This window comes from Arenibacter latericius DSM 15913 (assembly GCF_000424985.1).
Classification (GTDB): Bacteria; Bacteroidota; Bacteroidia; order Flavobacteriales; family Flavobacteriaceae; genus Arenibacter; species Arenibacter latericius.
In genome coordinates, this window is record NZ_AUKX01000010.1 from 1 (window position 1) to 57,671 (window position 57,671).

Consider the following 57,671-nt stretch of genomic DNA (forward strand, 5'->3'; position numbering starts at 1 on the left):
GATATTGTGCAGTGATGCATCGGTAATCTACAAAGGTTTTGCAATGGATCGAAAACTGGAACACCATGCCCTGAAGGGAATTATAAAACAACGGGTAAAGCAAGGCGTTTACCATATACAACATGTGAATTCCACGCACAATAGACTAAAGAAATGGATAGACGGCACTTTTTGGGGCGTTTCGACCAAATATCTTCAGCAGTATCTGAATTGGTTTAGGGTAAAGGAGCACCTCAAGGGTAGTAAGGACATGCTCCAGGCCTTTGTTCCCAAGACCGTTGAAGACATTGGAACCTATGCCAGATACAGAAATATAGACACTAGGTATGAAAAACTAATATCAACGCAAACTTAAACTAGAGCCCTAAAAAGATATAAATTATTGATTACTAGCAGCTTATTTTATATATTTAATTCATAAATTTTTCACTATGAAACCTGTAAAACACCTCCTTTCGGCAGCTATTTTCCTAACGCTATTTTTTTCTAACTCTCTTTACGCTCAAATTAGCTCCAATGTATATCATTTTAAAGAAAAAAAGAATGATGAAACTCTAACACATGAATTGAAGATAGATAACAACTATTTTGTTCATAGCACCTATAAAGAATCGCCACCCACCTATATAAGAACCTATGGCGGATTTTATACCACTGACAATAACCAAATAAAAGTAGCACTGGAATTTGATTCGGACTACGAAAATCAGCATCTCAAAACTATCGCTATCCCTTTCCGAGTAGAAAATGGTAAGCTTATTTTGGAAAACAGTTCCTCAATGACTTTTATACCGGCAAACAAAAATCCACAGTCATTAGATGGGAAATGGTTGTTTTCAGGAAGGGTGACCGATAAAGGTGAAAGCAGAGTAGATACTTCTAGACCTAGGAAAACTATGAAGTTTTTGATGGATGGACATTTCCAATGGATAGCTTTCAATACAGAAACCATGGAGTTTTTTGGCACTGGCGGCGGCACCTACTTAGCCAAGGATGGTAAATACACGGAGAATATAGGTTATTTCTCTAGGGACAATTCTAGAGTTGGTGCTACCCTTACTTTTGATTTTGAATTAAAGGGGGAAGACTGGCATCATAGTGGAAAAAGCAGTAAGGGAGACCCTTTGCATGAAATTTGGATAAGAAGGGAGTAATAATATTATAAAAAAAATGCCCGTCCATGTTTTTAAGCATGGGCGGGCAATTATTAAAATAGTTATCCCCTACTCTAATTAGGCCACTTTCTTTCCAACGATAGCAGTTTTAGCAACCTCATTAATCAAGGCTTTCCATTTCTCAGCTCTCTTAAGCTCATAATCCTCTCCATAGATTTGCTCTACAGTATAAAAATTAAGAACAAGAAGCTCATCAAGATGGGCAAAATAGGTGATTTCTACATCCAACCTTTGCAAAACATTTTCTTTTCTGGAATTGGTTTTTACCATTTTGGTTTCCATTTGGATGCTTGCTTTTTCTACTTGCCCCAAAGCCACCTCATTTATAACTACCTCCCCATTCTTCATACTGGCAAAAACTAAGATCCTCTTACTTTTGTCTATCCCAATAAATCTATTGCCCCAACTTTCCTTCGTATCAAAGCTTAGATGGGCGTCTTTTGCAAATTCTTTTATTTTATTAGAGATTGTTTTAGCCTCCCCTTTACCAGAGGAATTTAAAATTAGGAAAGGTATAACTACTGCTAGCACTAGAAGTGCAGATAATATAATCATTGAATTGTTCATTGTTCTATTCATTTAGCTTGGACACCTTTATATCCTAGAGTTCTATTTTACAGAACGTAGATACCATACTCAGAGCTACATTTAGTTTAGCCCGATGGTAATGATAAATAGGTGGATGTTAAAAGAGTCCAGATTTATAATTGTTTTGTACTATAGTACCTTCCGCATAGTAGAAGCGGTTAGGCGCATCAATAGGAATTCTATTGAAATTATTCAATTATAAAGCTAGCATTTAGAAAAATGTATGGAAGGGGTAAATAAGTGTCAGGCTATCTAAGCCTACTGTGATATCTGCTTTCTTGTAAAAGGGCAGTTGCGGTTTACTACAAACTAAAGAAAGATAGTTTTTAGCGTGCCGGGTAAGAAAGTTAACATTGGAAGGAAAAGATATTTCCGAACTACTCTCATACAACAAACTATTTGTGGAAGTAGGAAGATCCCCATACTGACGGTGATCATCTTTTTGCACCCCAAAATCGGACACAACAGTATCCTGGGGAATATCTGCTGGGGTGGCCATTACGGCCCTGCCCAGTCCCAAAAAGAAAACTAAAAATAATAACTTTAAATACGCAGTTACTTTCACACTATAAAGATAATACTATATTGTATTAACAACATGTTAAAAATCAGGTGACTACTCCATTTTTGACTCCTCCGCACCAATATCTGACTTCCCGCCTGTTTTTAGAATCAATTTTATATGGTGAATCTCCACTCCCTTATCAATTGGCTTTAGCATATCGTACATATTTAAGGCTACAATACTAGCCCCGTGCATCGCTTCTACTTCTACCCCAGTTTTGTAAATGGTTTTCACGGTCACCAACACCTGAATCTGAAGGCCATTAATAGAATAGGCAATATCGGTATATTCTATGGGTAAGGGGTGACAGTCCGGCAACAGGTCTGCTGTCTTTTTAACCCCCAACAATCCTGCAGCTTTGCTCATAGCAAACACATCGCCTTTAGGGACGGTGTTATTCTTTATAGCGGCTATAGTATCCTCTGAACTTACCTGTACCACAGCCTGGGCTATTGCGGTACGCAAGGTGTCTTTTTTATGGGTTATATCTACCATACTTATTTATTTACTTTCCATTGATAGGAGTCGTCCTTAAACACCTCTTTCCCAAAAACGGGAACCTTAATTTTTATTTCTTCCACAATATGGTGCAATGCTTCAAAGACTTCTTTTCTATGTGCAGACGATACAAATACAAACAAGCATATTTCTCCAGCTTTCACAGTTCCTAAGCTGTGATAAATATGCATACAGCTTAGATCAAATTTATCAAAAGTAGCTTCCCTTATTTCATGAAATATATTATTTGCCATTTCCTCATAAGCGGTGTACTCTATTGCAGCTACCTCTTTATCATCAATAATATCTGCCCTCACCTGCCCCAAGAAGATATCATGGGCACCAATTGTAGTTTTAGATTGATGTTTGGCAATAGAATTCGCAATAAATTCAGGACTTATAGCGCCTTGAACAAATACATTTTTCTTCTTTTTCTCCATGCAAATAAAATTAAGGTGTGTTACGTTCTACTTATACCTAACCTAAGGGTTATTAACTTTTGGACAAGTTATAAATTTATCGAAGATTTACGCTCTATATCCTTAAAAAGGGTGAAAGGCAGAATGTTTTTCACTTATTCCTTCTCCTAACGGATAGCTAGGACCATTGATTCTCCTTAAAAAGAAAAAGACCGATTATCCTAAAAAGCATAATACGCTTTTCGATAATCGACCTTCTTATTTGTAATACTGTCTAGAAGCTAAATAGCAGTATTAGTTTTTAAATACGGTAACTCCATCTTTTGTAAGCTCTAGGTTATCCCCTTTTCCTCTTAACTCGTACTGGTCATTTTTATACCAGATACCGGATGCTGCTTTTTCACCTTTCAACTCAATTTGCTCACCACCATTTAGGTACACCTTAACCGTGTTTGCAGTGTTGTTGAAAGTCATATCGAGCGTTTCCCCTTTATCATTTTTCAGCGATGTGTTTACAATATCGTCGCTATGGGTAAAAACTACCTCCCCGTCTTTTAATAGCTCTATATCATTTCCTTTCCCTCTTAGTTCGTAATTGTCATTTTTATACCAAATTCCAGACGCTGCTTTTTCTGCTTCTAATTCTATAGTTTCTCCATTAAAATCTAGCGTTGCAGTTCCCTTAGAATTATTAAAAGTCATTTGCAACATTTTCCCATCATTGTCCGTAGCTGTAGTGGTAACAATATCTTCAATGTTTTTCTCAATTGTTTCTGTAGTTTCCGTTTCCACATCTCCCTTCTTTGGCGCTTCTTTACAAGAACCTAAAAACAATGCTGATAATAGTGCAAGGGTTAAAATACCTTTTGTCATTTTACTTTTTTAATTTATATGTTGTTAAAATCCTATATTTCCCTCCATTCGGGAAATCCTTCTAACATTATCCAAAAACCTTGCCAAACCATTTAATTACTAATCCATATTTCCATGTGATCCGAACTAATTTTTCATGGCGAGTATTGGGTTTAAGAGTTATGATGGAACAAGAGCTAAAGCAGGACTAACACAGCCAATTATTAATCTCCTAAAAATAAGCTTATCTTCGCGAAATGTGGATGTATTTAGGGCTTTTAGCCGCACTTTTTCTAGGGTTACACAATTTATGTAAAAAACATGCTGTACAGGGAAATGAGGTATTTCCGGTGCTCTTGGGAACTATTGGCTCGGGTTTCATTTTTATTTTGCCTGTGTTTTTCAGTTCTGTTTTTCTCCCCGAGTATAGCAAGTCAAGCGGATTCTATATTCCCTCTATTCCTTGGGAGGTCCATGGCTTTATATTTATAAAATCGGCTATTATGGCGGCGTCTTGGATTTTAGCTTATCAGGCGTTAAAACATTTACCCATAACAATTGTTACCCCTATACGGTCTGCTGGTCCCTTTTTTACTTTTATAGGTGCCATTTTTATTTATAATGAACGGCCTAACCTACTGCAGTGGCTTGGGTTTTTTGTTATTATTTTTTCTATGATTTTGTATTCTAGAGTAGGAAAGAAAGAGGGTATAAATTTTAAAAAGAACAAATGGATATTTGCTATTATAGGCGCTACTTTTTTAGGCGCATCTAGCGGTTTGTATGATAAGTTCCTTGTTCAGTATGTGGAATTAAATCCGCAAACCTTAATTTTTTGGTTCAGTTTTTATGTGATTCTAATCTTGCTTGTCATTTTATCGATCAGCTGGTTCCCTAATGCTGAAAAGCGAAAGGCCTTTAAATGGCGATGGAGTATCCCTGCAGTGGGTATTTTTCTATTTTCTGCCGATTATTTTTATTTTAAAGCCCTGCAAGATCCGGATGCCTTAATAATGCTGCTTTCTGCCATTAAACGGAGTCAGCTTTTAATTGCGGTAGTCATAGGCGGACTTATTTTTAAGGAACAGAATAAGCGAAAGAAATTGGTGCCTTTAGCTGGCGTTCTGTTGGGGGTGTTTTTGATTTTGTATTCCTAGAATGATAGCACAAACGATGCTTCTGGCATTACACAAGAGTTAATTAGAAAGCTCCACATTTATTGCGATATTTTTATTGCTACCTGTAAATGCCTTTAGTTCATCTGGCGCAATCCATTTTCCGCTGTAACCGAGCCAAGTATTCTTTTGACTATCCTCTTTCTCCATACCTATTGCGGGTTGCAAAATACTAACCGCCACTTTATTACTGTTCTTATTCTCTTTAAGATTAAGACGATCAACCACTACATAGAATCCATCTTTAGGGAACATCAATTTTTCTTCTGTAAAGTCAACAATAACTTCATTTACTCCTTTTTCAGTCTCTAATATGTAATAATCACTCAAAATTTGGTTTGAAGGTTTCCCATCTTTATCAGCTTTTATTAAATGTACTTTAAACTTAACTTTATTCTTAAGCGTACTACTAACTACTATTGATAGTTTTTTAATAAAGGGGGTATTGTCATATTCTTCCTGGTACGCGTAAAATCGAGCTAAAGAATAATGACCATTATAGTAATATTCAGTAATTTTTTTGAATTTCTTATACGAAGTGATCGCCTTAAAATGCTCATTTAGCATAGGTATAATCAAGACCTCATCTAACGCTATTGAACTTGGTATTAATTGGACTACATTTTCATTTTCTGCAATAAATTGCATCTCTTGATATCCTAAATATGAGATTAATAAAGTGTCACCAACATTGGCATGTTCAAAATAAAAATTTCCATTTGCGTCTGTTGTTGTGCCTCGTAAGGTATTTTTAATCCATATATTGGCAAAATCAATTGGAAGTTTACTTTTACTATCAGAAATATTTCCTGAGATTTGACCGTAACTATGGACTGAAATGAAAATAAATAATAAGTAGCTGATTTTTTTCATATTCGTATTAATATATTTAAGTAGAACAGACAAAACAGAAGTTTCCCAACGAAACCCTACTTAAAATTTATCTTGATGTTTTATTAATAAATTTAACACATAAATATCTCCAACCCGCAAATTACTCTATTCCTTTCTATATAATGCGGAAAGAATTTTATTTGCACTATCCGACGATATGGATCGATTAGGTTTTTTCACAAATATTTGTTGGGTAAGGGTAACGTTTTCATAATTACTATCTTCCAAAGAAGCGCTAAACTTTAATGTTTTTGGAACATTAGAAATCCTTTCCTTACCTACTACTGAAATAAGTGGTTCATGCGAAGAAACAAAGACTTTTGTTGCAGGTATATCCCAATAATCACTTGCCTTGAACTTAGAAATTCCCTTATTTAAAACTTCGTCATTATTCCACTCAAGCCGAGGAAAGTTTATTCCGAATCTGGTAAAATAGCCATCAGAATTTATTAAACAATAGGCAGCAAACAAACCTCCTAATGATTCTCCTGAAATACCTCTATCAGAATTTGTTTTATGGTGTTTATCTACAAATGGAATTATTTCTGACTTTAAACTTTCCAAAAATTTGTCCGCTCCTCCAGCTTTTAAGGTCCCTTTAGGAAATTTATAAAAACTTTCCATTCTTCTCATATCTACGGTGTCAACAGATGGCGTGAAATCGTGATATCTTTTAACAAACGAATCGTATGAAGTATTATTCTCGAAACCAATTCCTACAATAATAACGTCTTCCACTTCCCCCTCAGAACCCAATTTTTTCTATGCTTCTTTAAAGTCGAATAACCCCAAAGAATTGATAACATATAATACGGGGTAAGATACTGTATCGTTTAATGAATAACTTTCTGGAAATGATAATTCCAGAAGATAATCGTGACCCGTTATTTTAGAAGAAATAGTGTGGGTGTTTGCTGTTACGCCTTTACTCACTTGTAACGCCTGACAATACGAGGACTGACTGAAAGTTAATACTACTAGTACAGTTAAAATATAATTTAAATATTTTAGAGTATTCATTTAGATGCACCTTAAAAGTTAGTATACATTATATTTTCGTGGGTTATCCACATTATAGTCAAGTTATCCCTAGACTAAACTCCACTTAAGAATTATTAGTTGCAGCTTTCTTCTTAATAATACTATCTAAGGAAAACTTGTCCCATTCTCGCGGCAGTAAAAGCAGAGCTACTAACAGGATGGTTCTAAACAATACATGTGATAAATTCCAAATAGGCTCCGCTAATCCATGACCAAAAGTTACAATAACCAAAACGGAGGCAAGCGCATACAGGGCATAGTTTGTTTTAAGTCCTAACACCAGCAGCAACCCAGCAATTAATTCCACATAGGAAGTATAATAGGCGGTTATCCAAATAATAGACTCGGGCAACATCCCTTCAAAAGTCCCCTGAAAGAAGTCGGCCTGATAAACCTTTTCCATTCCCCAAGTAACGACTTTCCCAAAGCCTTGCATTAAGAAAATGAATCCTAATATTAATCTAACGGTAAGAACAGCAACTGTTTTATTTAAGTCGATCATAGTTATAAAATAATTCTCCTGAGGGATGATTGTCTAGCCTCCCATTTCGGGTAAAAGTAAAGGATTTAATTAAGGTCTCGACCCCTGCCTACACATTTACCAAAGGTTCCAAACACATACAGCTGCCTTCTAAATACACCAAAACCCGACCTTTACTATAGTCTTGGTAAGTATCAGCCTACCTTAAAATGGCTTATTTGGGCCGATTTATATTGATTTAACCAGAGTTATGGCTAATCTATATATATTGAATTTTGCGGTTATCACTCCTAAAGTCAGGACTCCACTCAACTTATTTTACCCTTAGGACGATTTCCATGCGGAATAACAATCGCTATATTTCTTATTCTCTTCAACAGTTATGGGCAACTCATCTGTTCCGGCATAAAACACAATAATTTCGGCAGGAGAATCCCCGTTATTTTCCCCAAAATGGCAAGAGTTTACCAGCTCTACCAAGGCATCGCCAGCTTTTAGAACCAGAGTCTCATTATCCTCATCAACCACCGTTAATTCCCCCTTTGTTAGCACACCGGCATTGATTACCGGGTGCCTATGAATATTTAACCTAGACTGTGGCGGAATGGTTATTTTTAAAATGGTAATCTTTGGTTTTCCCTCCGGATATTTAGGTAAATCTTTACCATTCCAACTTTTGGTTGATTCTATTAATGTGACTGATTCAATTTCATCCATATCCCTTTCCGTTTGAATTAATATTATTCAATATACGCTTAAAAATTGGTATACTTAGACGGATCTTCTAAAACAAACTTCTCGCTATTCCCAATAAATATATCCAAATAAGCAGTATGCGTTGCCCCTGCTAAAATAAATACTCTGTCATTTTTGGATAGCTTCAAATCATTTAGATTGGAGTACATCCGCAGGTTTCTTTCATAAAACCGTGCAATAACCGCCGCTCCTTCGTAGTTTCCTTCGGTATGCTGAGTAGCTAAAAAGTTATAAAAATCGAAGGTTCTCATTTTATATTCGGTAGTATTAATCTCTCTGAATTGCTCCTTTAACTTAAGGGTATTCACTTCCTTATAAGACGCCATCATATCCACCACAAATAAACTATCTGCCTCCTTTCTATTTGCCAATGACACTAAGCTTGGATAATCAAAACCAATCTGACTATCTATACCATAAATCCTTTCAGCTCCACTTAATCTTGCCACCTCTAAGCCTATTAGATTAACTTCTTCAGAATAATTAAGCCTTTCGTTTTGATCGATTTTATATTTGGAAAAAGTTTCTTGAATATAGTCGTTGTTCTTCGGTTCTAATTCCAGCAGAATAACTGTAGGTTTAAATTCCGCTATTTTACGAACCATTTTATCTAAGTCGGCTTTCTCCTTTGAATCTTCTAGATTTATCATAGAAGAATAAGCGTCTGATGTAAAGCTTAAATGGGCAGAACCGAAATTAAGCACTCTAATTTTATCACCCTTATGTTCTTCCACTTTAAAGGAGGAATCTATTGGTATTATCTTTTCAGTTGATTTTTGATGACAGGCAAAAGACAGACTAATAATTATTCCAAGAACTATCTTCTTCATTGGAGAAATTTGTTTTTCGTATTAACGACAAAGCATTTTGTTGAGCAAGGAAAGAAGCTATTTGCTTGATGATACCTATGCTCTATTCTTTTTGGTGGTTAAGTAGATTAGCGGACCAACAAGTGGGACAAATATAGAAATAATAGTATACACCAACTTCTCCGTAGGGGCTACTGCCGATTGAATAATTCTTCTAAGCGCTATCCATAAAAATAAAATATGCAAGAGAATTAAAAAAGGTATGAGAAAAGGAATTAGAAAAAATATATGCCCAAAACTATTAGCTCCATGAGCATAGCTCACCTCAATATTTTGATTTTCCGACTGTATTTTATTTAGTAGAACATCAAAACTATTTGACCCTTCATCTTTAACGCTATACGTTTTGTTATCACTTGTAGCTACTAGGAATAACTCATTATTTTCTATTGAAACACTATTTATTTCAGCCTTTGGAAGCACGTTCTCCAAAAATTCCGATTGTGATATATCCACGTAATCCTTGTTGCAAGAGAATAATAGTAAAGAGATTAAAATTGATAAAATTAAATACGAGGTTATTTGCATATCACTTGTTTTATGGTTGGTTAAAGAGGATATAGACAGGAGTCTTATACCCAAATTATAAATCTAAGTAAAATTATATTTTTAAGAAAGCCCTATCAAACTAAACTTAGGGCTTTTAAATATGGAACAACAATCTCATCTAAACCTCATCCATTAAGAAGGAGTCATAATTTTCAATAGCCTCAATAATCAATTCCACCGCACTTACATAAAATGCTGTATTAATATTATCGTAGGTATCGGTAGGCCGGTGATAATCTTTATGATCTTCTACCCCAAAATAAATGAATGGAATCTGTTTTTTATGAAATATACGATGATCAGAAGAGAACGTCCAATCTGCCTTTGCCACATCATTAGGATCATCATGACCGTATAGCAACTCTATTTGGGCGGACTTAATATTATCTAAAGGCTGTCTTAAATGTGGGTTATGGTATAGGCCAGCGGCATAAAGTTGAAACGCATCATTACGTCCTATCATATCCATATTAATATTGAGCGCAATATTTTCTATGGCTATGGGGAAATTATTTAGTAAATAATCGGCTCCTAAAGACCCTATCTCTTCGGCATCCACTGCCGCGAAAATAAGGGTATGGTTTGGAAATTTGTTTTTAAAATGATCTGCTATGGCCAGTAATGCTGCTGTTCCAGAGGCGTCGTCATCGGCACCATTAAAGATTTCACCATTCTTTATCCCTAAGTGGTCTAAATGGGCGGTTATTACAATAGCCTTATCGCTTTTCCCTTTAATCATGGTAACCACATTCCCGCCTGTTACCGTGGTATCTGGCACATTACTATAGTCTTCAGCCGGATTGGCAATAGGATATATGCACTGTCTAAATTTCCCTTTAAACGTATGGGGGAATTGCTGTATACTCCCCGATGCAAATGCGGGTGCTATTCCAAGCGCCTTAAACTGATCTGCAACATATTGTTGCGTTTTATAATTCCCTTCGGTTCCAAAAAACCTCCCTTGCATAGAGTCATGAGAAATCACCTTTAGATTATAGAGCAACTTTTCTTTATCTATACTTACAGTTTCGGGTGTTATTTGGGTTTTACAGGCTAGTACAAGCGCAATACAGGAAAATAAAAAAAAGTATTTTTTCATCGTGGAGATTCTCTTTGGCAATGGTTAACTCACTTTATATAATTGGCTAATGTAGCAAATCCTATTGAAACCTACCTCCTATAAAATATAGCGTTACCGCAAGGCGGGGTTAAGAAGTAGGAAGCCATTGTTCCTCCATTTAAACATGGGTATAATAAAAGAAACGATCAGGGCCGAGAACAGAAGGTACTGAGTACCTTTGGTTGGAGGAGCCAGCTGGAGCGATGACCAACTAGCTAATTATCCCCTTACAGGAAAATAGTCTTACGAACTTAACACGGCCGCAGTGTCCAGGTCGCCTACCTCCGATAGGTAAACCTTCCTAACGGCAGGTAAACTTTCCAACGACTAAGGTGTACATGCGTTGCCGGACACCTGCCTACCGGCAGGCAGGCCTTCCATCACCCAATGTGAAAACTTCTTGATTTGCTACAGGGCCGAAAAGTGAAGGTACGGTGTACCTTTGACTTTGAGGAGCCAGCTGCAGCGATGACCAAGAATTCTAATTCAATAATTTATTTCAGTATAAGGCCGGAATACCATTAAGAATGATTTTACATAAAAGTGAAGGAGTAATATTTCAAGTTAAGATGTTACAGGTTGGTACCAAACAAATCTAACTACTTAATACTTTGTACTAGTAAAAAAACTGACGACTGTTCACTTTTACTGATTACTGAGTTCATCTCACTGCTTAATACTAGAAAAACTAGCTGCTGAAAACTGAACCGTATTGTTAATTGTTTATTGTTTACTGTTAATTGATTAAAGGTTTGTAACGAACCAATCTAACTACTCACTACTTAATACTATGTACTTTGTACTAGAAAAAAACTATATGCACTTCTCATTGCAGCATAGCGCTATTCCTATTATCGTGTATGACTTAATTAACCAAAATTTGGTCTAGCACCCATTGCGTACTATCACTATTTTCATTAATCCATATCACCAGAGCAAATCCAAGAAAGGCCAATCCTAAAGAGAAAGGATAGTTAATGGAATAATTAGCTCCAACAGTTAGGGAGGACTGAGATGGTTTATTGGGGTTATAATACACTTTCACCTGGGTACCTTCCTTTAATTTTTCCAAGAGTTTATTTCGGTCCACTCCGTTGCTTCCCGAGGTACCCATGTATGGAAAAAGATTATCCCCTACTAGGGTTTGCTCCTCTCCTGGCACCTGGTAATTATATTCTAGATCTACAGTTTCTTTTATCTTCTGATTTCCATCTGAATCTTTAGATATTTTTTCCACAAGTTGAGCCTTGCTAATGGTTCCAACGGTATGATGCCATCTTTTAGCCCTATGATCTAGCACTTTTACAACTATTCCAAATAAACTGAGGGCCAATCCGATTAGTAAAGTAATTATCATCCTACAACAGTTATTTTATCTAATACGTAATTATCTGGATATCTCTTATATACAAAAATCCAATACCCAAATAAGAGGGGAAATATTAACATAACAATTCCTTCACCCATCTTTCTTAGGTCAACATCATATTTAACAAGGGCAGATTGTGCAGGATTATTGGGATTGTAGTACACTATTACCTTATTTTTATCTTCCAGTTTTACGTACAAATCGTTGTGAAAGCTGCTATCATAGTCCTTATTGCTATTGAGTCCTATAGAAGCGTTGGTATAGGTTTCCCCATTATGACTATAAGCATATTTAACGATGCATCTCTTGATTGGAAAGACCATGGCCATCTCTTCGGGCAGATCTGGATCAGGACGCTTATTCAGGACCACTTCCACGATATCTCCCTCAACTTGCTCCCATTGATAACGATCGTTATAAGTAAGGGTATTATAGGTTTTATACAAATTATACCCACCCTTCCCAACGAGGAATAACATAGTGCCAACGAATACGGTAACAAATAGGTAGACTATTAAAGACGTTATTAGGTTCATGATAATTGGTATAACCTGTTTATTAGCAACGGGAAAAGCGGTGAAAAGTTGTGCTATTAGCACTACAAGATAAAAATCTATTCCTCACCTAATGGAAAAACTAGATGTTTTTCCATAGAAAAGCATTGGTGAAAAAGTAGAAGGAGCGGGTTAAGTTTAAATGTTGAAACTATACGTAGGTTAAGGCACGAGAGGGACTCCTGTCTGCCGACAAAGGCAGGCAGGCTCGTGCCAGCGGGAAATAAAAATTTTTAGTACAAATTATATTAGTTATAGAATAACAATGTTAAAAAAACTCCGATGGTTTTAGACTACGCTCTTGCATAGCTTTACCTTCTATAATTTGCGTTTCTAAGGTTATTTCAAAATTTGAGGAATAAGTATATTGTTCGTCAGAGGTCACTTGGAACGTAAGTATATCACCATCTTTGTCCGAAATCACAAATTGCTCATCGTTATCAAAACCACCAGTAACTATACCTTTTGTTTTACGGTTGGGATTCCAGTCCCGTCCGTAATAATATTTTGTATAACATAGTGAATTTGGAATTTTTGTCATTTCATACTCGGATTTAGCCTGGACATATTCATTCCTAATCATTTTATCTCCAGTTTTCTCGATTAACATTACTATTACATCCGTTGAACCATTATTGATAATCTTTAAACTGTGCCTCGTTTCTGCGTAAACACTTTGACCATAAAGTACGTCGTATGGTGATGCACCGTTTTCTAATTTATTACCTAAATATTCTGATACTGGTTTTTCAACAACAATAGTCTCTACTTTGTCTATTATGTCTTTATCATAATCAACATCTTTTTCTATTGGATTCCGCTTTAAATAAGAGCTATATGCAAAAATTCCGGTTACGGCGATTAGTCCGAGCCAAAATATGGTTTTGGTTTGTTGTTTCATTTAGGCATTGTTTTGTTTTGAGTGTTCTCCAATGTTAGTTAAGTAACGTCTCGGCTAAAAAGCGTTACTGTCCCGCAGGGCAGCTATGATTTTTAGCTTTTGTTGGGCTCCGTATTCTTTTTAAATTCCTTTACCTTTTCGTTGTTTGCTATAAATTCATCAAATGATTTAGTAGCTCTCATCTCTTCTAATATCGGGAAGTCAAACAGATACTTTACGGGAAGTTCTTCTGAATTAATAGCTCTTGGTAATAATTGGAAAAAGGTTTCTTCATTTTCTCTTAATGCCTCTAATGCTAATTGGATTACTATAGACTTATCTGAATAGTCTTGTTTGTCAAGCTCAGATTTAACTTTATCAAGTCCTTTTTCTCTTTTCTCACAAAGCCAACAATTTAACTGCGCATAGGTTTTGGGTATAACAGGTTGTTTAGCGTCTCTTGATAGAAAAGTATTGGGCAATTTTGCTACTATCCATTTTCCTTGTTTAAGGTAACCATAGTTTAACTCCATTAAGAAATCCGCTCGCTGTTCGTCATTGGGTAATTCATTTTTCCAGAGCTCACAAGCAATAAGACTAAAAAGCACATGAATCTTATCAATAGCATTGTCAAGATATTCTTCTTCAACAGTAAGTTTATCACCTATTGACTTATCACTCTCAGGAACTTTTGATAAATAAATTGAATTAACAACACCTCCATTATGCACAAATAAATTACGTCTTTGATAGATTTCAACAAGTTCATTATTAAAATCTGACATGTAACCAAGTCCCAAACCAAGCTCGGTTTTTAGAGTATCAATCCAATCCGAAAAGCTTGAACGGAGAAGTCCTTCAATTTTGGAGTCTATTAAATACTTTTCAGCATCCTCTATTGTTCCAAAGGACTTTAACTCTTCAAGAGTCAAGGTCTTTTTCTTAATTCCTGCTACATGTGGATTTTTGTCATAAAAGAAATGGAGAAGCTGTGAATAGAACCATTCTGCTGAACTTAAAAGGCTAATCAGGGAATTTACATATAAGAGATTTTTTTGTTCGCTAGATTTCATACGAAATTCAAATGCAGCGTCAATTTTTGAAGTATCACCTTTTACTCTGAATGCAAATTTTTTATTCGTTTTAGATTCTGATTTTTGGTCTTGTTCGTCTCCATCTGAATCTTCGTCTTTAGTCACAACTTCAATTTCCCCTTCAAATATTTCTTTTAACTTTTCTTGAAGTTGATTTTTCTTCTTTTCGTCTTCCTCTTGTTGGATTTGTTCAGCAATTGCTAGTGGTTCAAAAGCTTTGTCATGTTTTTGAAACTCTGTTTTGTGATATTCGGTTAACATTGGTTGAATTAGGTCTACAAAGTCCCGTAATCCTTCAATACTACTTTTAAACCTTTCCAATAATTCTATGTACATACTATTTCTTTTTTATGTGTGCCAACGTACAGATATAGCAACAAGCAACTATCCATCCATTTTAACATTACTAATCTAGCGAAAAACTAAAAATAAAACACTGTCTACCAGTTTATTGGATTCATTCTAGATAATGAGGCGTAATTTTTAGAGAAATAAAATAACGCATTAAACAATTTAATCCCCTTCTGTTTCGGGGGTGGTTTCTACCAGTTCAACTACTTATAGCCCCAGTTTTTTATTCTTAAAGCGTATGGCTTTTATTAAATAATACGCCGTGGGAATAAATATAAGGCCTAAAATTAAGGGTAAAAACCAGGTACCAAGTCCGTCTGCATTCCCTTTTACGTTTTCAATGATTTTAAAAACAATGAGTCCAAAAACGATTACGATAATCAATTTTAAGAATCGTATCATTCGGGTTGCATTGGAATAATGTGGAAGTGCGTTTTCTTTCGTTATGGTACTCGGATAATTAAAAACGTGTGGATACTTATTCAGTACTGTCATCCCAATAAATAATATGGTAGACACTATTGGCAAAGAAAGAATATTCTCTTTGTTTCCAAATCCGTCTGCTTTACCAGCACCGTTAAAATGGATCGGTATTGTTTCTGGCAAGGAAGAATAATTGACCAAGGTTAGAACCCAAATTCCAATTAAGGCTAGCCATCCGACTAACTCAATCGCTTTGTCAGTAGTCGTTAATATCGGTTTTATTTTTGGTCGGGTATTCATCTATTTTTAAACAGTTCAAGTGCTTTTAAATATTTCTTTCCGCCAGACTTTGTTTGATCATGTAGAAATCCATTTAATTCAGGGTGATTTTCGTCAATCCAGCTAACAAGTATCACTCTGTTTTTAAGAAATCTCATAACGTCAAAGACTTCATATTCCACTCTTTCAATGCTGTTTATCTTATTATTTTTAAAACGAATAACTTCGTTCCAGATCATTGGTTCTTCGTGAAGAAAAAAGATTCTTTTATCTATTTTGGATATTCTTGCTTTGACGATTTCACCTTCCTGCTCAATTTCAAGAATTTTGTAGGTAGGTCCGAATACGGAATCCCATTCCAACCATTTTATATATCCTTTTTGAGAAAAACGCTCTACGTAATCGTCTTCATTTTCTCTTATTACAATACTATCACCCAATAAAGTAATCATTCCAGCGCTATCAGAAGTATCAAGAAACTTATAGTATTTTTTAGCTATTTCCAGTTTATCAACTTCCTTTTCAGCTGTTTTACAGGATATAAATCCAAAGATCAAAAACAATGATAGCACTATAATTCTACTCATACCTATTTCATTTTGGGTAATGCACTACAACCAACAGCTTTGGCAATAAATTACTAAACATTCATATAAGAATTAATAATCTAGGGATAATTTTAAATTTAAAGTATTGGTCGCCTGATATTATGAAGCTAGATTAGAAGTAAAGAAGTAATACAAGGCCATAGAATTGGGCAGCATAAGAACTGAAAATTGTAGTGGCAGGTGTTGCAGATTGGTAAACTTGAAGAATCTACATTTTGTAATTTAGTCGAATAAAAATACCCAATATCAATATACCTGATAAAATTAAAATCAATCTAATTGCAACAAGTTCTATGATGAGCGGAATGATAAACTTTTCTACAATAGACTGCACTTAGAAGACTTTACCCCGATAAATGAAATTCTATGGACGGGAATTTGTATCTTTATTTTGTAAAAACAATAGATAAATGGGAACCTTAGATTTAAAACAGAGCGTACAGAATTATATTGACAAGGCAGACCACAGGCTTCTTAAAATGATAAAGGCATTGGTAGAAAGCTACCATGAAGATGATACCGCTGTAGCATATACCGTTGATGGAAAACCGTTGACAAGAGCACAGTACAATAAGGAACTTTTGAATGCGGAAGATGAAATTAAAAAGGGCGAACTTACATCAGCAGAAGATTTAGAAAAAGAATCCCAAAACTGGTAATGTCAAAACTCAAAGCCGTTTGGACCCATAAGGCTAAGGCCCAATTGAAGCAGATACATGATTACCTGAAATACCAAAGGAAGACGCCTCAAGGCGCAGCGAATGTAATGGCTGACCTAATTTAAGCAAGTAAGGAAGTTACCTACCCAGAACAGTACCAAAAAGACGATATAAATCCCAATTACAGGAGAATCGTAGTCAGACACTACAAACTAATCTACAAAGAAGATAAGGGGAAGATTATTATTTTACGTGTCTTTGACACATTAAAGAACCCAGAACAACTACTGCAAGGAAACGAATAACTCCAATTCAAAATAGTTCTCGAAACACCTAACAACCAACGACCTCGAAAAAGGATTTTCAACTAATCGAGAAACAAAAAAATCCGATTATTTTAGATTAAACAATCGGATTTTTACTTTAAACTAAGTCCTAATAAGAATAACAAATTGATTAAAAGCGAGTTATTTAACTAATCTCCAAACTAAAATGGAGACATCAATGGAAGAATAATCCCCTTTAAAAATCAATGAATCCATTGCTAAATTAAGTTTTAATTACAGCTTATTAGGATCAATTACAACATGCTTGATAGATTCTCTCATATAGGTATAAGTTATATGTACAAGACCATCCGAAGATTGTATTATAGCAGGATAAGAGTAACCAGATTTAACGGGTTTTGATTCTAGTGTCAAAACTGGTTCCCAATTTTTCCCATCATTTGAAATTGCCAAATTCAACATATTTCTATTTTTAGGCTCTACACCTTCCTTAGTAGTATGATTGTAAACTAGTAATTGTCTTCCATCTTTTAAGGTTACAGCATCTGTCCCAGAGTTTGGATTTGGCAAACTAGTAGCCGTCATTTTGCTCCAAGTTTGACCGTTATCCTCTGACCAACTTTCGGATACCACATTTTGTATTGTCCTACATAAAACCTGTAATCTACCATCCGGATACGTTAATATACTTGGCTGAATAGCGTCGAACTCAACCCCATCGTTGATTGGTCCGACAACTTCCCAAGTTTTCCCATTATCTTTAGATATTTCAAAATGAACCATCCATTTAAGATCTCCATTTTCATCCTTTATCTCGGTACTAGAAGGGTTAATAATTGTACCGTCTTCCAATTGTATCGGTTTATTCTTAATTGGTCCAAGTAGATCCCCTATTTTCTCATCGTACCCCAATTTCACACCTTCTGACCATGTGTTTCCATGATCATTTGATGTCATTACCATGCCCCACCAAGAAGTTGGGTCTGGTCCTACTTTGTAAAATAATAATAATGGTCCTTCTTTAGGTTGAAAAAGTACAGGATTCCAGGTTGGGTAGCGTAAAGTATCATTTACGACACCGTCGGCAACTTCCACCGATGTGGTCCATTTTCCATCAACCAATCTACTTGTTCTTATACCCACATCTGGATGTTTTTCATGTGTCCCCGCAAAGAAAGTTACAAGCAATCCAGAAGGTGTTTCTATAATACTAGAGGAGTGACATTCTTCAGTGGGCTTATTGTCCAGCTCATATATTAATTCTCCACTTAAATATGCACCTTGACCAGGCTGGGCCAATGGCGGTAATTTATAATGACCTGTTACTTCTATAATTTCATTAGTCTCAGAAATCTGAGTTTTATCCTTACTATCTTTATTTTTACATGAAAATATGGACAAGGATAATAACGCGACTATGTAAATATTATGTTTCATACTGTTTTTTTATATAGTTAATAAAAGGCAAAGCAAATTTGCCGAAAAATTTTAAAATCTTATTAATTTATAATTTAACCAATAGGTTATTTATAATCTGCGGGATCAAAAATTGTTGAAGCAATGAATCTAAAGGGCTTTTTATCAGCATCTAAAGCATGGTTCCAATAGTAAACCATAACAATTTTCCCATCTTTTCGTTGCGCAATTCTTGGATATCCAACATCACGACTAGCACCATCGCCACTGCGCAGAGTTATTTCGTCCTTCCATGTTTCGCCATTATCTTCACTGAATCTTACATGAACCCGAGACCCAAAATTACTTCTGTATATATAACCTAGTGCCAACCTACCATCTTTTAACTTAATTAAAGCCGGTGGAGAGCCTGCACTTCCCGTGTAGGGAGCTGGATCCTTGAGCCTCTTCCAATTTTCACCATTATCTACAGACCTATAACTAGAAATTAAATCCATACCGTCCTTGGTACGAGTTCTGATTGTAGTTAACAATTCATTATCTGAGATTCTAACAGATGAAGGCATAATATCAAAACCACCCTGTTCCTCTGTGATATATGAAATAATATCCCAAGACAATCCACCATCATGTGTTCTAAAAAGGGCAACACGTCCCTCCTTTTTATTAGACTTTGCAGTAGTAACAAAAACACTTAACGTCTGTTTGGCGTCAATTAAATAATCTGTACGATTAGCAATTCCAGCTGTTTCGAGATTTGGGAAAGTAAATGCTCCCTCCCAAGATTTGCCCCTATCCTGGGAATAATAAAAATGTGTAGGACCATTATGATTATTGTGCCTTAAAAAAGTTAATATAAAATCCTCATCTGTAAAATCCTCAACGGCTTTAATCAAAGGTTTAGGCTTTTCGGCTCTATCTGGGGATATATTATTATCATAGCCCCATGCCTTCTGACCTGCCTCGAACGCATCGGTAATCTGCCAAGTTATCCCACCATCTAAACTACGAGCATACTTATTAGCAGTAGTTGATTTATCGTACGGATGTAGCCCGGCATTCTTTTCACTGTAAGATGCTTCCACAAATCCAACTAATATCTCATTATCCCAAGTCCAAATTCCATGATTTGCTGGCCATGCACCATATTTACCATCCTCAGAAAAAACGATTTCATGTCTAACCTCTACCCCGTCTGATTGGGAAAAACAATACATTCCTTGAAATATGGCAAATAACATTAGTACAGATTTCAACATCGTGAATGCAAACTGATTATTAAAATTTAGTTTCATGGCTTATTTATTTATTATTTATCAATATCACACCTATCAAAGCATTAACCTCCAGTTATTTAACTGTGTCACACCTTCAATTCTCAGTTAACAAAAATATCCCACAACAACGCTATTATTCTAAATATGAATACGAAAAAAGAACAACGATTTTACTTTACTATTAATCCGCCATACTTTTCTTGCATTCATATTTTGTTGTTAAACATTATAACTATTATTAATAACCTGGATTCTGTTCCAAAACTGCTCCAAAATTAGCGTCAATCGCTTCTTGCGGAATTGGCCATAAATTGTGATAATCTTGGATAGTGTTTCTCCAACTTTCAACAAGCCCATATTTACGAACCCTTTCTACTAGAACACCCATACGTATTAACGTCTTCCTGCGGCGCCCCTCATACATCAACTCCCTTGCTCTTTCATCAAGAATAAAGTCTAAGGACACCTGATCTGCATCAATTTCACCAGCATTGGATCTATTTCTTATAGCATTTAGATCGTCAGCAGCTTTATCCAATTCACCGTTTTTAAAGTAAGCCTCAGCTCTCAGCAGATAAGTTTCTGCTAAACGGTAAACATAAACATCTTCCTCAGTTTGCCCGCTAGTGAACTGACCTTCCCAAGGAGTACCTTCTACTTTTCTAGGATATGGATATAAATTACGTAGAGAATCCTCAGCTACAGTAATGGGCAGAACAGGTTGACCAAAATATTCGGATTCTGGATTGTTATAGAAAAATTCTCTTCTAAAGTTATGCTCTGAGTTACGTATATCCGTAGGACTTTCTTTCCAAATATCATATAACGAATATTGAGTTCCTCTTAAACGACCAACACCCCTATTTAATTCATAGGTTGGAATGTTTCTAACTCCATTTGGATCACTAAATTTATTTAAAAAGGGCCCAAGGTTACGAATACCCCTGTTTCCGCCAGATGATGCTCCACCACCTTCTGTGAAGGACTGAAACTGCCAGGTATAAATAGTTTCTAGATTACCGGAGCTTCTGTTAAAATTACCTGTAGCGAATAAATCGGAATATACATCACCAGGTTGGTCCTTGGAAACTCCAAAACGCTCCGTCATTAATTGATATAATCCAGAATCTATAACATCAGATGCGCTATCAATTGCATTTTGATATTGTCCAAGACCCAAATACACCTCTGTTAACAAGTGATCTGCTGCGGCTTTTACAATTCTTCCTTCCTTAGACTTACTTACGGTCTCTGGAAGCCACTTTGAAGCAAATTCCAAATCTTCCTTTGCAAAATTATATACTTCCTCTCTACTAGCTCTAACATAATCAAATTTTGGGGCGGCTTCAACCGACTCAACTATGGGAACACCACCATACAGATTTGCTAAAAAATTATAGGTATACCCACGAAAGAAACGAGCTTCTGCGATGATAGCATTTTTTTCAGCTTCATTGTCCCAAATATGATCTAACTCTGGTTTATTGGCATACGTTATAATTGTATTTGCCTGAGCTATCATCATTCTATAGGCCCAATTCCAATTGTTTCGCACCTCTGGGGTTACCGGAGTTAAATAGGACACCCAATTCCTATATGTAAAATACTCGCCACCTGCATCCGATCCTACATCCGTTCCTGAAAAATTGGTAGCGAAATAAGTGTTATCATCTTGCCCATATTCTTCTCTGGCACTTCTTATTAACCCTATAATGTAGGATTCAAAGCCCTCTTTAGAGCTAAGCACACCTTCATTATCTAATGATGACAAAGGTTGCTCCCTTAGAAGTTCTTCCTCATCACAAGAAGAAAGACAGAAAAGAAACCCAACTGCTAGTACATATTTAAGCAAACTTAAATTTGGTGTCATTTTGAATGTTTTCATATTCTAAATTTTATAATTATTATATTTTAAAATCCTATGTTTAATCCTAGAGAGAATGTTCTAGGCATTGGATATAAATCACTCGTACCCTGTTCGGTATATGAACCTCTATTACTTTCGGGGTCAGACCCTAACCAATTGGTATATGTATACAAGTTCTTAGCACTCAGCGAAATTCGCAGACTAGAGACATGCAACTTATCTAAAATAGATTGATCAAATTGATACCCCAAAGAAAGGTCACGTATTCTAACAAAATCTCGACTTAGGTACCAGTTTGTTTTCAATGGGTTACTATATTTTAAACCTGGTCTATTATTTGACTGATTCTCAGGAGTCCACCAACCTGCATCAATTTGATTAAAACTTCTATCAGGAACCAATGGATTTATCAAATTGAAAGGAGCATCCCATCCTAACATGGAATTCACAAAAACAGATAGGGAAAAGTTACCGTAAGTGAAGGTGTTCCTTAAACCTAAAACAAATTCTGGGTTAGTACCCGATCCCACAACCGTCCTATCTGCAGGAGTAATAGCTCCATCGCCGTCTAAATCCTTAACTCTAACAAATCCAGGCGCCGAGCCTTCTGGTATATTTGTATCACCTACTTGATAGATACCATCAAATTGATAATCGTAGAAGGAGTTTATAGGCTGCCCAATAAACCAGCTGTTAGCAACACTATCATCCTCTTTACCATCCCCGTCTAAATCTGTTCCAAATAAACTCGTAATCTTATTCTTGTTATAAGAAAAGTTTAGACTGGAATTCCATTCAAACTTATCGGTCTTGATGTTTGAGGAATTTAATAATAATTCAATACCACGATTGTTTGTTTCTCCTATGTTAGTTAGAATACTGGTATATCCTCCCATTACTGGAATACTTCTTCTAACCAATAAATCTTTGGTTCTACTGTCATAAAACTCCAATGATCCCCCAAGTCTGCCCTCAAACACGTTGAAGTCCAGGGCTATGTTTGATGTATAGGTAGTTTCCCATTTTAATGAATTATTTCCTAATGATGAGGTCACAACACCTAAACTGCTTCCTCCTCCTTCACCGAACACATACCTCTCGGTTTTGGATAAACTAAGTGATTGATAGGGGGAAATGGCTTGATTCCCAACTGCTCCATAGGACAACCGTAACTTTAATAAATCAATTTTTGAGTTATCTTTTAAGAAAGGTTCGTCAGAAATAATCCACGCAAAGGCTCCTGATGGAAAGGTCGCATATTTATGATTGGCGGAAAACACCGAACTACCATCTCTTCTAGCTGTTAGAGTAACCAAGTATCTATTTTTAAATTGATAGTTTAAACGTCCCATATACGAGACACCTTCCGTATTTTGGGCATAAGAAGAATTCTTTAAAATGGCCCCTAAGCCAAGATTATTAAATCCAAGACCATCTATACTAAGTTGATCAGCTTCTGCCGTTGTAGACTCATATTCCGTATGATTACGGCTGTAAAGCAAGGTTAAATCTAGACCATGATCATCTCCAAATTGACGTTTGTAGGTTACTATATTTTCTTGTAACCAGTCAAAATCATTTCTATTAAATTTTCTAGCACTAGTATTGTTATACTCTACTCTTTTATCCTGTCTTACATAATTGTAATCATTATTCCATCTAATATTGGGAGAGAAATTGAGTCTATAACTAATTGAACCTCCGAATAATTTCGCATTTATTTCAGCGTAAAAATTGCTAAACAAGTTATTCGAAATGTTTTCGTTGGTCGTTAAGTTTGCCAACCAAATAGGATTGGTAGCAGCCCGCTCTGAAGGTACTGGAAATTGAGTTGGTGTACCATCTTCATTATAATATGTACCGAAAGGACTTGTTCTATATGCATCGTTCAAAGAACCTTCTCTCCCGGACAAATCGCGCCTCGAATAGGTAGCATTTACACCTGTTTTAATCCAATCTGCAAGCTTAACATCAACGTTGCTACGAAAAGTCATACGCTTTTCTTCATCATTATAAATTAACCCCTTGTTCTCACTAAAGGAGGAAGAAAGGTAATAATTAACGCTTTCTGACCTTCCCGAAATATTCAGATCTATAGAATTTATAGAACCTTGCTGAGAAACTACATCCCATGGGTCTGTACTTCTTCCAGCAAGATAATTTTCCGCCTCCAGAGTGGATAAATAATCGGCAATATTTTCAGCGATTGCTTCTTGTCCTGAGGCTCTTCTCCAATCTAGTCTTCGCTCCAAATACCTCTCTGGGCTTAACAACTCTATCCGATTGGCAGATTCCGACAATCCACTAAAAACATTCACATTTACTGATGGTTTGGTAGTTGTTCCTTTTTTAGAGGTAACCAATATAACCCCATTAGATGCACGAGATCCATAAATTGCTGCTGAACTGGCGTCTTTTAGAATATCTATAGTTTCAATGTCCTGAGGGTTTATATCATTAAGGCTACCATTAAAAATAATCCCATCTAAAACTACAAGGGGAATATTGTCTCCACTTAGTGAATTCTGACCTCTAATTAATATGTTCCCTGCTTGACCGGGTCTACCATCCCCAATAAATTGAACTCCTGCAACGCCACTTAATGATTGGGTGACATTTACGTTGGGCAAATTCTTATTTGCATCGTCCATATCAATAGATGAAATAGCTCCAGTAATATTTCTTTTACTCTGAGTACCGTACCCAACTACTACAATCTCATCAAGTAAACTAACATTCTCTTTCAGCACCACATCTATCTGTGTTCTTGATCCTACAAGGATTTCTTGAGTAGCAAATCCCATATAGCTAAAAACTAGGGTTGCATCATTGGAATCGACCTGAATACTGTAATTACCATTAAAGTCTGTTATTACTCCTGTGTCCGAATTTTTGATCAATACACTGACACCTGGTAAAACTTCATTAGTGGTTTCATCACTAACCGTTCCTATTACCGTAGTTTGAGCATAAGTAAACGATATCGTAACTAAACTAATTATTATAAAGCTTAATAAGCTTTTATACGACCTTGCTCCTTCTTGATTTTTAATTAAGTAATCATGCATATTTGCGCTTTTTATTGTTAGAAATAGGTGTTTGGGCAATCTGTTTAATCATTTAAGCAAAAAGATAAAAATCATTCCGATGATAGCATATCTTGTTCAAAACTCGATGTAATTAATTTCGGTTCTAAAAATAAATTCATTTTCTTCATTTCATAATTATTTATTTGGTTAATTAAAATTGTTAGGGCTTTGCTAGCCATTTTTTCGATAGGTTGTTTTATATAAGGAATAAAGCTTTCTAGAAAGTCAAATCCTGCATTTTGATCAAAAACAACAACTTTTATATTCTTATAAAAATCACGATTATAGGCAAGCAATTGCTTTAAACCTTCCGCTGCCAATGTATTATTGTGGAAATATAGCGCATCCACATTTTGCCGCGCAAGTTCCTTAATTGCTTGTTCTATGTTTACCAAAAGTAGTTTTGGATCAATAGCCATAATTATACTATTGTCTACCAATATATTTGCACTTTTCAAGGCATGTATATAGCCATCGAACCTGTCTTTATAGTGATTTAATTGAGAAGTATTTAATAACGTTCCAATTCTTCTGCAACCCTGATCAATTAAATAGTTGGTCGCCTGAAAAGAAGCTTTAAAATTATCTATTACAACACTATTCGCATCAATTGATAAAAAATATCTATCTATTAAGACCATCGGAAAATTCCTATTTGCTAATTTTTCAATTGATTTAACGGATCCTTCCGGTGGTGCAATGATAAAACCATCAACTTGTTTGGTAAGCATAAAATCCATCACCTTTTCAAATTTTTCAATATTCTCATCCGAGGAACCAAAGATTACTGTATAGTCTTGGTGAAACGCAACATCTTCTATAGCTCTTGCCAGATTAGCAAAAAAGGGATTGGAAATATCAGCTAAAATCACCCCTATAGATCTTGTTTTATTAGTTTTTAGACTTCTAGCATTAAGGTTTGGATGATAATTTAATTCCTTGGCAGCCTTCCTAATTTTTGCTGCCGTTACAAGGGACACCCTATTTTCTTTTTCTTTATTATTTAAGACATAGGACACAAGTGATGTGGAAACCCCCACCAACTTGGCAATATCTTTAAGAGATGATTTCTTTTTCATAATTGCTTTAACGATTAAGCAATGTTATTAATTAAATTATTATAATCAAAATAATAATTGATTTTAATTATCAATATGATAGTTTTAGAGCGCAAACATCCCTTTATCTCATTTAAACTATTCTAAAACTTTCAATATGATATTAGTAACACTCCATCTATTACTACTAATTAATACACAAGTAGTTTGAAAAAATATTCCATTTTGGATTAAAATAGATGCTAATGCACTCTTCCTGATTATGCCCTTTTATATGTAACCTATCCACCATACATTTTATATTGAGAGATTTAGGAAGTGCAATCAATTCTAGGGTTAAATCCTTCTTCTAATTCCCCTAATCGCTGATACAATAGATATTTTGCATCATAAATCTTCTTATTCTTTAGGTCCGGCTCATACACTTCATCAAATCCAGGCCCCATATTATTAATTGCTTCATCCATAGTCTGATAAACACCGGAGGCAACAGCAGCATACATTGCGGCTCCCAAAGCGGGCGTTTGGGTAGAAGCAGTAATCTTAATAGAACGACCTAGAATATCTGCCATGGTCTGCATTACTAATTTGGATTTATTTGCTACCCCTCCAATAGCGATCACCTCTTCAATATGTATTCCCTCTTCTTCAAATCGATCAATAATTCTCCTAGAGCCAAAGCATAATGACTCAACCAAGCTTTTGAAAATATGGGCGGATTGTGTTCCCATTTTAAGTCCCATAATTGCTCCCTGTAGCGATTCATTCACATAAGGAGATCTACGTCCATTTATCCAATCTAGTGAAACAACTGTACTGTCCTCTACTGACAATTCGGATGCCTCCTTGGACAACTGAATAATCATGGAATCCATGAGCTCTTGCGTTAATGCTTTTTTGGTGTTGTGATCTAGGAGTTGACTCTCTTTAATTAGTGAAACTGACGCAGTTAAAACTAGTTGTGCAAACCAGGCCAAAACGTCTCCAAACGCTGATTGTCCAGCTTCCAGTCCAAAAAATCCAGGTAAAATTGAACCATCTACCTGCCCACATATTCCACTTACAAGTTTCTTACCTAAAGAATCTTTTGAAGCTATTAACATATCACAGGTGGAAGTACCTACTACTTTTACCAAAGCATTCTCTTTTATTCCAGCACCTACAGCCCCTGCATGTGCATCTATAGTTCCGACCGCGATAATTGTATTATCTGATAATCCTAGTTTTGCTGCCCATTCCTTACTTATATAACCAGCAGGCATATCAGAGGTATAGGTTTTAGAATATAAGTTATCACGGAGCGATCCCAGCGTAATGTCTAGTTTAGACAGGAACTCCTTAGGTGGCAACCCATCCCAGTCCTTATGCCAAAGTGCTTTATGGCCGGCTGCGCATCTACTTCTTTTTAAATTTTCTAAATCCAATCCAGTGAGTACTCCTGTTACATAATCACAGTGCTCCATCCAAGAAAATGCCGCCTTGGATATTTCTTTATCTTTTCGGTGTATAGAAAGAATTTTTGACCAAAACCATTCTGAAGAATAGATACCTCCTGAATATTTGGTGAAATTTTCTCCTCCCCAATTTTCAGCTAATTTGGTGATCTCTGTCGCTTCTTTAATAGAAGTATGATCTTTCCACAGAATCATCATAGCATTGGGGTTGTCTTTAAATTCAGGTAAGAGCGCCAAAGAGACTCCATCCTTATTTACTGGCATGGGTGATGAACCTGTGGTATCTACACAGATTGCTTTTATCTCCTTTGAGTAAATTTTAGAATTTTTCACTAACTCTGAAATTGTAAATTGCAAGCCCTCTAAATGGTCTAGTGGATGTTGTCTGTACAAGTTTTTCTCCGGATCACAGTAAAGCCCTTTTTTCCAACGCGGATAAACAAAAACTGATTTTTCTAATATTTCCCCATCGGTGCAGCGCACCAAAATTGCTCGCACAGAATCTGTCCCATAATCCAGCCCGATCACATATCTCATATTTCAATACTTTTTTTCTTGTTATAAATGAAGTGAGTCAAAAGAAATCCGACTATAAATATTGTAAGTGTACCCATTACTATTGTTAAATTAGTATGAAGTCTATTTTGGAAACCCTCAAAATCTGTCCCCCCTAAAACAATTGGTGAGAGGCTCATCCATCCGATTACAACAACTCCACAAAGAACACCGATTGCTGCAGCTTTACTAGGCGTTTTTCTCACCACAAAACCTAACAAAAACAATCCTAATATTCCGCCACTAAATATAGAGGATAATGCCCACCAAGCTTCTAGGGCACTTGTTACTCCATTAAATGCTAAACCCACTACAATACTTAATCCGCCCATTATAAATGAACTGATCAATAAAACTCTCATTGATTGTTTTTCGTTAGCGTTTTTGTGAATATATTTTCTATAATGATCTGACAGAAATACCGTTGCCGAGCTATTTATACTTGTCGAAACCGTACTCATACCCGCTGCAAAAATAGATGCGATTAAAATTCCGGTAACTCCTTTGGGAAGACCCGATACAATGAAATAAGGGAAGACCTTATCTGCATTTTGCGCCAAATGTAATTCTGAAGGTAATAAATCCGGGAAAACCTGATAATAGGAGAATAGCGCGGTTCCTATGAAGAAAAACAGAAGAGAAACAGGCACATACAGCAAGCTTCCCAACCATGTAGACTTTACTGCCTCCTTTTCAGTTTTCGCACTTATATAACGTTGAATATAACTTTGATCTATCCCAAAATTCTGCAAGTTAATAAACAGTCCATAAATCAGAATCATCCAAAAGGTGGACTCTACAAAATTAAATTTAAAACTCCCCAAACTAAATTTATCTGCTTCTGCGGCTATAGTAATTACTTCTTCAGGTCCATTAGGCATGGAGAACAAAATCACGAAAAGACATAACAAGGCTCCTGCAATCAAGATTATCCCCTGAATGGCATCCGTCCAAATTACTGCTTCTATTCCGCCTAACATTGCATAAACTATAACACTAATTCCAGTGCAAATGATAATAACAGGAATGCTCCATCCAAAAAGTGCATTCATAGGTAGTGCCAACAAATACATTATAGCTCCCATTCTTGCTAGTTGGGTTAATAAATAACAAATTGACGCATAAATTCTTGCCCAAGATCCAAATCTTGTTTCCAGGTAATAATATGCAGATTCGTTTTTTAAATTTCTATAAAGTGGAACAAAATATTTAACAGCAATCCAAGCCGCAAAAGGTATAGATAAACTAAATACAAACCCGTTCCAGTTAGACAGATAAGCATTGCCAGGCAGTGCCAAAAAACTTATACTACTCACAAAAGTGGCGAAGATGGACATTCCTATTGCCCAACTTGGAAGTCTCCCTCCTCCTGTGGTATATTCCAAGGAAGTCCTTTTTCTAAATGAAAAAGAAATACCAAACACCACTATGGCAGCCATGTAAACAAAAAAAACGATTAAATCTATAATTGGTAAATCCATTGATTAGGGTATGTTATAGTTGGTTTTGACAATTTGGAATTAATATATACTCATCTTATCGCTAATTTGAAAATATCTTTTTTTCAATTCTTCTACTTCTATGGTCGAAAATGGATATATGGGAGGAGCAAAATGTGCTTGGCAAAGTCCCGCAAAGGAAAGAGTTGTTTTCAATCCCTTTAAATAACTTGATTTATAACCACCCAACTGATATATATTTTTACTGATTTCCATTACAATTGCTTGAAGACTTTTTATCATTTCAAAATCATTCCTAATGGCAGCTTCATACAAGTCCACGTACAGCCTAGGAAACACATTTGCACCACCACAAACGCCTCCATGGCCACCCATTAATACGGTCTCCACCATCATTTCTTCTGGACCTACCATAAGCACAAAATCTTCTTGATCTTTAAAGAAATGGCACAATGATTGAAAATAAACAGAATGTGCTGAACTGTCCTTTAACCCAATGATACGTTCGTGTGAAGAAAGCCTAATTGCAGTATCCAATTCTATATTAAGTTTGGTATGAGAAGGCATATTGTACAGGAACATGGGCAAGGATATTGAATCTGCTAACTGGTTAAAATAAGTGTACATTTCCTGCTGGTCAATATTCATATAGAATGGAGGCGCCGCAACTACTGCATACGCCCCAGCTTTTGCGGAATAATTAGCCAATTGAATACTTTCTTCTAAAGAAACATCCGTGATTCCAACTAAAACTGGGATCCTTCCAGCTACTATATCGCAGGTCGCACTTATTAACTCCTTACGGATTTTATAACTCAGTCCTGAAAACTCCCCTGTAGTTCCAAGGATAAATATTCCATGAACGCCCCCTGAAATTAGGTGTTCAATCAGTTTCTTTACACAATCTAAATCTAATGATCCATCAAAATTCAAAGGAGTTATCATTGGAGGCACTATACCTCTTAAGGGTAAATTATCATTAATTTTTAAGTTCATTTTATAAATTTAAAAGATTTGTAAGATTTGTAGGTATTTAACATCCTCCACTCTGTTAAAAGCGAATGTACGCTCAGAATTAGATCAGTTCTTATTATTATTTAGACAACAAAATTGTCCACTGACAGTAATGCACGTGATCTTTCTCATTTATTACAGCAGAGATGAATATCACGCTGAAAACCTGCTAAAATTTAGGCATCCTTATCACTTTTATTTAGTTACCTCAGGAAAATCACCACATATCGAAGTATTGATACCTAGAGAATTAAACACGGACGCCTTAAACTTGGCAGCATTAATCGCGCTCTCCTTTGAATCTGCGTAAACCACTTGAATATGGTTGGCTTTATGTCTCCCCATCATTTGGTTTTTAGAAATTCCCGGCAATACGGCGTGCATAATGGGCCATGCCGGAGTGGTATTCTCCCACCTTCTATTGGTTTCTTCTTCTGATAAAGACACTACCTCTCCTATTCCTAAGTCGCAGTGAAGCTCGTCTTCTTGTATAAAAATTCTGCTCCATACAATAAAACCAGGCTTGCTAATCCCTTTAAGACTTCCGCCTCCTTTTTTGAAATACATGGGGGGTTGTCTTTCACTACTTGCACCAGCATAGCCTCCAATAAAATGAGCAGGAGGAGCAGCTCCAGAAATCAAAAAGACCCATACAAATTCCAATTTTCCATCAACAAGACATTCTTCTCCCCATCGGATATCATGTAGCGTAGTTTCAGGAGAAAGACCAAGTTCTTTCCAGAGTCTAGTAGTAATCAATGCATCAATTCCAGCGCACTCATCAACTTCATTAAAATGAGGAATAGAGTTTTTGGCATAAAGCTCTTTATTGGCAGAGTCAAAAACTGGGGGACGGTCTTCATTGTTTAATAAACCTTCTACCAAATCACTGGCAGCTACCAAATCTTTTAAACCTTGTTGATATTGAATTCCAATAGTGTCACAACCATATTGGTCAGCAATTCTAATTGCGGCTATGTACATTTTACATTGCTCTAATGTTTGTTCTTTAGTGAGCTCTGTATCCGGATTGGTACCCCAGTTGAAACGCATACCTTTATTAAGTAGCCAATTCAATACATCTGTTGCTTCCGAATCGCCCACTTTTAACATTTCTGCATAAAGTGCAGATTGACTCAAGCGCTCTTTAAATATACCTAATCGATTAAGGAGTTTATCTGGAACAATGGCATTGAACATACCCATGCAACCTTCATCGAAAATTCCCATGATTGATTTCCCATGAAAAAACTCAGTTGCAAACCGCTCAGACTTCTCCTTTATATCACCATTAATTTTTAGAGTTTCAAAGGAGGTAACATGAGAGTCATCATGGCTAATCGTTCCCGTTTTTAGCCATTCATGCAATTTTGTTTTAAAATATTCATCCTTAAAATCGTGACTCCACAGCGTGCTATATTCCACTTCTGCTTTAGTTAAAGATCCATTTAAGTTTAGCATTCCCACTAAACCAGAAGATAACCCTTCCCAATTGGCCAAAGTCAATATTGGACCTTTATGGGTCATTAATCCTGGTAAAACATGATGAGAATACTGCCATACACTTTCAGCAACTATTATTGGAAGATTGGAATCAAGGTTTTTAAAGACCTCCATCCCCATCTTTTGAGAATCTATAAAACCATGTTGTTTTTCCGAATCAAAAGCATGTCCCCGCTTAAGTTGATAGCCTAAGTCTGACAAGGATGCTTCAAGTTGTTGCTCCATTATTGTTTGGAATTCCCACCCTACTTGATTGGCATCTAAACGCAAATCTCCGCTAGAAACTAGTAGTATTTTTTTTCGATTATCCATCTTTTTGATTTTGAGTTTACTTAGATACACAACAAACTTAGGCGGAATTGCCATTCGTTAATTGTTAGATTTTGCCAATAACTTATACTATCTTATCAAAACAAGATTAAAATAGCTCTATATATTGTCAATTGAATACAATCACTTACATTATGATAAAATATATACTCAAAATTTTTAAATTGCTTTCAAGCAAGCGATCAATTTAAATAAAGCGAAGTGAAACCACATTTTTACAACATACCAACTACGTCTGAGAGTTCATTTAGTGTTAGACATGATAGGAAATCAAATTTTGGTACACTATGGCATTTCCATCCAGAATTAGAATTACATTATATTATTAAAGGCCAAGGCACACAATATATAGGAGATTCTGTAAGCAGCTTTACAGATGGCGACCTCATTTTTTTGGGAGAAAACCTACCTCACACTTGGAGATGCACAGATGAATATTTCCAAGGACAAGATAATATTGAGGTGGAAGCTGTTGTTATTCAATTTTTACCTACTTGTTTTGGGGAGGATTTTTTCAAATTACCAGAAACCCAGTCCATTTCTACTTTATTTGAAAAAGCAAAAAAGGGAATGATTTTACACGGAAATACTAGAGAAAGACTTATTGATATCTTAATGAAAATTACTAAAGCCACTCAATTAGAAAGGGTTATTCATTTTCTAGAAGCACTTAAAATCTTAGGAACAACTACCGAATATGGGACTATCTCGCCTGGCTATGCAAATAGCCATTTAGTAAATATCTCAGAAATGCAAAGATTAGAAAAAATTTATACTTATGTCCTTGCAAATTATAAGGAGGAAGTTAGTTTGGAGAAAATAGCATCATTAGCACACCTAAGCATTTCTAGTTTTTGCAGATATTTTAAGGCTAAGACTAATAAAACTTTTTTTGAATTCTTGATTGAAATACGGATATCAAATGCATGTAGAGCTCTACTTGAAGATAAACTACCCATAGAAATGATCTGCTACGAATGTGGCTTTAATAACGTTTCTAATTTTTATAAGCATTTCAAAAAGATTACTGGAATGACACCTTTTGCGTACAAGAAGAAATATTACTCCACCCCTTATCTATAGAACCACATTATTTAAATTAGAGTAAATCCATAAAAGTCTAAAAATGTTGTTGTTGTTGTTGTAAGGCAAAAAATAAAGTGCCTACGGAATAGGATAGTAGCAGTGAAAAATTTCGATGATCTGTGAATTGAAATGCTTACTTCCCAGTAATAGATAAGAAACTAAAAGTCCGAATATTTTATAATAAAACATTCGAACTTATAAGTCAATTAATGACCTCCCCAAGAATCCCATTCGACTCGCCTCAGGACATGCCTCGATTCGCAAGTTACGCTTGTCGTGCTTCACACGTTTGTTCGTGACCTCACCAAGAATCGAACTTGGATCTAAAGTTTAGGAAACTTCTATTCTATCCGTTGAACTATGAGGCCATTTGCAGTCTATAATATAAAACTGCGGGTGCAAAAATAAAGTTTATTTGCCAAAAAATAGAATTAGATGCTTTAATGTTTTCAATAATTTATCGTTTTAAAAAACCATCTGTCTATAGAAGATGATTAGGAAAATCTTTTACTTCCTCACAGCATACCTGCTCCATTACCTGTTGCAGTTCTGTTTTTAAGAGAGAAATAGTGTGATCTCCTCCTTCTTTTCCTAATGCAGCCACTCCGTACATAAAGGAACGCCCCAAGAAGGTAAATTCTGCTCCACTAGCCAAAGTTCTAGCAATATCTGGACCGCCTCTTAGACCACTATCCATCATTACTTTTATTTGATTTCCGTATTTTTCGGCTATTCTCACCAAGGGTTTTATAGTAGATTCCCCAGCATCTAACTGCCTACCCCCATGGTTAGAAACGATAATCCCATCTAATCCCAACTTAATGCATCGCTCTGCATCTGCCTCATTAGCCACACCTTTTATCACCAATTTTCCTTTCCACATATCGCGGATGGGTTTTATTTTCTCTTCGTTTAATCTACCCGTAAAAGTCTGGTCCATAAATTTCCCTAACTGCGCTAAGTCGAGCCCCTTAGGCATATACGGCCTTAAGGTCTCAAAATTAGGTTGACCGTATTTTAGGGTATTCATTGCCCAACTAGGTTTCCCTAACACTTGAAGGATGTTCTTAACAGACATTTTTGGCGGCATGGCCAGTCCGTTTCTTATGTCTCGTGGCCTAAACCCAAAAGTAGGTACATCGGCCAAAATAACTAGGACAGGGCATTCTGCAGCCTCGGCCCTTTTAATAATATCATCTCTAACACTATCTTCCGTAGGATGGTATAGCTGAAACCAAGACTTACCCTCGGTAATCTCACTAATTCGCTCTATACTACTGGTACTTACGGTACTCAGGATAAAGGGAATGTTATGCTCAAAAGCGGCTTTTGCCAATATTTCTGGAGAGTTAGGCCACATAAGTCCCTGTAAGCCTACAGGTGCAATACCAAAAGGAGCGTCGTAAGTGTGTCCAAACAGCTCTGTTTTCATACTAGAGCCCGTATGCTTACTTAAATAGTAAGGCAAAAGCTCCACTTCCCTAATTTCGGAGGTATTTTTATGCAAGTTTACATCCTCGTTACAGCCCCCATCCAAATATTCGAAAGCAAATTTTGGAATCCTTTCTTTTGCCCTATTCCTTAAATCGGTTACGGAAGGGTATTTGGTATTGATTTTTATCTCTTTCTTTTTTTGCTGCATAACGCTTATATCCTATGATGTGTTTACTTATTCTTCTTTAACTGGACTTACAATTGGAAAACCTTTTCCATTAGTATCCACTTTTCACCTGGTTTTGCAAAAGGCAATGCCTGTTGGTATTTCCACATTAATTCCTCCCATTTTTCATTTTCGGGGTACTTCGCATCTATTTTCGCCTTCTTTTCGAAAGAGAAACTTTCATCGGCATCAATAATCATAAACATCCGATTCCCTACCCTATAAATCTGCATATCCTGTATTCCAGATTCCTTAATACTTTGTAGTATCTCTGGCCAAACTTCCTTATGGTAATCGTCATATGCCTTAATCAACTCAGGGTCGTCCTTAAGATCTAAGGCTAAGCAATATCTTTTCATCTGTTTAAATTTTATTGTTTTTTATTGGTCAGATGTAATTCGCCATTAAACATTTCGGTTAGTATCAACTTAATTGTTATGGCGCATTTCATATCTTTTATTTTAGACGTTATAACTATACTTTACACCAACTCTGTTTCGTACTTTTTAAATACGCGTAATCCATACCAAGCTATAAAGACAAAACACAAGAATGGAAGGATAAAGGAAAAGTTAACCTCTGTAACCCCTGCAATTCTAATATCGTCTACTTCATTACCACCTAAATCTATAATCATCCCCTGTAGTTTAGGCATTAAAGCACCACCAACAATAGCCATAACTAAACCTGCTGCTCCAATTTTGGATTCTTCTTCATTAAGACCAGTAAGTGCTACTCCATAAATTGTTGGGAACATCACAGACATAAATAAGGTAATTCCAACTAAACTATACAGGCCTATGATACCTTCTATATATATGGCTCCTAGGGCACATAATGCAGCACTTATTGCAAAGTACATCAGCAATTTCCCTGGACTCATGAAACGTAACATATAGGTACCAATAGCTCTACCCACTAGAAATAGTATAAAGGCGAGTATCTGATAGTTAGCAGCATCTTCACTAGACATTCCTATGGCCTCTGCATATTGGTAGATATAGGTCCAACACATAATTTGGGCTCCCACATATAAAATTTGTGAGACCACTCCCAATACATATTTCTTATTTTTTGCCAATCCGTTAAAAGTATCCTTTAAACTAGGAATGCCCCCTTCTTCTTTGGCTTGTGGCATTTTACTAACAAGGATTAGGAAGAATATAGCTAAGATTACCAATCCTAATATTACATAGGGATTACGAATCGCCATAAGGTCCGATGTACGGATCATCGCTTTTTTCGCTTCTGAAAGTACCGAGAAATCATCGTATTCCACCGACTGAAGTCTCTTAAGCACAAATTGTTGTGCAACCAATAATCCCAATAGAAGTCCCACCGGATTAAAGGCCTGGGCTAAGTTTAAACGCTGAGTAGCCGTTTCTGGCGCTCCCATTGCCAAAATATATGGATTAGCAGTAGTTTCTAAGAATGCCAATCCAAAGGTGAGTATATACAGTCCCAAACAGAAAAACCAAAACTGCTCCGTTATAGCTGCTGGATAAAATAACAATGCTCCAGCTGCATAGAGGGCCAGTCCAATTAATACACCCACTTTATACGAGTATTTACGAACAAATAAAGCTGCCGGCAGAGCCATACAGAAATACCCTCCGTAAAATGCCATTTGCACCCAAGCAGCCTGGGAATTGGAGAGTTCCAAAACTTTCTTGAAGGCTTGTACCATGGGATCGGTTACTGCATTGGCAAAACCCCAAAGGGCAAATAAGGAAGTGATTAAAATAAATGGAATAATCACCTTTTTAGATACTACTGGTGGCTTTTGGTCTTTCATTAGATTATTGAATGTTATATTTTACTTCTATTTTTAATTACGTATTCAGTTTTATGATATTGCTCGGTCTAAATGGGTATATCCCCCATCTACAAAGAGTAATTGCCCAGTGGTATGACTAGATCTCTTGGAAAGCAAAAAGGCCACGGTACTAGCAATCTCCTCTGAGGTAGTCATTCTTTTCCCTAACGGAATATTATCGGTAATACTTTTTAATTTTTCTTCTGGGTTATCAAAGGTTTTAATCCACCTGTCATATAATGGTGTATAGCATTCAGCAACAATAACCGCATTTACACGAATATTATATGGAAGCAGTTCTACCGCCCATTCTCTTGTTAATGCATTACGGCCCCCATTAGCTGCGGCGTAACCCGAAGTCCCCCCCTGTCCGGTAACAGAAGTTTTGGAACCAATGTTTACAATGGCACCTTCGGTCTTTTTAAGTTCTGGCAGAACGTAATGGGCCATCAGATAATAATGAGTAAGGGTCCGATTTATAGAGCGCAGAAAATCCTCATAATTTCCATTTTCTAAACTAACGTTATCATTAACACCTGCATTATTCACTAGGCCGTCTATTCTACCAAACCGCTCTATGGTACGTTCTACCGCTAATTTACATTGTTCCGGATCTGTAAGCTCAGCCAAGGCATAATAGGCCTTGCCCCCTTCTTTTTCAATCTCCACAACCGCTTCTAAAACACTCTTCTTATCTCTTCCAATAATAACAGGAATAGCCCCCTCTTTAGCGAGTAGAACACTTATTCCGTGACCAATTCCCTTGGAACCACCTGTTACTAGTATTACTTTATCCTTAAGTTGTAAATCCATTATTATAATTTAAAATTTTATTCTATGGGAATAAATACAGAATAGGATTCATCCCCTTTTTTTATCGCTAGGGTTAACACTTTTGGCAACCCGTCCTCGTGATAGATAAAGGGGCGTTCCATTCTATCTGGAATTATCGAGGTTCCATCATTTCTCTCGATATTCTTTTCCATTACCACAAAGTTATTGGCTTTTTGCCAATCCAAGCCATTTTCGGAGGTTAGCAAACCAACATAGTTGTGAGCGTGAAAAACACCATAAAACCGATTACGGTTTTCATCAAACCATATCGACATATCTTCAGTATCCATGTAATCTATTACTGGTTTCTCCTGTATCGCAAAAGGTCCAATAGGACGATCCGATATCGCTACAGCTTGGTTGCGGACAAAATTTTTATCATTTGGTTTATCACCCTTTACAACCAAATAATACTTACCATCCTTACCCCTGTCGATTGCAGGATTAACTGTAAGGGTTGTAATAGGGCCTGCTGGCTCCACTAAAGGTTTCTCCATTCTATTCCATGGGCCATTTAGTGAATTTGATACTGCCACTCCCGTTCTTTGATTTGGTCGCAGTATCTTCCAGTTAGTATGGTTATACCCTACCTTGGCTATCTCCACCAGTTCATTTTCAGTATATTCTTTACCTCCCATATTTGTAGCTATATAGTACAAATAGAATTTACCTTCAAAATATTTAATTTTAGGATTGTGTGCTGTAACTCCATCCCAATAACCAACACCCCTCCCTTTAAGCACCGTTTCTTTATATTTCCACGGCCCAGCGGGTGTATTACTGGTGGCGTGGGCAATTTCTGAATGAGTTAACCATCCTGTAAATCCATATTCTTTTTTCCAACGGGAATAAAATAAATGATATTTGCCATCGCTTTCCTTTATTATTGAACTTCCCCAATTGTAATATCCGGCTGTCTTAAAAATATTATCTTCAGAAATCCGCTTAAAAAGACCATTTAGCTTAAGATCATCCTCCTTTTCTTGAGTAAAGCCCAAGAAAAGATAAAAGCAACATATCCAGAATAATCTAAATGCCATCCGTCTTATTTATTATTTATATTTAAAACCTCATCTGGGTAGGGAATTTGCTCCCCTGATTCTTTTTTAGCTGGTATTTGCGCCTCCACTTCACGCAAATAATCGGACAGAATTTTTGCCAATTCCTTTGTTTTTTCAGGCTCCTCCTCCACTAAATTTTTGGTTTCCCCAATATCGTCTTTTAGATTAAAGAGTTCCATTCTACTATCCATATAGTAATAGATTAGTTTATAATCTCCTACGCGAGTAGTACTAGAAGCTCCTATTCCCGGTCCAGATGGCCCCCATTCATTGGGATAATGCCAAAAGAGAGGTCGGTCTTCAAAATTGTTATTCTTATTTTCTAAAGTTGGAACAAAACTAACTCCATCAACGGCCTGTACCGTTTTGTAGTTTTTTACGCCTGCCATTTCTAAAATAGTAGGATAAAAATCTTCGATGATAACTTGATTATCGGTAACCGAATTGGGAGCTGTTCTCCCAGGCCATTTCACCAACATTGGTTCACGGATTCCCCCTTCATAGGCAGATCCCTTCCCGCTATTAAGTGGTTTATTATGGGTGTTTCTTTCTCCCCCTCTAGCGTGTACACTTAATCCGCCGTTATCGGACATAAAAAGGATGATGGTATTGTCTGTCTGACCTTTATCTTCTAGGAAATCCATAATATCCCCCAAGCTCTTATCCATTCCCTCTACTAGGGAAGCATATTTTGCCTCGATGGTATCTAGCCCCTTGTCGTAGTATTTTTGCACAAATCGGTCGTCCGCCATTATCGGAATATGAACCGCATAATGCGACATGTTTAAAAAGAAAGGTTGATTTTTCTCAATTGCAGCATCCATAGCCTCCATGGCTTCCACAGTAATAGCCTCGGTAAGAAAAATATCTTCACCGTGGTATTTTTCCAATCCGGGAACTGCCCATACTTCCTTGCCTTTTTTTCCGTTTCCAAAATTCTCCGTACCCAAATAACTCTCTGGTGCACCCGCAGCGTGACCTGCAATATTTACATCAAAACCTAGGTTTAGGGGATCCTCTCCGGGAGTACCAATAGCCCCTAAATGCGCTTTCCCTGCATGAATGGTAAAGTAGCCCGCTTCTTGCAATAACTGTGGCATTGGAGTAGCGTAAACCGCTTTATTAATGCCCTCTACCGGACTCATTCCGTTTACATTCCATTCCGGAAAGGATAAGGTCTTATGATTGGTTTCCATGGGCTGCAATTGATCCTTTCGCAGCGTCCAATTGGTTACCCTATGTCTGGCAGCATTCATCCCTGTCATTAAACTAACCCGTGTTGGAGTACAAACTGCTGTAGCATAAGCTTGGGTAAATTTCATCCCCTCATCTGCCAAGCGCTCCATATTTGGAGTTTGATACAAGTCGTTGTAGGGAGTCCTCTCTGTCCAAAAAGGAACAGAGGTATCTTGCCACCCCATATCGTCCACAAAAAACAGTACGATATTGGGTTGGGCAGTTTCCATTTCAGATTTCTCCTTTGGCTTTTCTTTACATCCAACCAATAAGAACGACCCAAAAAAGGCAATTAGTAGTTTACCGCTATTCATTTAATTTCTTTTTTAATTGCTAAACGCCTCTAACACTGGTTTACCTCTCCAAAAATCGGGAGTTTTTAATCCAAGAGCATGTGCAATAGTAGCTGCCGTATCATAGGTGACTATACTTGAATTTAATTTTCCTTTAGCAGGAATATTAGCTCCATAGATTATCCAAGGAATTTCTACCTCAGCCAAGGTTTTCCCTCCATGGCCTTTTCCAATTCCTCCATGATCGGAGCTAAAAATAATTAGGGTATCGTCCATCATCCCCGCCTTCTCTACGGATGCCAAAATTTCTCCTACCTGAGCATCTACCTTTTCTATTGCAGCATAATATTCGGGCGTTCCATGCCCAATCTCATGACCTTCATTATCTGGATGGGTTAGATGTATAAAGGTAAGCGTCGCCTTATCACCTAAATGAAAATCCATCGCTTTTTCAATCGTCTCATCATCTGTTCTTCCATTAAAATCCAGATCTACCATGTTTTTTTCAAACAAATAGCCAATTCCGCCCCAAGTATAGGAAACTCCTTTTTTGGCAGATGGCATCTGTTCATCAACCAAACTAAAGATAGTAGGGTAAATATCACCTTTTCCTATAATTCTAGACGGCAACTCTGGGGTCTTGCTTCCCCATTCTGTATACCCATGTAATTCTGGACCTGACCCCATAATCATAGAAGCCCAGTTTACGGCGCTAGAAGATGGCAATACCGATCTTGCCTGTAAGGAATAGGCTCCGCCCGCCATCAACTTTCGTAGGTTTGGAAGTTTGGCCTTCTCAAAAGCATAGGCACCAAATCCATCGGACCCGATTAAAATAACGTGTTTTGCTAGGGGCTTTTGCTCTACTGCAGATTGACTGCTTTTACACGAAATTAGAACGGCAAATAAGGTTGTAGCTACCGCTATATTTTTTAGTAAATGATTCATTGGTTTGGTTATATTATTTTTAATTTTTCAGTTTCTCTATATCCAATTTAGTACTTATCTATAATTGACTCCAAACACTAGATAATACATCTCAAAAGTCAACATTGTAATTCTCTAATGAGCTCTATTTAGCCTCTTGTTGTCATTTTATTTACATCTAAGCATAAAGCAATCTACCTCTTTTGTCCGCCTTTCATTTCTTTTGCTCGCCCAAAAGAAACGAACAGGGCCGATAAACTAAGGTACGGTCCACCTTGGTTTAGAGGAGCCAGCCGTAGCGAAAGCCAGCGCGCCAACTGGCCCCTCACTTTTAATGCAAATCGTTGCATTTTCCGTTCGGTCCTAATGAATTTTTTCGACAACAAGGTCGAAAAACCATGTCCGAAACTCCGCGTCGCTACGTTCCTCCGCTCCTGATCTCGGAGCTTTCGACCACTATTCTGCGGATAAGGAAATCTGCTTCGCTAAGACTAAAAACTTCAACTACTTTTTCTATAAACGAACTTTTGAAGTCGCACTACTTTAATTACTCTCTATCACAGCTCCGTCTTCACGGTAAAGATCCACCTTACCGTCTAACAATACAGCAATTACTGTCATGTTTTCATCCAACACATGTTCGGGCAACTTAATATACTTTATACCTGGATAATGACTCCAATATACTTTCCCTATCACCTGATGGGATAGTTTAGTGCCTTCACCAACTACCCAAATACGATTGATATTATTTTTAAGTCCGCGCAAAACTACTTCTCCGCCTGGATTACCTTTCACGAATAAATACAGAATAGTTTGATCCTTAGACAAGGTGGTAGGCCCATAAAAATGCTCTTTGGGAATACCTGAACGAGTACCGTAAATGGCCTCTTTATGCTTATTGGTCCATCTTCCTAATCCTTCTAAAATAGCCACTTGCTCTTCTGGAATTGTTCCATCACCTTTAGGACCTATATCTAGCAGGAGGTTACCGCCATTACTAATGACATCGGCAAAAGTGCCAATAATCTGGTCCGTAGTCTTATAATTGTGGTCATTTTTTTGATAACCCCAGGAGTCGTTCATAGTAAGGCACAATTCCCAGAATTTATTCTCTGGCCTCGTAATAGGCATTCCTTGCTCTGGGGTAGCGTAGTCCCCCTGATCATTTAATCGTGAATTAAGAATGGTATTTGGATTCCTATCTAATAGCATCTGTCGCACTTTTGGTGCCTGCCATTCTTCTGAGCTATGTTCCCAATCCCCATCAAACCAATATAAATCTGGATTATAGGTATCAGAAAGTTCTTTTAGTTGCCCCTGATAGTATTTTAAGAATTTGTCCCATCTTTTAGGTTCATCAGCAATTTTGTATCGCATAGAATCCCGGGTAAAGTGGGTATAATCAGCATAGGACCAATCTGGCAAAGAATAATAAATCCCCACTTTTAAATTGTTCTTTCTAAGCTCGGAAACAAAGGGGGTTAGTACATCTTTTTTAGAAGATGCTCCTTTAACCGCATTAAAGTCGCCAAATTTTGTATCCCACAATGCAAATCCATCGTGGTGTTTAGAGGTGATGACCGAATATTTGGCCCCACTCTTTTTTATAAGATCTACCCAAGCGGTTGGATCATATTTCTTGGCCGTAAATCCCTTAGTTTGTTTTAGGTAATCTTTATGAGAGATATACCCATTAAAAAAGGACCAAGATTCATCTATACCATTAACGGCATATAACCCCCAGTGGATAAAAATCCCCAATTTGGCATCTTTAAACCATTCCATTTTTTCCTCATTTTGGGAAAGGTTTCCTTGGGCTTGTTCTTGGGCAAAATTTGAACTAATGGCCAATAAAAAAATAGAAGTTATCAGTTTCTTCATGTGTAAATAAGTAATTTTAATATAGTTCTCCCATTAGGGGATTAATCGATTTTTTTAAGCTCCGAATTTAACCAAACCTTTTGGTCTTTTTTCAGAATTACATTGGCATTTGTATTACCGTACACCAATTTAACCTCTGTATTCTTTTTGGACTTTAGGCCCACTCTTTCCAGTTGACCATTTTTCCATTCCAAATCAACTTCAATATTACCACGCGCTATCAAACCAGTGATACTCCCCGTACCCCAATTTTGCGGTAATGCAGGCAGTAATCTTAAAAACCCTTCATGGGATTGCAATAGCAATTCTGCTACTGCGGCGGTATATCCAAAATTACCATCTATTTGAAATGGCGGATGCTCATCAAACAAATTATCCGCAACGGAAATCTGCATAAACTTATTAATATTTTCTTCTGCAGATGCAGCATCCAATAATCGGGCATTAAAATTAATCATCCAGGCTCTACTCCATCCTGTACCTGCACCCCCGTGCTGCAAACGGAAGTCGATTGTTTTCTGAGCTGCTGCAAAAGCCTCCTTATCTTTTGAGGTGATAGCAACACCAGGGTGAAGCGCATAGAGGTGAGACATATGACGATGCCCTTTTTCTGGCTCTTCATATTCTTCATTCCATTCCAAAATCCGACCATCTTTTCCAATCTTAACTCCAGGGTAGAGACCATCCAATTTCGCTTTCACTTCTTTTATAAAGTCATCCTCTATCTGCAATACTTCTGCAGCTGCCAAGGTATTTCCAAATGCTTCAGCTATAATTTGATGTCCCATAGCAGATCCGGTGGTCATAGCGGCAGGCTTTCCATCTGCTGCGTAATAAGAATTCTCTGGGGAGGCTTCTGGGTAAGAAATCCATTTATCACTGCTTTCATCTTTTTGCAACCAGTCCAAATAAAACTCGCTTATCCCTTTTAAGTATGGATAGGCACGTTTTTGAAGAAACTCCTCATCCTCCGTAAATTTATAATGTTCCCAATAATGTTGGGCTAGCCATCCACCACCGTGAATCCATGCGCCCCAATAGGCTCTTTCTGCACGCATCCATGGGGTTGCCCATAAGTCTGTTGCGTGATGCATAACTGCTCCACGATTAATTCCATATTGTTGCTTAGCCGTAGCTCTTCCTCTTTCTAACAAGCGGTCCCCAAGATCGAACAAGGGCATGTGCAATTCTGAGAGATTAGTCACCTCAGCCGGCCAATAATTCATTTGCAAGTTGATGTTAAGATGGTAATCTGCATTCCATGGCGCCTCTAAATGATTGTTCCAAATCCCTTGTAGATTAGCAGGATTAGTTCCTGGTCTAGAAGACGATATTAGCAAATAACGACCATAGTGAAACAATTTAGCGGCTAAATCGGGGTCATCGTTACCATCTTTAATTCTCTGTAACCTTACATCTGTAGGTAGGGAATCTAGCTCCTTACCTCCTAGGTCTAAAGTAACTCGGTTATACAAGGAAGTATAATCTTCAATATGCCTGTTTAAAAGGTTTGAAAAGGTCTTCCCCTCCACGCTTTCTAGCGTTTCAGTATTTTTAACTTTATAATCGTCCGAATAAAAAGATGTATTAGCCACAAGGTAAATAGTAGCTTCTTTTACCCCTTTTAGGCTTAAAGTTCCATTATTGGCACTTACTTCCCCTGAGGTATTTTTAACTTTTAGTCGAGTTTCAAATTTTACACCGTAATTGATCTCAAAAGGTTTAGATTCTTTTTTCCCTCCGTATTGGGTCACCATTCCTAGCATACTAATTTCTTTGTCTGAAGGGTTAGAAGTAGTTACCGTTTTATGACCGTGATCTTGTGGTCGATCTAACTTTAAGTCAAAATCCATACCCTCTGCAGCTGTAGTGCTCAGATAAATTACCATAACGTCATCTGCATTAGAAGAAAATACTTTCTCAGAATATTCAGCTCCGTTACTAGTATAGCTTACTTCTGCCAAGGCATTATTTAGGTCTAAAGATCTTTTGTAGTTCTCTACATTCTTTTTCCCTTTAAAATCGATAAAAAGATCGCCCATAGTTTGGTGTGATCTTACCACTGTTTTATAGGAAAACTTGTCCATGTAGGTAGCATCTACTTCATGTGGTTTTCCTTCCCTTAGCAATTTTCTAAAATGCTCTAAGTCCTCTGGAGTTCCTTTGGAGTCTCCCCAATCTGGACCACCGGGCCACATAGAATCTTCATTTAGCTGAATACGCTCATTATTCGGATCCCCAAAAACCATTGCTCCCAATCTACCATTACCAACGGGTAAAGCCTCCATCCATTTGGCCGCTGGTTGTGCATACCATATCTCGTTGGAAGGCAAAACCTTTTCCTGAGTCTGACAGCAGTAAAATATTAACCCAACTAATGTTAGTACAAGCGTCTTAATCTGATTCATTCTTTATTTGATTATTTAATTGTTTTTTCTAATTCCCAATCATCGGTTCTAAATGCAGAAGCGGGTAATCCGGCCGAATTGTAAAGGTTTGGTATCGCCCCGTTCGTAAAGGCAAATCTAACCGCCTTTGGTTCTTCTACTTTTTTGGATGACACACTTATGTTATTGTCGTTAATTTTAGCCTTCGCTGGATAAAACACTTTATCTTCTCCTGCGATATAAAACTCAACCAATTCCTTTCCTTTTTTTATCAACCCATTTTCTGCAAAGTCAAAACTAAGCACAATTTCCTTTTTCTTTATTTCCATGGACTTATAAACGGGACCTGAATACACCAATTCTTGATTTCCATAGGTTTTTGCTAAAGCCCATTGTGCTAATCGGTATCCAACATCTTGTTTGTTAATAGGGTGGATGTTATCTAAATTTCCAATATCATTGGTGACCACCATACCGGTATTAGCTACATTTTGCATGGTATATAATTGCGCATCTCGCACATGAGCAGCGTCTGTAGCCTTGGGATCATCATACTTATATGGAGCAATCTGTACAAAATAAAAAGGAAGGTTCTTACCCCATTCCGCTCTCCACGATTTTATCATTGAACGAAATGATTTATAGTAGGAATCTGGATTAACTCTATTAGATTCTCCTTGATACCATATAAAACCTACAATATTGAATTTTGTAATAGGATGAATCATGGCATTATAAGCATAACCAGGATCATTGGGCCACCAGGCAACCTCCCTTAGTTTACTTGCAGCTTTGGTTAATTCCGCATCCTCGGTAATCAATTCTTTTTTCATCCAAACTTCTACGGGTGTTCCTCCCCAACTGGAATTAATTAGTCCCACGGGAACCGATAATTCACGATGTAATTCTCTACCAAAAAAGTATGCTACGGAACTAAAGTTTTGCATAGTCTCTGGTTTACAAACCACCCATTCCCCTCTTAATTGATCTTGCGGGGAGGCTGATATTTGTTGTGCTACCTGAAAAAAGCGGATTTCCGGGTAATTGGCATTTTTTATTTCTTCCTCCGCGTTCTCCAATCCTTGTTTGGGCGTCCATTGCATATTACTTTGGCCAGACCCCAACCACACTTCACCTATTAAAACATTGCTTATTTCCAGTTTTTCATGACCTTCTACTATTACTTTATAAGCTCCTCCTGCCTCTGGGGTTGGCAATTGAACGGTCCACACTCCTTGATGGGCTTTAGTGGTTATCTTTTTATTGTTCCAAGTGCCATATACGGTAATCTCCTCACTGGTAGCAGTAGTCCAGCCCCAAATAGTTACATCAGATTGCTGTTGCAGCACCATATTGTCTGATAATATGGAGGGGAGCCAAATCTCTCCATACATATTAGTGGTAATAAGCAAAAGCAGTAAACCTAATAACTTTTTCATTCGTTTATATTTTATTACAGATAACCAATGTTACCAAATTTTTTTAATCGATAATTGAATTAAAGCTTTCACTAATGATTCTCCCCAACACTTTATATCCTTCAGGTAGTAAATGAATTCCATCTTTAGCATATAAATCCGCTCTCAAGAACCCATTATTATCCGAAAACTCGTCGATTACATTGTAATAGTAAATCGTTTTTTGATTTCCTAAGTTCTTTATAAGAGAATGAATTTTATTGTATTTTACTCTTCTATCCGTTTTCGGATTTAAGCCGGTAGGCAAGGGTCCTAACAGGATGACTTTTGTAGAGGGAGCAAATTTTTCTTTTGCTATCATTAAGATCTTTTGAATCCCTCCTGCGATCTCTTCCGCTGTATTTTCTCCAAAATTATTTACACCGATCGCCAATACAACAACCTTAGGATTTGCAGCCTCATAGTTCCCATTTTTAATACGGTATAGAACGTGTTGGGTCCTATCTCCAGAAATTCCGGCACCGATCCAGTTTAAATCCTTAAAATAAAGTGCTGCGGCTTCCTTTCCTGGAGCATAGGTAACATTGGGTCTATTTCCACCCCAACCTTGCGTAATGGAGTTCCCAATTAGCAGTAGGTCGGTTTCTTTTGTGGCTTGGCATAGCGAATCAATATCTTTAGCCTGTGCCCACCAGTCTTTTCCTTCTATCCAACCTGCGGCCGATCTATATTCCGCCGAAGGAGAGGGGATAGCAGCAAAATTTACTTTTTGATTCGTTGCTCTAAGGATAAAATCGACTATCGGACTGGGGTTTTCCAAACTATGTGGATGATGTCCAATTCCTTCTTTGTATATGGCTTCTATTACACCCCCATGTGCTTTAATGCCTTCTTCAAATAGTTTGGTATTTTCTGCCACGGGAACCACCTCATCTGAAGCACCACAAACGTGCATCATAGGATACCCCCCTTTAGCAATAGTTTTTATCTTATGAATGGGGTTGCCTTTAAAATTGGATATATCCTTATCACTCTTTAAGTAATACACTTTTTTAAATGCTTCCCAATCTGAGGCACTCCCTTTGCCCTTACCCAACCCACCAGGCCAGCTTTTTCCATCAAGAACGGGAGCATCGGCATATACCGCTGCCACTTTTTCAGGATTCTTCTCCGCCCAATTATAAACGATTAATCCACCTCTACTCATCCCCTCCAGCACTACTTTTTTGGGAAGTCCAGCTTGGGTCATTAACTCATAAAAATCATCCCAACGTTTAACCGCTTCGGGACCGCCAAACAAATTGGCAACATCATAGTAAGCAATATGAAAACCTCTTTCCAGTAAAGCAATATCCGTTTGAGGTTCATGCCCCCAGAATCTTGCTCTCAACACCCAAGGTCTCCCGGCGGCAACTTTTTTAGGTTGTACTACTTTAGAAGGGATTCCCTTATATTCAAAATTGGTTTGTGGGTATCCGTGAAAGTTTACGGTTTCATTATTTTTTATATCGTCGGATTCAAAAATAGTTATGGGTTTGCTTTCTTGCAGCATCACAGTTTCATAAAGTCGCTTTGCAATCACTGTAGCCCCTAATGAGGAAGGGTGCACCATATCTGGTAATAATTGGGGTTGGTCTATAAAAAGTTGATACAGATCCAACACTTCGGATTTGGTCTTGTAGGCAACTGAACGAGCCTTAGGAATAATTTTATTTTTTATAATTGGATTCCAAATATTAGTAGTGTCGGATGTAAATGCAGGTAATGGCAATAGTATTACTATCCTTACTTTATCATTTACTGCTTTAAAACTTGCTATTAAATCGGTATAATCGGATTCGTATTCCTCTAAATAAACCCTGTTTTGAAGTTTACTATCGTTGGTGCCCAATTTTATAAAAACAATGTCTGGTTTAAATTCCAAGGCATTGGAATAAGCCTCTGTTTCCCAATAGGGTCTATCCCCTTTTTTTAAAAGGGTCCTTCCGCTTACTCCAAAATTACGAACCTCGTAAGAGTCACCCAATAACTCCTGTAATTGGGCGGGATAGGAATTCTTTTCCCTATTAGCTACCTTAGATCCATAGGTGATGCTATTTCCTACAGTAGCAATTTTGATTGGCTCTTGAAGCATCGCCCAAGAAGCTTCCACAAATAGGAAAAAACCTAAAACCAATATTACGAGTTTGTTTTTTCCCATTACAATAAATTATAAATAGGCTTTAAATTGAGCTGATCGCCCATCTTTTCTTGAAGCAGTAATAGTTCCTCAAAAAGCTGTTTTATTAAGGCAGCATTTTCAGGTGCTTTTGCAATATCATTTAATTCCTCAGGATCAGTTTCCAGGTTATAAAGTCGCACTACCTCCGATTTTGGATACACAATAAGTTTATATCCATCTTTCCTGATCATGCGCTGAGAACCTTTCTCATAAGTACCATAGATAGCGTTATAATTGCCGGTATCTTCCGTTTCCCTTATCAAATTCATCAGGCTATTAAATTCTACATAGTCGGGCTTTTCTACCCCTCCCAAATCCCGTGCTGTAGCCATTACATCTTGTAGGTACACATCAGCTTCCACTTTTTTCCCTTTTGGAATATCTGGTCCAACTACCATTAAGGGAACCCGAATACTATGATCGTACATACTCTGCTTCCCCATAAGGCCATGCTCACCTACGGCCAATCCGTGGTCTGAAGTATAAATGATATAGGTATTATCCATTTGACCGTTCCTTTCCAAGGCTTCCAAAATATCCTTTAACTGATCGTCTAAATGGGTGGTAATGGCGTAATATTCTTGTCGGTTTACTTTTACCGAATATTCAGTTCTTGGGAATGGCGCTAATTTCTCATCTCGTAGCGTTGGTCCGGCTCCCATGGTTTCCGCATAGGGATATTGCGGTAGAAAACTATTTGGAACAGCTATATCCTCTAGGGGATACATTTCTACATATTCTTTTGGCGACTGCCTAGGATCGTGTGGCGCATTAAAGGCGACATACATAAAGAAGGGATTCGTTCTATTAGCCGCGCTATCTAAAAAAGCTACCGCATCTTCCTTTACTAGTTCGCTCCAGTGTTTTCCTCCTTTCCAATATCCGCCAAATTCCTTTTTCCATGGTTTCCAAACCGTATCATGGACATTTAACGGTCTATTATACCCTTCGGGCGTATCAAAGGGCATTCCCCTGAGTACATGCCCCACATGGTTAAAAATGTCCTTTGGTTTTGCATTAACATGCCATTTTCCGGTCATATAGGTATCATAACCAGAAGTCTGCATTAGTTTAGGCCAAGTTTTTTCGGTTTCTTCGTCCTTGGTATATTGGTCGGAAATCTGTTGTGCTCTCCATATAGAGCGACCGCTAATGATCATTGCCCTAGAGGCAACACAAATGGCTCCATTCCAACCGCCCATATTGTAAGCATGGGTAAAAGTAGTTCCTTCTTTCACCAACTTATCCATGGTGGGAGTTATAACCTCTTTATTCCCTAAGGCATGCACGTCCTTAAAACTCTGATCGTCTGAAAAGAGAAAAATGATATTTGGTTTTTTATGCTCCTCCAATTCTGGAGTCACCTCTTTTTTCCCATCTGGTTTACAGTTGGAAAAGAGGGCACACAGAATAAGCAGTGAGAATATATTCCTTCTCATTTCATATAGAGTTTATGCGAATGCTTTTTTTATTGGTCGATTTTCATCGTACCAAGTTTTATTAAATTTAGATTGCCCTCATACAAATCCTATGAGGGCAATACTTCTAAATCTAATTATTATCCTTGGTAGGCTCTTGCTGTTTGCTTAGAGGTTCCCAATCCTTCAATCCCTAATTCAACCACATCACCTGGTTTTAAGTATTTAGGAGGATTAAATCCTAGTCCAACCCCAAACGGAGTACCAGTAGAAATAATATCCCCTGGCAATAGGGTCATAAACTGACTGATATAACTCACTACTTCCTGAATGTTAAAAATAAAGTCGGATGTAGAACTATCTTGTACTTTCTCTCCGTTCAACTTTAACCAAAGGTTTAGGTTATTAGGATCTTTAATTTCGTCTTTTGTAGCTATAAAAGGACCAACTGGAGCAAAGGTGTCACAGCTCTTCCCTTTTACCCACTGACCTTCACGTTCTGTCTGAAATTCTCTTTCGCTATAATCGTTATGCAGCACGTAACCAGCAACATGGTCTAGCGCATTTTCTTCTGAAACATAGGAAGCCTTTTTACCGATAACCACCGCTAATTCTACTTCCCAATCTGTTTTCACACTGTTTTTAGGGATAATAACGTCATCGTTAGGACCTACTATAGCAGAGGTGGCTTTAAAGAAAAGAACTGGTTCTTTAGGTACTGCCATTCCACTTTCAGCTGCGTGTTTCGCATAATTAAGTCCAACACATACAATCTTTGAAGGTCTAACCAAAGGAGCTCCTAAACGAACGCTATCGTCCACTTTAGGGCAGCTACTTTCATTTTCTTCCAACCATTTTTTTAATTGCTCTATTCCGTCAGTTCCAAAGAAATCCTCATTGTAATCCCTTCCAAAAGCAGATACGTCTAACCTAGTACCATTTTCCAATTGCACACCAGGTTTTTCTTTTCCTACCTCTCCAAATCGAATTAATTTCATCTTCTTATTATTTTAAATTACTGTTCCTTTTAACTTATTTCAATTATTTCATACAAAGCGCATACTCTCTCTTGGCGAAAACATATCTAAATACTTAATAATCAATACTATGTACTCAATACTTTGTACTTTGTACTCACTCCTCACATCTCCTCACCAAACACTTCCAATTGCTTCCAATTCTTACTTCCATAACCTTCTGGGTCGTTCTCTTGATTTTCCCCAGGCGTACTTCTTCCATTCTTAATATAGGCAACCATCAATTGAGTAAGTTCTTTTTCCACTTCCTCAAACTGTCCATAAAGATTAGTTGATTCTTTTGGATCATTAGCTAAGTCATATAACTGGAATTTAGGAAGCTCCCCAATATTTTCCGAATTTGGCTTGGGATCACTCCAACCTCCCGAACCCGGACTAAATATCATTTTCCAATTCTCTTTTCTAATCGCAAAACTTCCGTTTATAGAATGGTGTACGGTAGCCTCTCTTGTATAGGCTTCAGAATTGGCATCATTTAGTAAGGGTAAAATAGAAAAACTATCTTCTCCCTCATTATCCTTTAAATCTACCCCAACAATATCTGCACATGTAGCTAAGAGGTCGGTAGTACAGATCGTTTTATTGGAAACTGAACCCGGCTTTATCGTGGATGGCCATTTTACCATAAACGGCACTCGGTGTCCTCCTTCAAAAATATCGGCCTTGTGACCTCTATAGATTCCGTTAGGACTATGCCCTTTTGCTAGCATCTCATTAATATCTGCTGCAGGTGAACAGCCATTATCGCTCGTAAAGATAACGATAGTATTATTTTCTATACCCGATTCTTTAATGGCATCTGCCAACTGCCCCATATAAGAATCTATCAGCATCATAAAATCCCCATAGGGATTTAAATTACTTTTTCCTGCCCATTCTTCGGTGGGCAAAATTGGGGTATGTGGTGATGGGAGTGCCAAGTATAAAAAGAAAGGGTTTTCACTTGTGGATTTTTGTTTGACATAGTCAATAGACCTTCTAAAAAAATTTGGGGTAACATCCTCAAAATCGAAGTCACGCGCCGTAGGGCCTTTTCGCCACCACCCATATTTATCTTTGCTTTCGGTAACCGTATCGGGTACCATAGTAGGCATTCCATTTTCTACATAAACATAAGGGGCCATATCTAGCGACCCGCTATGGCCGTAAGAATAGGTAAAGCCTAAATCTTTGGGTGAATTCTTTACTGGTTTTGAAAAATCAATATTTTCAAAATCGTTTGGATTCCAACCATCACCAGATTCTACATTAGGGTCTTTAAGAGCCCAGTCCCATCCCAGATGCCATTTTCCAATGAAAGCCGTTTCATATCCTTCCTTTTGTAATAATGAAGCAACAGTAGTCCTATTATTAGGGATAAGCGCCTTAGAGTTCCCGGTAAGCACACTGCTTTTTAAAGGACTTCTCCAATTATACCTTCCTGTTATAATCCCGTAACGAGTAGGAGTACATACTGCAGAGGAGGTATGCGCATCCGTAAACCGCATTCCTTGTTTAGCAATAGCATCTAGATTTGGAGTCTTTATTTTACCATCAGGATTAAAAATAGCGATATCTCCATAACCAAGGTCATCGGCAAGCACATAGATTATATTAGGCAATGTTTCCTCTTTTACTGCCATTTTCTTGCTTGTAGAACCACAAGAAATTAATGACCAGGCCATTATTACCAAAATTAAACAACTTAAAAATCTACTATTCATATCCTATCAGCATTTAGATTTTTGTGTTTATTATAATTTTCTTTTCCTTTTGATCCCTAATAATGGTAAGGTTTAATTTTCCCATCCAATTATAGGTTTGGTACGCTTTCATTAGATCTGCCACCGTATCTATTTGGTGTCCTTCTGCTGCAACAATGACATCTCCTTGCTGTAATTCCGAATTTCCAGCGACGGATTCCACTTCAATGGATACTAATAAAACACCGGCGGTCTTATTTAATCCGGATGCCGAGCGTTCTGCCATAGTGGTAATGTTCTTTATTTTAGCACCCAACCAATCGAATATTGCTTCCTTATCACTGTCCTCTCCAAAAAATAGCTGAGGGTTCTCAGGGGTTTTAGCAAGGGACTTCAATTTATCATTAGTAACTCCAAACTGATCCATCTCAAAATTCTTGAATCCAATTTCCAATGCAGGAGAACTTTCTTTAACCTTATAATTCCCGGCTTCTGCATCTATGAACTGAGCCTCACCATACCTACTATTGTTATCAACTCCCTTATTTTGAGCGTATAACAAACTTTCTTGGTCCGGGAAAAGATTATAATCCACCTCCTTACCCCAAGCATCCAAACGAATATCCTTATGCTGTGTAAAAACGATATTATGCTTAAAAACATCTTCACTGTTCTTAAACCATACGTGAGGATGAAATCCGTTATTCAACATGATATTATTTTCTACGGTGCGATAAAATCCTTCCCGTAATTTGATACCTCCGTTTAAACAGAGATTGTTATAGATATGATAATTGGAAGAACCGTCATCCAAGTCTATATCCCATCCATGATCACAGCGGAATCTATTATTTCTAATAATCGTAGTCTTGATGGCATCCCATTTAGGCATCTCTGGATTATCGGTTACAATCTGATTCATCGTATTCCGATTTGGGTGCCAAAAGCGGTCTCTGCCCCAAGAATTAAATGCCCCGTGATCTCCAGATTCCAGTACAGTATTAAAAACATCGTTGTACTCAAGTATATGTCCGCCCCAAGTACCGTCCCCAATATTTATCCCCGCTCTAGGCACATCATAAATACTGTTATGGCTTACGGTTATATCCATCGCCATGGCAATTTGCACACCTGCCGTTTGCTTTTCTACTCTTCCCGTACGATGAATTAAATTATTATCTACAACAGAGTTACTAGGATAGGTATTGTTTTTTGGCCCTCTAACAGAGTCCATTTCTGCTACGGGAACAAATTCACCATACTGAAAGGATGGGGACCGTACTGCTCCGGGGCTTCCTACAAAACTAATACCCGATGCTCCCACGTTATGAATATGGTTTTCGGATAGGGTTACCTCCCTATTATAATTACTTACAAAGATGGCATTACCCCCTAGGTTGGTCAGTTCACAATTCTGTAAGCTTACATTGTATGTTCCTTCCAAGAAGATCGCTCCTCCTCTGTAGATGGTCCAATCGCTTCTTAGCAAAGGCTCATATTCCTCCATAATAGTACGTTGAGCATGTTCAAAGCGAATTCCACTTATTCCAATATCACGCACCGGATTTTCCTCAACGCCCACTATCTCTAGTAAGTGCTTTTGTTGAACCCCTTCTATTATGGCATTCGTAATATCTACTCCTTCTTTAGGCCAGTAAAATAACTTGTAATCCTCATCGAAGAACCACTCTCCTGGAGCGTCCAATTCTTCAAATACATTCTCTACCATACGATACCTATTATGCATATCTGAAGGACGGTTATTCTGATGTCCGCCAGACAATATAAGTTCGCCATTTTCATGGATCCCGGTAGAAATGTAATGGAATCCTCCCCATTCCCCACTATGCATAGCATGGATTATTGCTCCTTCGGGATTGGACCAAGTTTTAACTATTTCGGGGGATATAGCATCGGCAGCATGACCTTGCCAGTGCCCTCCATTCTCATTATAATTGGGGTAACGAGCCAATATTTGCTGTTTTCCATCCACAAAAAGCTGATCAAAAATATCCTCTTTTTGTAATTGTGCTACCCAGATATTCTCGTTATACTTTTCCCATTTAGGGGTAAGCAGTTTGGATCCTTTAATTATAGTCTTATCTGCACCTTTGCCAACTATTTTTAAAGGTCCATGTTCTGGTTTAATCCTAATTGGGGAACTTAACCGATGCTCCCCTTCCATTAGGTGAATTGTGAAAGAACCTTGCTCCCCTTCGTTTCTCAATTGAACAACGGTATTAAGTCCCTCTTCAATAGTATTAAAAACCAGTTCTCCATTTTTAGATTCACCACCATTGGCAGATATATAAATATCGGATACCGATGGGGAACAGCCTATTAAGCATAAGGCTATCATTAAAATAAATGGCACTATTTTTTTCATTTCTATTATAAAGTCATCTTACCTACATTCTTTCTACTGGGTCCTAGGTTCTCAACTATATACATTTAGACTAACCCTACCTTTCGGTAGGCAGGCTCAATCTCTTATCCAATCGGTGGCGGAGTTTATCTGCCCATGGCAGGCGTAGTCGAAGCCACATCTCAATACTCAATACTTTGTACTCAATACTTAGTACTTAATACTATCTAATCAGTCTACCAAAAAATCGACCTCAGCGATTGCTGCAACTTTACCGCCACCTGCAATTTCTTTAGACTCCACTCTGATATATCTTGTGGTAATGGCAGATTTAAAGTCATGCTTTCTTGTCACCGGATCATTTATCAGGTTTCCAAATTCAAAATCTTCTACCGCTTTCCAAGATTTTCCATCAGCACTAGATAGTATTCTACCCTGCTGAATCATTCCTTCCGAAGACACAGTTTGTGGAGTATAAGTAAACCCTTTAATAGTATACTCTTGTCCTAGATCTATATTGATATAATGTGGAGCTCCTTTATCTCCAGATTTCCAGAAAGTAGCGGGATTCCCATCAAAAGCCTTTTCTGCTGTTTGATCTCCTGTGTGGCTGTCTGCCCCCAATGATTTCCAATCCTTTTTAATTATGCCAAACTCTGTACTGGTTACGCTTCCCATTTGATCCTTTATTTGGGATACCGCGTTTATCTCTCCCGAAGGGAACATAAAGCTTTCGGTATAAATAGGGGAATCTGCTGTTGGAGTAGATCCATCCTTGGTATACCTAATTGTATACTCACCATTTAAATTCCCACTAATATCCTGACCGTGAGGTTTCCATCCAAAATCTTCCTTTTTAGGAGCAATTGTCACCATTCCATCAACATTTCTTTCTATAGTAAGTTGCGGAGGGCGCGTATTATAATAATAGGCACCAGCAAAAGAAATTGCAGGATACCATCTAGATTGCGTTAGCCTTACCCTTAGCTTATTAGTAGTTACTTCCTGGAATCTTAAAATTCTCTTATACCCAATATTAGTAGATACCGCTATTTCTTTCCACTCATTATCTATCCAAGCATCCAAAGCATGTTTTTCTACTCTTTCTCCATGGGTAGCAATCGCTTCTTGCAGCACAAATCTATTAAGGGTAATCGGATTTTTTGTGCTTATGATTATTTCACTATTCTCCTTATCGAACACCTCAAAACTTTCCGTATTCGCATCCAAGATATTATTAGGGCCATCTGAACCGTCCAATAAATTATTGGTATAGGTTTCTTTTATTCGTTGCCCTACCTCTTTTAATACTCTAACATCTTCCGGAGAAAATTTCCCTTCCCTATTTGGGGGAATATTTAGTAGGAAGGTAGAATTGCCACCTACTGATCTCTCGTAAATATCAAAAACATCGTCTGTACTACGCACCTTCTGATCGGTATCGTCCCTATAAAACCAGCCTTCTCTTATAGAAGTATTGATTTCTGCTTGTTGATAATGCAAAAACTTAGCGTTATAGAGTTTTTCACGACTTCCTATATCTTCAGCAGTTATATCATCAAATCTGTTTAGGTTTGCTGGATCCTCCAGGTACGGAATAACATTCCACTCGGTATCTCTAGTATCTCCTGCCTCATTACCACACCAACGAATATCCTCTTTTCCGAAAATTACCGTTTCTGGCGCCAATGTTCTTATCAATTCTTTCCAAGCTAGGTAATTATAGGTCTGTCCTCCCTTGCGTTTCGGGTGAGCACCGTCAAACCATACTTCGTGTATTGGACCGTATTCGGTTAATAGTTCAAAAAGCTGATTTAAGAAATACTCGTTATAATCA

General features: G+C 37.3%; 49 protein-coding genes and 1 tRNA gene (1 of these 50 running past the window's edge). 6 read left to right on the forward strand and 44 right to left on the reverse strand.

Features of this window, described 5'->3' with window-relative positions; all coding sequences use genetic code 11:
- Both H344_RS19755 and H344_RS0106260 read left to right on the forward strand, forming a co-directional pair.
- On the forward strand, positions 1 to 355 hold a 355-nt coding region (locus tag H344_RS19755), incomplete at its 5' end, for an IS1595 family transposase (RefSeq protein ID WP_157378160.1).
- 76 nt (positions 356 to 431) lie between these two features.
- On the forward strand, positions 432 to 1,154 hold the full coding sequence (locus H344_RS0106260) for a hypothetical protein (protein ID WP_026809535.1): 723 nt from the start codon (positions 432 to 434) through the stop codon (positions 1,152 to 1,154).
- A 78-nt stretch (positions 1,155 to 1,232) separates the two neighbouring features.
- On the opposite strand, the gene H344_RS0106265 is transcribed toward H344_RS0106260, so the two are convergent.
- The 5 genes from H344_RS0106265 to H344_RS0106285 form a co-directional block, all read right to left on the reverse strand.
- On the reverse strand, positions 1,233 to 1,742 hold the full coding sequence (locus H344_RS0106265; protein ID WP_157378162.1) for a hypothetical protein: 510 nt from the start codon (positions 1,740 to 1,742) through the stop codon (positions 1,233 to 1,235).
- 232 nt (positions 1,743 to 1,974) lie between these two features.
- Positions 1,975 to 2,328 (reverse strand): hypothetical protein, encoded by a 354-nt coding sequence (locus H344_RS0106270; protein ID WP_157378164.1) that lies wholly within the window; start codon positions 2,326 to 2,328, stop codon positions 1,975 to 1,977.
- Between the two features lie 51 nt (positions 2,329 to 2,379).
- Positions 2,380 to 2,823: a cyclic pyranopterin monophosphate synthase MoaC gene (gene moaC / locus H344_RS19760; RefSeq protein ID WP_034256235.1), complete on the reverse strand. Its 444-nt coding sequence runs from the start codon at positions 2,821 to 2,823 to the stop codon at positions 2,380 to 2,382.
- A gap of 2 nt (positions 2,824 to 2,825) precedes the next feature.
- Complete coding sequence (locus H344_RS0106280; protein WP_026809538.1) at positions 2,826 to 3,266, reverse strand: molybdenum cofactor biosynthesis protein MoaE; 441 nt, start codon at positions 3,264 to 3,266, stop codon at positions 2,826 to 2,828.
- Positions 3,267 to 3,539: 273 nt separating this feature from the next.
- The gene (locus H344_RS0106285) at positions 3,540 to 4,118 is read right to left on the reverse strand and encodes an MliC family protein (RefSeq protein WP_026809539.1); all 579 of its coding nucleotides are present in this window, start codon (positions 4,116 to 4,118) and stop codon (positions 3,540 to 3,542) included.
- Positions 4,119 to 4,354: 236 nt separating this feature from the next.
- Between H344_RS0106285 and H344_RS0106290 the strand changes: the two genes are divergently transcribed.
- Positions 4,355 to 5,254: a DMT family transporter gene (locus H344_RS0106290; protein WP_026809540.1), complete on the forward strand. Its 900-nt coding sequence runs from the start codon at positions 4,355 to 4,357 to the stop codon at positions 5,252 to 5,254.
- 39 nt (positions 5,255 to 5,293) lie between these two features.
- On the opposite strand, the gene H344_RS0106295 is transcribed toward H344_RS0106290, so the two are convergent.
- The 13 genes from H344_RS0106295 to H344_RS0106355 form a co-directional block, all read right to left on the reverse strand.
- Positions 5,294 to 6,145, reverse strand: coding sequence for a carboxypeptidase-like regulatory domain-containing protein (locus H344_RS0106295; protein WP_026809541.1), 852 nt, complete (start codon positions 6,143 to 6,145; stop codon positions 5,294 to 5,296).
- A 126-nt stretch (positions 6,146 to 6,271) separates the two neighbouring features.
- Positions 6,272 to 6,922, reverse strand: a complete 651-nt coding sequence (locus tag H344_RS0106300) for an alpha/beta hydrolase (protein WP_026809542.1) — start codon at positions 6,920 to 6,922, stop codon at positions 6,272 to 6,274.
- A 349-nt stretch (positions 6,923 to 7,271) separates the two neighbouring features.
- Positions 7,272 to 7,709: a DoxX family protein gene (locus H344_RS20970; protein ID WP_051254136.1), complete on the reverse strand. Its 438-nt coding sequence runs from the start codon at positions 7,707 to 7,709 to the stop codon at positions 7,272 to 7,274.
- 303 nt (positions 7,710 to 8,012) lie between these two features.
- Positions 8,013 to 8,405, reverse strand: coding sequence for a cupin domain-containing protein (locus H344_RS19770; RefSeq protein ID WP_051254138.1), 393 nt, complete (start codon positions 8,403 to 8,405; stop codon positions 8,013 to 8,015).
- A 38-nt stretch (positions 8,406 to 8,443) separates the two neighbouring features.
- Positions 8,444 to 9,274: a DUF5694 domain-containing protein gene (locus H344_RS0106315; RefSeq protein ID WP_051254140.1), complete on the reverse strand. Its 831-nt coding sequence runs from the start codon at positions 9,272 to 9,274 to the stop codon at positions 8,444 to 8,446.
- Positions 9,275 to 9,349: 75 nt separating this feature from the next.
- On the reverse strand, positions 9,350 to 9,841 hold the full coding sequence (locus H344_RS0106320; protein ID WP_026809544.1) for a PLD nuclease N-terminal domain-containing protein: 492 nt from the start codon (positions 9,839 to 9,841) through the stop codon (positions 9,350 to 9,352).
- Between the two features lie 139 nt (positions 9,842 to 9,980).
- On the reverse strand, positions 9,981 to 10,961 hold the full coding sequence (locus tag H344_RS19775) for a M20/M25/M40 family metallo-hydrolase (RefSeq protein ID WP_034256238.1): 981 nt from the start codon (positions 10,959 to 10,961) through the stop codon (positions 9,981 to 9,983).
- 886 nt (positions 10,962 to 11,847) lie between these two features.
- Positions 11,848 to 12,339, reverse strand: coding sequence for a DUF3592 domain-containing protein (locus H344_RS0106330; protein WP_026809545.1), 492 nt, complete (start codon positions 12,337 to 12,339; stop codon positions 11,848 to 11,850).
- Positions 12,336 to 12,887 (reverse strand): DUF3592 domain-containing protein, encoded by a 552-nt coding sequence (locus tag H344_RS0106335; protein WP_084148742.1) that lies wholly within the window; start codon positions 12,885 to 12,887, stop codon positions 12,336 to 12,338. The genes H344_RS0106330 and H344_RS0106335 overlap by 4 nt, the downstream gene beginning before the upstream one ends.
- Before the next feature lie 286 nt (positions 12,888 to 13,173).
- A complete protein-coding gene (locus H344_RS0106340) occupies positions 13,174 to 13,806 on the reverse strand; it encodes a hypothetical protein (RefSeq protein WP_026809547.1) in 633 nt (210 codons plus the stop codon).
- Positions 13,807 to 13,898: 92 nt separating this feature from the next.
- The gene (locus H344_RS0106345; RefSeq protein ID WP_026809548.1) at positions 13,899 to 15,215 is read right to left on the reverse strand and encodes a hypothetical protein; all 1,317 of its coding nucleotides are present in this window, start codon (positions 15,213 to 15,215) and stop codon (positions 13,899 to 13,901) included.
- 222 nt (positions 15,216 to 15,437) lie between these two features.
- Positions 15,438 to 15,953, reverse strand: a complete 516-nt coding sequence (locus tag H344_RS0106350; protein WP_026809549.1) for a DUF1648 domain-containing protein — start codon at positions 15,951 to 15,953, stop codon at positions 15,438 to 15,440.
- The gene (locus H344_RS0106355) at positions 15,950 to 16,519 is read right to left on the reverse strand and encodes a hypothetical protein (protein ID WP_026809550.1); all 570 of its coding nucleotides are present in this window, start codon (positions 16,517 to 16,519) and stop codon (positions 15,950 to 15,952) included. The genes H344_RS0106350 and H344_RS0106355 overlap by 4 nt, the downstream gene beginning before the upstream one ends.
- Before the next feature lie 431 nt (positions 16,520 to 16,950).
- Between H344_RS0106355 and H344_RS0106360 the strand changes: the two genes are divergently transcribed.
- Both H344_RS0106360 and H344_RS22275 read left to right on the forward strand, forming a co-directional pair.
- Positions 16,951 to 17,199 carry a hypothetical protein gene (locus H344_RS0106360; RefSeq protein ID WP_026809551.1) on the forward strand — a complete coding sequence of 83 codons (249 nt, stop codon included), beginning with the start codon at positions 16,951 to 16,953 and terminating at the stop codon, positions 17,197 to 17,199.
- The gene (locus H344_RS22275) at positions 17,199 to 17,324 is read left to right on the forward strand and encodes a hypothetical protein (protein ID WP_262482274.1); all 126 of its coding nucleotides are present in this window, start codon (positions 17,199 to 17,201) and stop codon (positions 17,322 to 17,324) included. The genes H344_RS0106360 and H344_RS22275 overlap by 1 nt, the downstream gene beginning before the upstream one ends.
- 435 nt (positions 17,325 to 17,759) lie before the next feature.
- Here the strand turns inward: H344_RS22275 and H344_RS0106370 are convergent, their stop codons facing one another.
- From H344_RS0106370 to H344_RS0106410, 9 genes are all read right to left on the reverse strand, one after another.
- Complete coding sequence (locus H344_RS0106370; protein ID WP_084148743.1) at positions 17,760 to 18,923, reverse strand: sialidase family protein; 1,164 nt, start codon at positions 18,921 to 18,923, stop codon at positions 17,760 to 17,762.
- An 86-nt stretch (positions 18,924 to 19,009) separates the two neighbouring features.
- Positions 19,010 to 20,197 carry a sialidase family protein gene (locus H344_RS0106375; protein ID WP_084148744.1) on the reverse strand — a complete coding sequence of 396 codons (1,188 nt, stop codon included), beginning with the start codon at positions 20,195 to 20,197 and terminating at the stop codon, positions 19,010 to 19,012.
- A gap of 220 nt (positions 20,198 to 20,417) precedes the next feature.
- A complete protein-coding gene (locus H344_RS0106380) occupies positions 20,418 to 22,064 on the reverse strand; it encodes a RagB/SusD family nutrient uptake outer membrane protein (RefSeq protein WP_051254142.1) in 1,647 nt (548 codons plus the stop codon).
- 26 nt (positions 22,065 to 22,090) lie between these two features.
- Complete coding sequence (locus tag H344_RS19780; RefSeq protein ID WP_051254144.1) at positions 22,091 to 25,114, reverse strand: SusC/RagA family TonB-linked outer membrane protein; 3,024 nt, start codon at positions 25,112 to 25,114, stop codon at positions 22,091 to 22,093.
- 71 nt (positions 25,115 to 25,185) lie between these two features.
- Positions 25,186 to 26,214, reverse strand: a complete 1,029-nt coding sequence (locus H344_RS0106390; RefSeq protein WP_026809555.1) for a LacI family DNA-binding transcriptional regulator — start codon at positions 26,212 to 26,214, stop codon at positions 25,186 to 25,188.
- 290 nt (positions 26,215 to 26,504) lie between these two features.
- Entirely contained in the window at positions 26,505 to 28,184 is a 1,680-nt protein-coding gene (locus H344_RS0106395) for a ribulokinase (protein ID WP_026809556.1), read from the reverse strand.
- On the reverse strand, positions 28,181 to 29,683 hold the full coding sequence (locus tag H344_RS0106400; RefSeq protein WP_026809557.1) for a sodium:solute symporter: 1,503 nt from the start codon (positions 29,681 to 29,683) through the stop codon (positions 28,181 to 28,183). Before H344_RS0106400 ends, H344_RS0106395 begins: the two co-directional genes overlap by 4 nt.
- 39 nt (positions 29,684 to 29,722) lie before the next feature.
- Positions 29,723 to 30,658, reverse strand: coding sequence for a dihydrodipicolinate synthase family protein (locus tag H344_RS0106405; RefSeq protein ID WP_034256244.1), 936 nt, complete (start codon positions 30,656 to 30,658; stop codon positions 29,723 to 29,725).
- Positions 30,659 to 30,871: 213 nt separating this feature from the next.
- Positions 30,872 to 32,491: a fucose isomerase gene (locus tag H344_RS0106410; protein ID WP_026809559.1), complete on the reverse strand. Its 1,620-nt coding sequence runs from the start codon at positions 32,489 to 32,491 to the stop codon at positions 30,872 to 30,874.
- Between the two features lie 219 nt (positions 32,492 to 32,710).
- Between H344_RS0106410 and H344_RS0106415 the strand changes: the two genes are divergently transcribed.
- Entirely contained in the window at positions 32,711 to 33,592 is an 882-nt protein-coding gene (locus H344_RS0106415; RefSeq protein ID WP_026809560.1) for an AraC family transcriptional regulator, read from the forward strand.
- Between the two features lie 299 nt (positions 33,593 to 33,891).
- Here the strand turns inward: H344_RS0106415 and H344_RS0106420 are convergent.
- The 17 genes from H344_RS0106420 to H344_RS0106505 form a co-directional block, all read right to left on the reverse strand.
- Positions 33,892 to 33,963 (reverse strand) — tRNA-Arg (locus H344_RS0106420).
- A gap of 113 nt (positions 33,964 to 34,076) precedes the next feature.
- A complete protein-coding gene (locus tag H344_RS0106425; protein WP_026809561.1) occupies positions 34,077 to 35,237 on the reverse strand; it encodes an alpha-hydroxy acid oxidase in 1,161 nt (386 codons plus the stop codon).
- Positions 35,238 to 35,284: 47 nt separating this feature from the next.
- Complete coding sequence (locus tag H344_RS0106430; RefSeq protein WP_026809562.1) at positions 35,285 to 35,614, reverse strand: L-rhamnose mutarotase; 330 nt, start codon at positions 35,612 to 35,614, stop codon at positions 35,285 to 35,287.
- A 122-nt stretch (positions 35,615 to 35,736) separates the two neighbouring features.
- Positions 35,737 to 37,050, reverse strand: coding sequence for an L-fucose:H+ symporter permease (gene fucP / locus H344_RS0106435; RefSeq protein WP_026809563.1), 1,314 nt, complete (start codon positions 37,048 to 37,050; stop codon positions 35,737 to 35,739).
- Between the two features lie 51 nt (positions 37,051 to 37,101).
- Positions 37,102 to 37,884, reverse strand: a complete 783-nt coding sequence (locus H344_RS0106440; RefSeq protein WP_026809564.1) for an L-fucose dehydrogenase — start codon at positions 37,882 to 37,884, stop codon at positions 37,102 to 37,104.
- A 17-nt stretch (positions 37,885 to 37,901) separates the two neighbouring features.
- Positions 37,902 to 38,945: a glycoside hydrolase family protein gene (locus H344_RS0106445; RefSeq protein ID WP_026809565.1), complete on the reverse strand. Its 1,044-nt coding sequence runs from the start codon at positions 38,943 to 38,945 to the stop codon at positions 37,902 to 37,904.
- A gap of 5 nt (positions 38,946 to 38,950) precedes the next feature.
- The gene (locus tag H344_RS0106450) at positions 38,951 to 40,516 is read right to left on the reverse strand and encodes a sulfatase (protein WP_026809566.1); all 1,566 of its coding nucleotides are present in this window, start codon (positions 40,514 to 40,516) and stop codon (positions 38,951 to 38,953) included.
- Between the two features lie 12 nt (positions 40,517 to 40,528).
- Positions 40,529 to 41,443: an alkaline phosphatase gene (locus tag H344_RS0106455; RefSeq protein ID WP_034256247.1), complete on the reverse strand. Its 915-nt coding sequence runs from the start codon at positions 41,441 to 41,443 to the stop codon at positions 40,529 to 40,531.
- 522 nt (positions 41,444 to 41,965) lie between these two features.
- Positions 41,966 to 43,306, reverse strand: coding sequence for an alpha-L-fucosidase (locus tag H344_RS0106465; protein ID WP_026809568.1), 1,341 nt, complete (start codon positions 43,304 to 43,306; stop codon positions 41,966 to 41,968).
- A gap of 41 nt (positions 43,307 to 43,347) precedes the next feature.
- Positions 43,348 to 45,714, reverse strand: coding sequence for a glycoside hydrolase family 95 protein (locus H344_RS0106470; RefSeq protein ID WP_026809569.1), 2,367 nt, complete (start codon positions 45,712 to 45,714; stop codon positions 43,348 to 43,350).
- Between the two features lie 11 nt (positions 45,715 to 45,725).
- On the reverse strand, positions 45,726 to 47,132 hold the full coding sequence (locus H344_RS0106475) for a sialate O-acetylesterase (RefSeq protein WP_026809570.1): 1,407 nt from the start codon (positions 47,130 to 47,132) through the stop codon (positions 45,726 to 45,728).
- A gap of 43 nt (positions 47,133 to 47,175) precedes the next feature.
- The gene (locus tag H344_RS21355; RefSeq protein ID WP_026809571.1) at positions 47,176 to 49,311 is read right to left on the reverse strand and encodes a GDSL-type esterase/lipase family protein; all 2,136 of its coding nucleotides are present in this window, start codon (positions 49,309 to 49,311) and stop codon (positions 47,176 to 47,178) included.
- A complete protein-coding gene (locus H344_RS0106485; RefSeq protein ID WP_026809572.1) occupies positions 49,311 to 50,771 on the reverse strand; it encodes a sulfatase-like hydrolase/transferase in 1,461 nt (486 codons plus the stop codon). The genes H344_RS21355 and H344_RS0106485 overlap by 1 nt, the downstream gene beginning before the upstream one ends.
- Before the next feature lie 119 nt (positions 50,772 to 50,890).
- Positions 50,891 to 51,748, reverse strand: coding sequence for a fumarylacetoacetate hydrolase family protein (locus H344_RS0106490; RefSeq protein ID WP_026809573.1), 858 nt, complete (start codon positions 51,746 to 51,748; stop codon positions 50,891 to 50,893).
- 143 nt (positions 51,749 to 51,891) lie between these two features.
- A complete protein-coding gene (locus H344_RS0106495) occupies positions 51,892 to 53,490 on the reverse strand; it encodes a sulfatase family protein (protein WP_034256249.1) in 1,599 nt (532 codons plus the stop codon).
- A 13-nt stretch (positions 53,491 to 53,503) separates the two neighbouring features.
- Positions 53,504 to 55,855: a PDZ domain-containing protein gene (locus tag H344_RS0106500; RefSeq protein WP_026809575.1), complete on the reverse strand. Its 2,352-nt coding sequence runs from the start codon at positions 55,853 to 55,855 to the stop codon at positions 53,504 to 53,506.
- A gap of 210 nt (positions 55,856 to 56,065) precedes the next feature.
- A protein-coding gene (locus H344_RS0106505; protein ID WP_034256251.1) for an alpha-L-fucosidase crosses the window boundary here: on the reverse strand, positions 56,066 to 57,671 show its 3' portion. It continues 638 nt past the right edge of the window; the window shows 1,606 of its 2,244 coding nt (coding positions 639-2,244); its start codon lies beyond the right edge, outside the window; the stop codon is at positions 56,066 to 56,068.

What these genes read in the sequence shown, in the direction of transcription:
- H344_RS0106260 (WP_026809535.1), top strand. Translation starts at nt 432, where the DNA reads ATGAAACCTGTAAAACACCTCCTTTCGGCAGCTATTTTCCTAACGCTA.
- H344_RS0106265 (WP_157378162.1), bottom strand. Translation starts at nt 1,742, where the DNA reads ATGAACAATTCAATGATTATATTATCTGCACTTCTAGTGCTAGCAGTA.
- moaC (WP_034256235.1), bottom strand. Translation starts at nt 2,823, where the DNA reads ATGGTAGATATAACCCATAAAAAAGACACCTTGCGTACCGCAATAGCC.
- H344_RS0106280 (WP_026809538.1), bottom strand. Translation starts at nt 3,266, where the DNA reads ATGGAGAAAAAGAAGAAAAATGTATTTGTTCAAGGCGCTATAAGTCCT.
- H344_RS0106285 (WP_026809539.1), bottom strand. Translation starts at nt 4,118, where the DNA reads ATGACAAAAGGTATTTTAACCCTTGCACTATTATCAGCATTGTTTTTA.
- H344_RS0106290 (WP_026809540.1), top strand. Translation starts at nt 4,355, where the DNA reads ATGTGGATGTATTTAGGGCTTTTAGCCGCACTTTTTCTAGGGTTACAC.
- H344_RS0106295 (WP_026809541.1), bottom strand. Translation starts at nt 6,145, where the DNA reads ATGAAAAAAATCAGCTACTTATTATTTATTTTCATTTCAGTCCATAGT.
- H344_RS20970 (WP_051254136.1), bottom strand. Translation starts at nt 7,709, where the DNA reads ATGATCGACTTAAATAAAACAGTTGCTGTTCTTACCGTTAGATTAATA.
- H344_RS19770 (WP_051254138.1), bottom strand. Translation starts at nt 8,405, where the DNA reads ATGGATGAAATTGAATCAGTCACATTAATAGAATCAACCAAAAGTTGG.
- H344_RS0106315 (WP_051254140.1), bottom strand. Translation starts at nt 9,274, where the DNA reads ATGAAGAAGATAGTTCTTGGAATAATTATTAGTCTGTCTTTTGCCTGT.
- H344_RS0106320 (WP_026809544.1), bottom strand. Translation starts at nt 9,841, where the DNA reads ATGCAAATAACCTCGTATTTAATTTTATCAATTTTAATCTCTTTACTA.
- H344_RS19775 (WP_034256238.1), bottom strand. Translation starts at nt 10,961, where the DNA reads ATGAAAAAATACTTTTTTTTATTTTCCTGTATTGCGCTTGTACTAGCC.
- H344_RS0106330 (WP_026809545.1), bottom strand. Translation starts at nt 12,339, where the DNA reads ATGATAATTACTTTACTAATCGGATTGGCCCTCAGTTTATTTGGAATA.
- H344_RS0106335 (WP_084148742.1), bottom strand. Translation starts at nt 12,887, where the DNA reads ATGAACCTAATAACGTCTTTAATAGTCTACCTATTTGTTACCGTATTC.
- H344_RS0106340 (WP_026809547.1), bottom strand. Translation starts at nt 13,806, where the DNA reads ATGAAACAACAAACCAAAACCATATTTTGGCTCGGACTAATCGCCGTA.
- H344_RS0106345 (WP_026809548.1), bottom strand. Translation starts at nt 15,215, where the DNA reads ATGTACATAGAATTATTGGAAAGGTTTAAAAGTAGTATTGAAGGATTA.
- H344_RS0106350 (WP_026809549.1), bottom strand. Translation starts at nt 15,953, where the DNA reads ATGAATACCCGACCAAAAATAAAACCGATATTAACGACTACTGACAAA.
- H344_RS0106355 (WP_026809550.1), bottom strand. Translation starts at nt 16,519, where the DNA reads ATGAGTAGAATTATAGTGCTATCATTGTTTTTGATCTTTGGATTTATA.
- H344_RS0106360 (WP_026809551.1), top strand. Translation starts at nt 16,951, where the DNA reads ATGGGAACCTTAGATTTAAAACAGAGCGTACAGAATTATATTGACAAG.
- H344_RS22275 (WP_262482274.1), top strand. Translation starts at nt 17,199, where the DNA reads ATGTCAAAACTCAAAGCCGTTTGGACCCATAAGGCTAAGGCCCAATTG.
- H344_RS0106370 (WP_084148743.1), bottom strand. Translation starts at nt 18,923, where the DNA reads ATGAAACATAATATTTACATAGTCGCGTTATTATCCTTGTCCATATTT.
- H344_RS0106375 (WP_084148744.1), bottom strand. Translation starts at nt 20,197, where the DNA reads ATGAAACTAAATTTTAATAATCAGTTTGCATTCACGATGTTGAAATCT.
- H344_RS0106380 (WP_051254142.1), bottom strand. Translation starts at nt 22,064, where the DNA reads ATGAAAACATTCAAAATGACACCAAATTTAAGTTTGCTTAAATATGTA.
- H344_RS19780 (WP_051254144.1), bottom strand. Translation starts at nt 25,114, where the DNA reads ATGCATGATTACTTAATTAAAAATCAAGAAGGAGCAAGGTCGTATAAA.
- H344_RS0106390 (WP_026809555.1), bottom strand. Translation starts at nt 26,214, where the DNA reads ATGAAAAAGAAATCATCTCTTAAAGATATTGCCAAGTTGGTGGGGGTT.
- H344_RS0106395 (WP_026809556.1), bottom strand. Translation starts at nt 28,184, where the DNA reads ATGAGATATGTGATCGGGCTGGATTATGGGACAGATTCTGTGCGAGCA.
- H344_RS0106400 (WP_026809557.1), bottom strand. Translation starts at nt 29,683, where the DNA reads ATGGATTTACCAATTATAGATTTAATCGTTTTTTTTGTTTACATGGCT.
- H344_RS0106405 (WP_034256244.1), bottom strand. Translation starts at nt 30,658, where the DNA reads ATGAACTTAAAAATTAATGATAATTTACCCTTAAGAGGTATAGTGCCT.
- H344_RS0106410 (WP_026809559.1), bottom strand. Translation starts at nt 32,491, where the DNA reads ATGGATAATCGAAAAAAAATACTACTAGTTTCTAGCGGAGATTTGCGT.
- H344_RS0106425 (WP_026809561.1), bottom strand. Translation starts at nt 35,237, where the DNA reads ATGCAGCAAAAAAAGAAAGAGATAAAAATCAATACCAAATACCCTTCC.
- H344_RS0106430 (WP_026809562.1), bottom strand. Translation starts at nt 35,614, where the DNA reads ATGAAAAGATATTGCTTAGCCTTAGATCTTAAGGACGACCCTGAGTTG.
- fucP (WP_026809563.1), bottom strand. Translation starts at nt 37,050, where the DNA reads ATGAAAGACCAAAAGCCACCAGTAGTATCTAAAAAGGTGATTATTCCA.
- H344_RS0106440 (WP_026809564.1), bottom strand. Translation starts at nt 37,884, where the DNA reads ATGGATTTACAACTTAAGGATAAAGTAATACTAGTAACAGGTGGTTCC.
- H344_RS0106445 (WP_026809565.1), bottom strand. Translation starts at nt 38,945, where the DNA reads ATGGCATTTAGATTATTCTGGATATGTTGCTTTTATCTTTTCTTGGGC.
- H344_RS0106450 (WP_026809566.1), bottom strand. Translation starts at nt 40,516, where the DNA reads ATGAATAGCGGTAAACTACTAATTGCCTTTTTTGGGTCGTTCTTATTG.
- H344_RS0106455 (WP_034256247.1), bottom strand. Translation starts at nt 41,443, where the DNA reads ATGAATCATTTACTAAAAAATATAGCGGTAGCTACAACCTTATTTGCC.
- H344_RS0106465 (WP_026809568.1), bottom strand. Translation starts at nt 43,306, where the DNA reads ATGAAGAAACTGATAACTTCTATTTTTTTATTGGCCATTAGTTCAAAT.
- H344_RS0106470 (WP_026809569.1), bottom strand. Translation starts at nt 45,714, where the DNA reads ATGAATCAGATTAAGACGCTTGTACTAACATTAGTTGGGTTAATATTT.
- H344_RS0106475 (WP_026809570.1), bottom strand. Translation starts at nt 47,132, where the DNA reads ATGAAAAAGTTATTAGGTTTACTGCTTTTGCTTATTACCACTAATATG.
- H344_RS21355 (WP_026809571.1), bottom strand. Translation starts at nt 49,311, where the DNA reads ATGGGAAAAAACAAACTCGTAATATTGGTTTTAGGTTTTTTCCTATTT.
- H344_RS0106485 (WP_026809572.1), bottom strand. Translation starts at nt 50,771, where the DNA reads ATGAGAAGGAATATATTCTCACTGCTTATTCTGTGTGCCCTCTTTTCC.
- H344_RS0106490 (WP_026809573.1), bottom strand. Translation starts at nt 51,748, where the DNA reads ATGAAATTAATTCGATTTGGAGAGGTAGGAAAAGAAAAACCTGGTGTG.
- H344_RS0106495 (WP_034256249.1), bottom strand. Translation starts at nt 53,490, where the DNA reads ATGAATAGTAGATTTTTAAGTTGTTTAATTTTGGTAATAATGGCCTGG.
- H344_RS0106500 (WP_026809575.1), bottom strand. Translation starts at nt 55,855, where the DNA reads ATGAAAAAAATAGTGCCATTTATTTTAATGATAGCCTTATGCTTAATA.